Annotated in this window: 43 protein-coding genes; 42 read left to right on the top strand and 1 reads right to left on the bottom strand. The window is 69.1% G+C overall.

All coding sequences use genetic code 11. The features are described from left to right. The 23 genes from ACTJI2_RS18970 to fliR all read left to right on the top strand — a co-directional run. A partial coding sequence (locus ACTJI2_RS18970) for a flagellin (protein WP_320488400.1) occupies positions 1-89 on the top strand: 89 nt, incomplete at its 5' end. Between the two features lie 389 nt (positions 90-478). Next, positions 479-1,837, top strand: coding sequence for a flagellar filament capping protein FliD (fliD, locus tag ACTJI2_RS18965; protein ID WP_183636913.1), 1,359 nt, complete (start codon positions 479-481; stop codon positions 1,835-1,837). Between the two features lie 44 nt (positions 1,838-1,881). Continuing rightward, positions 1,882-2,298, top strand: coding sequence for a flagellar export chaperone FliS (gene fliS / locus ACTJI2_RS18960; RefSeq protein ID WP_183636916.1), 417 nt, complete (start codon positions 1,882-1,884; stop codon positions 2,296-2,298). A gap of 1 nt (position 2,299) precedes the next feature. Then, entirely contained in the window at positions 2,300-2,602 is a 303-nt protein-coding gene (locus ACTJI2_RS18955) for a hypothetical protein (RefSeq protein ID WP_183636919.1), read from the top strand. Positions 2,603-2,611: 9 nt separating this feature from the next. Next, positions 2,612-3,196, top strand: a complete 585-nt coding sequence (locus tag ACTJI2_RS18950) for a PilZ domain-containing protein (RefSeq protein ID WP_440843007.1) — start codon at positions 2,612-2,614, stop codon at positions 3,194-3,196. 198 nt (positions 3,197-3,394) lie between these two features. Beyond that, the gene (locus tag ACTJI2_RS18945; RefSeq protein WP_141452599.1) at positions 3,395-4,027 is read left to right on the top strand and encodes a response regulator; all 633 of its coding nucleotides are present in this window, start codon (positions 3,395-3,397) and stop codon (positions 4,025-4,027) included. Between the two features lie 305 nt (positions 4,028-4,332). Further along, positions 4,333-5,754 carry an RNA polymerase factor sigma-54 gene (gene rpoN / locus ACTJI2_RS18940; protein ID WP_440843006.1) on the top strand — a complete coding sequence of 474 codons (1,422 nt, stop codon included), beginning with the start codon at positions 4,333-4,335 and terminating at the stop codon, positions 5,752-5,754. Positions 5,755-5,766: 12 nt separating this feature from the next. Next, positions 5,767-6,147 (top strand): response regulator, encoded by a 381-nt coding sequence (locus tag ACTJI2_RS18935; RefSeq protein ID WP_141452597.1) that lies wholly within the window; start codon positions 5,767-5,769, stop codon positions 6,145-6,147. Then, positions 6,140-7,606, top strand: a complete 1,467-nt coding sequence (locus ACTJI2_RS18930) for a sigma-54 dependent transcriptional regulator (protein ID WP_440843005.1) — start codon at positions 6,140-6,142, stop codon at positions 7,604-7,606. The genes ACTJI2_RS18935 and ACTJI2_RS18930 overlap by 8 nt, the downstream gene beginning before the upstream one ends. 70 nt (positions 7,607-7,676) lie before the next feature. Further along, on the top strand, positions 7,677-8,024 hold the full coding sequence (gene fliE / locus ACTJI2_RS18925) for a flagellar hook-basal body complex protein FliE (RefSeq protein ID WP_141452595.1): 348 nt from the start codon (positions 7,677-7,679) through the stop codon (positions 8,022-8,024). Positions 8,025-8,068: 44 nt separating this feature from the next. Beyond that, positions 8,069-9,739, top strand: coding sequence for a flagellar basal-body MS-ring/collar protein FliF (fliF, locus tag ACTJI2_RS18920; RefSeq protein WP_440843004.1), 1,671 nt, complete (start codon positions 8,069-8,071; stop codon positions 9,737-9,739). A gap of 16 nt (positions 9,740-9,755) precedes the next feature. After that, positions 9,756-10,742: a flagellar motor switch protein FliG gene (gene fliG, locus ACTJI2_RS18915; protein WP_183641068.1), complete on the top strand. Its 987-nt coding sequence runs from the start codon at positions 9,756-9,758 to the stop codon at positions 10,740-10,742. Next, positions 10,739-11,353 carry a FliH/SctL family protein gene (locus ACTJI2_RS18910; protein WP_440843003.1) on the top strand — a complete coding sequence of 205 codons (615 nt, stop codon included), beginning with the start codon at positions 10,739-10,741 and terminating at the stop codon, positions 11,351-11,353. The genes fliG and ACTJI2_RS18910 overlap by 4 nt, the downstream gene beginning before the upstream one ends. After that, positions 11,350-12,732, top strand: a complete 1,383-nt coding sequence (gene fliI / locus ACTJI2_RS18905) for a flagellar protein export ATPase FliI (RefSeq protein WP_440843002.1) — start codon at positions 11,350-11,352, stop codon at positions 12,730-12,732. The genes ACTJI2_RS18910 and fliI overlap by 4 nt, the downstream gene beginning before the upstream one ends. Positions 12,733-12,735: 3 nt before the next feature. Then, positions 12,736-13,194, top strand: a complete 459-nt coding sequence (fliJ, locus tag ACTJI2_RS18900) for a flagellar export protein FliJ (protein WP_440843001.1) — start codon at positions 12,736-12,738, stop codon at positions 13,192-13,194. Continuing rightward, positions 13,191-14,492 (top strand): flagellar hook-length control protein FliK, encoded by a 1,302-nt coding sequence (locus ACTJI2_RS18895; RefSeq protein ID WP_440843000.1) that lies wholly within the window; start codon positions 13,191-13,193, stop codon positions 14,490-14,492. Before fliJ ends, ACTJI2_RS18895 begins: the two co-directional genes overlap by 4 nt. Before the next feature lie 296 nt (positions 14,493-14,788). Further along, the gene (locus tag ACTJI2_RS18890; protein WP_440842999.1) at positions 14,789-15,310 is read left to right on the top strand and encodes a flagellar basal body-associated FliL family protein; all 522 of its coding nucleotides are present in this window, start codon (positions 14,789-14,791) and stop codon (positions 15,308-15,310) included. Between the two features lie 16 nt (positions 15,311-15,326). Then, the gene (gene fliM / locus ACTJI2_RS18885; protein WP_183636946.1) at positions 15,327-16,373 is read left to right on the top strand and encodes a flagellar motor switch protein FliM; all 1,047 of its coding nucleotides are present in this window, start codon (positions 15,327-15,329) and stop codon (positions 16,371-16,373) included. Beyond that, the gene (gene fliN, locus ACTJI2_RS18880) at positions 16,370-16,708 is read left to right on the top strand and encodes a flagellar motor switch protein FliN (protein ID WP_141452588.1); all 339 of its coding nucleotides are present in this window, start codon (positions 16,370-16,372) and stop codon (positions 16,706-16,708) included. The genes fliM and fliN overlap by 4 nt, the downstream gene beginning before the upstream one ends. Positions 16,709-16,718: 10 nt before the next feature. Beyond that, positions 16,719-17,123, top strand: a complete 405-nt coding sequence (fliO, locus tag ACTJI2_RS18875; RefSeq protein ID WP_183636947.1) for a flagellar biosynthetic protein FliO — start codon at positions 16,719-16,721, stop codon at positions 17,121-17,123. Positions 17,124-17,125: 2 nt separating this feature from the next. Continuing rightward, complete coding sequence (gene fliP, locus ACTJI2_RS18870) at positions 17,126-17,944, top strand: flagellar type III secretion system pore protein FliP (protein WP_440842998.1); 819 nt, start codon at positions 17,126-17,128, stop codon at positions 17,942-17,944. Positions 17,945-18,049: 105 nt separating this feature from the next. After that, positions 18,050-18,319, top strand: a complete 270-nt coding sequence (locus ACTJI2_RS18865; protein WP_183636952.1) for a flagellar biosynthetic protein FliQ — start codon at positions 18,050-18,052, stop codon at positions 18,317-18,319. A gap of 144 nt (positions 18,320-18,463) precedes the next feature. Continuing rightward, complete coding sequence (fliR, locus tag ACTJI2_RS18860; RefSeq protein ID WP_141452584.1) at positions 18,464-19,255, top strand: flagellar biosynthetic protein FliR; 792 nt, start codon at positions 18,464-18,466, stop codon at positions 19,253-19,255. Positions 19,256-19,415: 160 nt separating this feature from the next. Here fliR and ACTJI2_RS18855 read toward each other — a convergent pair whose 3' ends face one another. Beyond that, on the bottom strand, positions 19,416-20,270 hold the full coding sequence (locus tag ACTJI2_RS18855; RefSeq protein WP_440842997.1) for a LysR family transcriptional regulator: 855 nt from the start codon (positions 20,268-20,270) through the stop codon (positions 19,416-19,418). Between the two features lie 145 nt (positions 20,271-20,415). Between ACTJI2_RS18855 and ACTJI2_RS18850 the strand changes: the two genes are divergently transcribed. The 19 genes from ACTJI2_RS18850 to ACTJI2_RS18760 all read left to right on the top strand — a co-directional run. Next, positions 20,416-21,183 (top strand): hypothetical protein, encoded by a 768-nt coding sequence (locus ACTJI2_RS18850; RefSeq protein ID WP_440842996.1) that lies wholly within the window; start codon positions 20,416-20,418, stop codon positions 21,181-21,183. A gap of 267 nt (positions 21,184-21,450) precedes the next feature. Next, on the top strand, positions 21,451-22,431 hold the full coding sequence (locus ACTJI2_RS18845) for a diguanylate cyclase (protein ID WP_440842995.1): 981 nt from the start codon (positions 21,451-21,453) through the stop codon (positions 22,429-22,431). Positions 22,432-22,617: 186 nt separating this feature from the next. Next, positions 22,618-23,748 (top strand): flagellar biosynthesis protein FlhB, encoded by a 1,131-nt coding sequence (gene flhB, locus ACTJI2_RS18840; protein WP_440842994.1) that lies wholly within the window; start codon positions 22,618-22,620, stop codon positions 23,746-23,748. Next, complete coding sequence (gene flhA / locus ACTJI2_RS18835; RefSeq protein WP_440842993.1) at positions 23,745-25,826, top strand: flagellar biosynthesis protein FlhA; 2,082 nt, start codon at positions 23,745-23,747, stop codon at positions 25,824-25,826. Before flhB ends, flhA begins: the two co-directional genes overlap by 4 nt. A gap of 165 nt (positions 25,827-25,991) precedes the next feature. Then, the gene (flhF, locus tag ACTJI2_RS18830) at positions 25,992-27,488 is read left to right on the top strand and encodes a flagellar biosynthesis protein FlhF (RefSeq protein WP_440842992.1); all 1,497 of its coding nucleotides are present in this window, start codon (positions 25,992-25,994) and stop codon (positions 27,486-27,488) included. Further along, positions 27,478-28,356: a MinD/ParA family protein gene (locus ACTJI2_RS18825; protein WP_440842991.1), complete on the top strand. Its 879-nt coding sequence runs from the start codon at positions 27,478-27,480 to the stop codon at positions 28,354-28,356. The genes flhF and ACTJI2_RS18825 overlap by 11 nt, the downstream gene beginning before the upstream one ends. Continuing rightward, a complete protein-coding gene (locus ACTJI2_RS18820) occupies positions 28,353-29,099 on the top strand; it encodes an RNA polymerase sigma factor FliA (RefSeq protein WP_440842990.1) in 747 nt (248 codons plus the stop codon). Before ACTJI2_RS18825 ends, ACTJI2_RS18820 begins: the two co-directional genes overlap by 4 nt. A gap of 317 nt (positions 29,100-29,416) precedes the next feature. Then, positions 29,417-29,797 (top strand): chemotaxis response regulator CheY, encoded by a 381-nt coding sequence (cheY, locus tag ACTJI2_RS18815; protein ID WP_141452861.1) that lies wholly within the window; start codon positions 29,417-29,419, stop codon positions 29,795-29,797. Further along, positions 29,797-30,411: a protein phosphatase CheZ gene (locus tag ACTJI2_RS18810; protein ID WP_440842989.1), complete on the top strand. Its 615-nt coding sequence runs from the start codon at positions 29,797-29,799 to the stop codon at positions 30,409-30,411. Before cheY ends, ACTJI2_RS18810 begins: the two co-directional genes overlap by 1 nt. 39 nt (positions 30,412-30,450) lie before the next feature. Further along, positions 30,451-32,292, top strand: a complete 1,842-nt coding sequence (locus ACTJI2_RS18805; protein WP_440842988.1) for a chemotaxis protein CheA — start codon at positions 30,451-30,453, stop codon at positions 32,290-32,292. A gap of 346 nt (positions 32,293-32,638) precedes the next feature. Continuing rightward, a complete protein-coding gene (locus ACTJI2_RS18800; RefSeq protein WP_183636974.1) occupies positions 32,639-33,379 on the top strand; it encodes a flagellar motor protein in 741 nt (246 codons plus the stop codon). Between the two features lie 12 nt (positions 33,380-33,391). Next, positions 33,392-34,360 carry a flagellar motor protein MotD gene (motD, locus tag ACTJI2_RS18795; RefSeq protein WP_440842987.1) on the top strand — a complete coding sequence of 323 codons (969 nt, stop codon included), beginning with the start codon at positions 33,392-33,394 and terminating at the stop codon, positions 34,358-34,360. Further along, on the top strand, positions 34,360-35,142 hold the full coding sequence (locus ACTJI2_RS18790) for a ParA family protein (protein ID WP_440842986.1): 783 nt from the start codon (positions 34,360-34,362) through the stop codon (positions 35,140-35,142). Before motD ends, ACTJI2_RS18790 begins: the two co-directional genes overlap by 1 nt. After that, complete coding sequence (locus ACTJI2_RS18785) at positions 35,139-36,416, top strand: chemotaxis protein CheW (RefSeq protein ID WP_440842985.1); 1,278 nt, start codon at positions 35,139-35,141, stop codon at positions 36,414-36,416. Before ACTJI2_RS18790 ends, ACTJI2_RS18785 begins: the two co-directional genes overlap by 4 nt. Positions 36,417-36,726: 310 nt before the next feature. Continuing rightward, the gene (locus ACTJI2_RS18780; protein WP_183636982.1) at positions 36,727-37,038 is read left to right on the top strand and encodes an STAS domain-containing protein; all 312 of its coding nucleotides are present in this window, start codon (positions 36,727-36,729) and stop codon (positions 37,036-37,038) included. Further along, on the top strand, positions 37,035-37,400 hold the full coding sequence (locus tag ACTJI2_RS18775) for a response regulator (RefSeq protein ID WP_183636985.1): 366 nt from the start codon (positions 37,035-37,037) through the stop codon (positions 37,398-37,400). Before ACTJI2_RS18780 ends, ACTJI2_RS18775 begins: the two co-directional genes overlap by 4 nt. Positions 37,401-37,458: 58 nt before the next feature. Beyond that, positions 37,459-39,432, top strand: coding sequence for a chemotaxis protein CheA (locus ACTJI2_RS18770; RefSeq protein ID WP_440842984.1), 1,974 nt, complete (start codon positions 37,459-37,461; stop codon positions 39,430-39,432). A gap of 92 nt (positions 39,433-39,524) precedes the next feature. Further along, positions 39,525-40,748, top strand: coding sequence for an OprO/OprP family phosphate-selective porin (locus ACTJI2_RS18765; protein ID WP_440842983.1), 1,224 nt, complete (start codon positions 39,525-39,527; stop codon positions 40,746-40,748). A gap of 208 nt (positions 40,749-40,956) precedes the next feature. Then, on the top strand, positions 40,957-42,253 hold a 1,297-nt coding region (locus tag ACTJI2_RS18760; RefSeq protein ID WP_440842982.1), incomplete at its 3' end, for an MCP four helix bundle domain-containing protein.

Raw genomic sequence — 42,253 nt, 5'->3', positions numbered from 1 at the left:
CCCGCACCCAGATCCTGCAGCAGGCCGGCACGGCCATGCTGGCCCAGGCCAACCAGGTGCCGCAGAACGTGCTCAGCCTGCTGCGCTGATCGGTTTCGTCCGCTCCACTGTTTCAGCTTCCTGTCGCATACGGACGGATTCGTCTCCCTCCGTCTTGGCAGTACCCAAACCCCTTCCGGAAACGGGAGGGGTTTCTTTTTTTGGGGATTCGGGATTGGGGATTCGGGATTGGCAAAAGCACTGATCCCCAACCCCGAATCTCCAATCCCGGCCCCAATGGCACAAATCCTGCATCGCCTCTTCCGTCCCGCATTTCTCGCCGACCGGGGCTCAAGCCACGGCGGCGGGAGACGGAGAAATGCGGGCTAAAGATCGGCCTCCGGAGGCCGTTACCACTACACGGGCGACGCCGCCATCCATCAGGGATGCAGGTTCGTCCCGACGCCCGTTCCGGAACGGGCACGACAGGAGATCCTCGATGGCAGACTACTCGCTCGGTTACGGTGGTGTCGGCTCCGGCCTGGACATCACCGGCATGGTGGAGAAGCTGGTGGCAGCGGACCGCAAGCCCGCCGACGCCCGCCTCAACCGCATCGAGTCGAGCGCCAAGTTCAAGGTCTCCGCGCTGGGCACGGTCAGCTCGGCCTTCAGCACCCTGGAAACCGCGCTGAAAGCGCTCAAGGCCGCCGATGCCTTCGACAGTCGCACCAGCAAGGTCGGCACCGACACCGTGCTGGGCGCGACCGCCGGCAAGGGCACGCCCAGCGGCGACTACACCATCCAGGTGCTCGACCTGGCCAGCGCCAACAAGTGGACCGCCGACCTGCCCGTCACCGCCGAGCAGACCTTCGGCGCCGGCAAACTGACGCTGACGGTGGGTGGCGAGACGCTCGACATCACCATCGCCGAAGGCGCCAAGCTGGTCGACGTGCGCAGCGCGATCAACGACGCCGCGCGCAGCAAGGGCGTGCAGGCCAGCGTGATCACATCCAACGACGGCCTGTTCCTGTCGGTGGCCTCGGACAAGACCGGCGCCGCCAACGGCATCTCGCTGGCCTTCAGCGAGGGTGGCGCGGATCTGCAGAACCTGGTCAACAGCATGGTCGAACGGGTCCCGGCCGCCGACGCCCGGGTGTCGATCGACGGCCTGACCGTGACCGCCAGCAGCAACAAGATCACCGACGCGGTGCCGGGCCTGACCCTGGACCTGAAGGCCAAGGGCACCAGCACCGTGACCGTGTCCGCCGACGTGGCCGCCAGCCGCAAGCTGGTGCAGGACTTCGTCACCGCGTACAACGGCGCGATCACCGCGATCAACAGTTCCACCCAGTACGACGCCGGCACCGACACCCCGTCCGCGCTCACCGGCGACGCGCAGATGCGCGGCATCGCCGGCCAGATGCGTGGCGTGCTGGGCGACCTGCTCGGCGAACTCGCCAAGCAGGGCCTGGACGCCAAGACCCTGGGCCTGCAGACCAAGGGCTATCCGTCCTCGGACGGCACCCTGACCCTGGACACGGCCAAGTTCGATGCGTTGATGACGTCCAACCCGGAAAAGGTGCGCGTCGCCTTCACCGGCGACAGCGGTTTCGCGGCCAAGCTGCAGACGACCGTGGGCACCTACATCGGCAAGGAAGGCTCGCTCACCCGGCGCACCGACGGCCTCAACGCCCAGCTCAAGGACATCGGCAACCAGCGCAAGGCGCTGGATACGCGCATGGAATCGGTCGGCAATCGCTACAAGGCGCAGTTCGTGGCGCTGGACAACATGATGTCGCGGATGAACAGCACCAGTTCGTACCTTTCGCAGCAGCTTGCTGCACTGGCCTCCCAGTAAGGCCACCTCCGCGGGGAGTCCGCGGGAGACAGGAGATAGAAGGAATGTCAGCCCATTCTTACGCCGCGCAGTACCGCAACACGGGCATCAGCAGCGCCGTGATGGAAGCCGATCCGCACCGCCTGGTCGCGTTGTTGCTGGCCGGCGCCTGCGATCGCATCCGGCTGGCGGAGGCCTGCGTGGAGCACGGCGATCTGGCCCGCAAGGGCAAGGCGATCGGCGAGGTCTGCGCGATCATCGGCCATCTCAACGGTTCGCTGGACCACGAGGCCGGCGGCGAGATCGCCGGCAGCCTGTCGGCGCTGTACGACTACCTGCAGGGCCGGCTGATCGAGGCCAACCTGCACAACGACGCGGCCGCGCTGCGCGAATCGCTGGAACTGCTGGGCGAGATCGAGTCGGCCTGGAACGCCATCCCCGCCGAACAGCGACAGCGTCCGGCCGCGGTCCAGGGAGCCTGAGATGACCGCGGTGTCGATGGACGCCCTGTTCGCGCAATTGCAGGCCATGCACGACAGCCTGCAGAACGGCGATCTGGACACCGTGCAGGGCCTGCTGGACCAGCATGATCGCGATGTCCGCGATTTCATGCAGGCCCCGCAGGGCCGCGATACCGGCACCGACACGCTGTCCAACCTGCTGTACGCGCAGTTGCAGTTGCAGGACCGCCTGCGCGACGCCCGCGACGCGGCCGCGCGCAAGCTGCGCGAATCGCAACAGGCCGAGCGCGCCGCGCGCGCCTATCTGTCGACACCGGGAGCCTGAGCCATGCCCATGCGCGTGCCCCTGTTGAACCATCCGGCGGAAACCGAACTGTTCGGCGATGCCCTGACCTGCGAAGCCTGGCTGCCGGCGGGATTCCGCGCCGGCGAGGCGCGCCAGCCGCCGGCCGCGGCCGAATCGCTGCTGCATGCGCTGGCGGTCGCCGAGGACGCGCGCGGCGACGACACCGACGATCGCAAGGGCGAACCGTCGATCTCGTTCCAGCGCCTGGAAGCCAAGGTCGATCTGCTGATGAACCTGGTCGGCAAGCTGGCGCGCCAGCGCGACGACGCCCCGCCCCTGCGCGGACTGCGCTGGTCGCATCTGGGCTTGCGCCTGGATGCCACGCAGCCGTTCGGCCTCGCCCAGGGCGATGCCGGCGTGGCCTTGATTGAGCCGGCGAACTGGCTCAGCGATCACATCGAACTGCCGGCACGGGTACTGGCGACATCCGCCACCGCCGATGGCCAGCATCATCTGTGGCTGCGCTTCGCACCGCTCGGCGCCGGCCTGGCCGACGCGCTGGAGCGCCACCTGTTCCGGCTGCACCGCCGCCAGATCGCCGAAGCGCGGCTGATGGCGCGCCAGACCGACTGAGGCTCATCACCGTCGCTCTCGTCTGCGAACGCGGCGCCGACCGAACGGGCACCGGGCATCTCGACGGAAACCCGTCACCGGGGGCAAGCTTGTGTGACGAACTTCAAGCTTTGACGGCTTCGACACTTAAGTAACATTGGCGGGATCCCGACGGGCCGCTATCGTGGCGCGACCTCCCCACGAGCCCTGCCCCTTCCAGTGCGTGTCCTGATCGTTGATGACCATACCCTGGTGCGTGCCGGCATCGGCCGCTTGCTCCAGTCGATCGCGGACGTGGATGTGGTGGCGGAGGCTTCGGACGCGCAACAGGCGCTGGACATGGCCGCCATCCACCGGCCCGACGTCATCCTGCTTGACCTGTCGCTGCCCGATCGCAGCGGGCTGGATCTGCTCAAGCCGCTGAAGGAATCGCTGCCACAGACCAAGGTCGTGATCATGTCGATGCACAACGATCCCGGCCAGGTGCGCAGCGCGCTGGATCGCGGCTGCGCCGGCTTCGTGGTCAAGGAGGCCGCGCCGATGGAACTGGAACTGGCCCTGCGCGCGGCCGCCGCCGGCCAGGTGTTCCTGAGTCCGCAGGTGTCGTCGAAGATGCTGGCGCCGATGCTCGGCCAGGCGCGGCCGACCGGCATCGACGCGCTGTCGCCGCGCCAGCGCCAGATCCTGCGCAAGCTGGGCGGTGGCATGAGCAGCAAGGAAATCGCCGCGCACCTGGGCATCAGCGTCAAGACGGTGGAAACCCATCGCGCGCGGATGATGGAATCACTGGGCTGCCGGCGCGCCAACGACCTGCTGCTGCTGGCCGCGCGCCACCAGAACGATCTGGCCTGAGGTTTCTGGCCCGGGCCTTGCAGGACAAGGGGGCGTCCGCCGTTCCCGCGGCGGCGCACCGTCGCCAGGTCCTCCCCAGGCCCCCCGACGGCGCTCTCCCCGCCATTCCCCCGACACGCCATCGCGTCCAAAGTCCGGCGATGTCAGGAAATCCCTGACAGCGCCCTCGGGCATGCCCCCACCACAACCAGAAACGCCCTGATTCTTTTTCCGCCGCGCGCGGCGCAAAGTTTCCCCACGACGTGAAATCCACGTGAACGTCGAATCGGGGCAACGATGCAAACGCGGCGAATGGGGATTTGGGGATGAAGACGGGACTCACCACGCAGCTCGGCCAGCAACTGCACCTCACGCCGCAGCTGCTGCAATCGATCCGGCTGCTGCAACTGGACGGCCTGCAACTGGAAATGGAAGTCCGCCGCGCGCTGGACGCCAATCCGCTGCTGGAACTGGAAGAGGAGCCCGTCGCCGTCGGCGAGCAGGGCGATGCCGCCAGCGCCCCGCTGGAAACCGCCGCCTTCGACGAACTGCCCGAAACCTCGATGTGGGACGTGCATGGCGGCGGCTGGCAGGAAGGCGACGACGACCGCCTGCAGCGCCTGGAAGACGCCGGCAGCACCGACCCGCAGGTGCGCGCGCTGCAGTCGCTGGCGCTGGAACTGGACGCGCCCGCGCTGGCCGTGGCCGCGTTCTGGCTCGAACACACCGACGAGGCCGGTTACCTGGGTGCCGACGCGGATGCGCTGGCCGCCCAGGCCGCCGAACGCTTCGCCATCACCGCCGCGGCCGCCGAAACGATCCGCCAGCACATCCTGCACGGCGAATGCGCCGGCCTGGCCGCGCGCGACCTGCGCGAATGCCTGCGGGCGCAGCTGGCCGCCCTGCCCGGCCGCGTGCCGGCCCGCCACATCGCCGCCCGCATCCTCGACGAAGCGCTGGACCTGCTGGCCGCGCACGACGAAAACGCACTGGCCGCGCGCCTGCACCTGGATCCGGAACAGATCCGCGAAGGCATCCGCCTGATCCTGTCGCTGCAGCCGCGCCCGGCCGAAACCCTGCTGCCCGCCCCCACCGGCCACATCGTGCCGGACGTGGTCGCCTGGCATGCCGACTGCGCGTGGCGGGTCGCGCTGAATCCGGCCACCACCCCGCGCCTGTCGGTCTCGCCGCTGCACGAGCGCGCGCTGGACCAGTTGGATTCGAAGGCCGAACAAGGCGACGGCGCCCGCCGCCTGCGCGAGCTGCTGCAGGAAGCGCGCTGGCTGACCCGCGGCCTGTCGATGCGCTATGAAACCCTGCTGCGCACCGCCCGCGCGATCGTCGAGCGCCAGGCCGGCTTCCTCGCCCATGGCGACGAGGCGATGGCGCCGCTGACCCTGAAGGAAATCGCCGATGAAATCGGCATGCACGAGTCCACCGTCTCGCGCATCACCACCGGCAAGTACATGCAGACCCCGCGCGGCACCTTCGAGCTGAAGCATTTCTTCGCCGTCCGCCTGGAGGGCGCCAGCGTGTCCGGCCCGGCGGTGCGCGCGATGGTCCGCCGCCTGATCGAGAACGAACCGGCGCACAAGCCGCTGGCCGACGAGGCGATCGCCGGCCTGCTGGCCCGCCAGGGCATCCACATCGCCCGCCGCACGGTCGCCAAGTATCGGGAACAGCTGGACATCGCCTCCGCACGCGACCGCCGGCGCGGTAACGTGTCGGCCTTGGCCAGGGCCGGATAAGGAAGCACGCGCATGAACAAGATCACCGTACTGCTGGTGGACGACCACGAGGGTTTCATCAACGCGGCCATCCGCCACCTGCGCAAGCTGGACTGGCTGGACATCGTCGGCCGGGCCAGCAACGGTCTGGAGGCGATCGAGCGTTCGGAGTCGCTGCGCCCGGACGTGGTGCTGATGGACCTGGCGATGCCCGAGATGGGCGGCCTGCAGGCCACCCGCCTGATCAAGACCCAGGACCAGCCGCCGTTCGTGGTCATCGCCAGCCACTTCGACGACGCCGAACACCGCGAGCACGCCAGCCGCGCCGGCGCCGACGAATTCGTCAGCAAGCTTTCCTACATCCAGGAAGTCCTCCCCATCCTGGAAAAGTTCCGAGACAACCGCCATGAGTGAATCCCGAATCCTTGTCCTCGACGCCGATGCCGCCCGCGCGGTGCGGGTGACCGACCTGCTGGAGTTCATGGACCTGACCCCGCGCTGGGCCGCCGAGGCCGGCGACGTCGACATCCGCCGGCACCGCCCGCACGACTTCATGGCGGTGATCGTCGGCCGGATCGAGGACAGCCCGTCCACCCGCGCGCTGTTCGCCTGGCTGGGCGATGCGCCGCTGCCGCCGCCGGTGCTGCTGCTGGAAGCCGAACCGGCCGCGTTCGCCACCGCCCACGGCCTGCACGAGGCCGGGGTGTGGCCGCTGGATACCCCGATCCGCCACAGCCAGCTGGAAAGCTGCCTGCGCCGGGCCAGCCTCAAGCGCCTGGACACCGAGCACCAGGCGCAGACCGCGCAGGGCAACGGTCCGACCGGCAACAGCCCGGCGGTGGTGCGCCTGCGCCGGCTGATCGACCAGGTCGCCGCGTTCGACACCACCGTGCTGGTGCTGGGCGAATCCGGCACCGGCAAGGAAGTGGTGGCGCGCGCCATCCACGAGCATTCGCCGCGCCGCGACGGTCCGTTCGTGGCCATCAACTGCGGCGCGATTCCGCCGGATCTACTGGAAAGCGAACTGTTCGGCCACGAGAAGGGCGCCTTCACCGGCGCGCTGAGCGCGCGCAAGGGCCGCTTCGAGATGGCCGAGGGCGGCACCCTGCTGCTGGACGAAATCGGCGACATGAGCCTGCCGATGCAGGTCAAGCTGCTGCGCGTGCTGCAGGAGCGCAGCTTCGAGCGCGTCGGCGGCAACCAGACCATCCGCTGCAACGTGCGGGTGATCGCCGCGACCCACCGCAACCTGGAGGATCGCATCGCCGAAGGCCACTTCCGCGAGGATCTGTTCTATCGCCTCAACGTGTTCCCGATCGAGATGCCCGCGCTGCGCGAGCGCCTCGACGATCTGCCGGCGCTGGTCACCACCCTGGCGATGCAGTTGGCCCGCACCGGCCGCGGTGAAGTGCGCTTCGCCGACGAGACCCTGCAGGCGCTGCGCTTCTATCCCTGGCCGGGCAACGTGCGCGAACTGACCAACCTGGTCGAGCGCATGGCCGTGCTGCACCCCGGCGGGCTGGTGCGGGTGCAGGACCTGCCGCGCCGCTACCTGCCGGAGGACGGCGTGCTGCCGGTGCCGGCTGCCGAGGCGCAGCCCGCGCTGGCGCACCGCGCCGCCAGCATCGACGCGGCCGCTGTCGAAACCCCGACCGCCGCCGTCGCCGCGTCCGATCGCCTGCCCGAGGACGGCATCGACCTGCGCGAGCACATCGCCCGGATCGAACTGAACCTGATTCGCGACGCGCTGGATCGCGCCGGCGGCGTGGTCGCCCACGCGGCCCAGTTGCTCGGCCTGCGCCGCACCACCCTGGTGGAAAAGCTGCGCAAGTACGGCGTCGAACGCGAGGATGCGCTGGCGACGGAAAACTGACAGGCCCGGCGCGGCGGTTGCGGCACGCATCTTGCAACGATGAGCCCAGACACTCCGCCGAACTGCGCCCATGTCCGATTCCGTCGCCTCCATCCTCTCGCAGATCCGCAGCTACCAGCACCAGCTGGGCACGCGCGCGCTGGAGCCGGTGCAGAACCCGAACGCGGTCCAGTTCGGCCAGCCCGCGGTCAAGGCGCCCAGCTTCGGCGAAACCCTGCAGAACGCGTTGCAAGGCGTCAACGACGCGCAGAAGACCGCCGGCGCGCTGTCGCAGGCGTTCGAACTCGGTGACCCGCGCGCCGATCTGGCGCGGGTGATGGTCGCTGCCCAGCAGTCGCAGGTCGCCTTCCGCGCCACCGTCGAAGTCCGCAACCGTCTCGTCCAGGCCTACCAGGACGTGATGAACATGCCGCTGTAACCCACCGCACCGCCTGAGCCCGAACGCACCGGAACCGCACGCCCATGGCCCTGACCCTGTCCAAGGAATCACTGAAGGAATCGCTGAGCGCCGAGAAGGCCGGCGCCGCGCTGACCAAGATCCAGGACTTCCCGGTGTTCCGCCAGCTCGGCACGCTGCTGATGATCGCCGGCGCGGTCGCGGTCGGCCTGATGGTATTCTTCTGGTCGCAGAAGCCCGACTTCACCCCGCTCTACACCGGCCTGGATCCCAAGGCCACCGCCGAGGCCGCCGACCTGCTGCGCGCCGCGCAGATTCCGTTCCAGCTGGACCAGGCCAGCGGCGCGATTTCGGTGCCCGCCGAGAACCTGCACGACGCCCGCCTGAAACTGGCCGGCTCGGGCCTGGCCGAGAACGGCCGGCTCGGCTTCGAGCTGATGGAACGCGATCCCGGTTTCGGCGTCAGCCAGTTCGTCGAGAACGCCCGCTACCAGCACGCGCTGGAAACCGAGCTGGTGCGCACCATCACCACCCTGCGCCCGGTCCGTGACGCGCGGGTGCACCTGGCCATTCCCAAGCCCAGCGCGTTCACCCGCCAGCGCGAGGTCGCCAGCGCCTCGGTGGTGCTGGAACTGCGCTCGGGCGCGATGCTGGAACGCAACCAGGTCGATGCCATCGTGCACCTGGTGTCCTCGAGCATTCCGGACCTGGCGCCGGAACGCGTCACCGTGGTCGACCAGAGCGGCCGCATGCTGACCATCAGCGATCCCAACAGCGAGGCCGCGCTCAACGCCGCCCAGTTCGAACGCGTGCGCAAGCTGGAAACCTCGCTCAACCAGCGCATCAAGGAATTGCTGGAACCACTGACCGGCCCCGGGCGGATCAACGCCGAGGTCGCGGTGGACATGGACTTCTCGGTGGTCGAGGAAGCGCGCGAGACCTTCGCCAACGATCCGGCCAAGGTGCGCAGCGAGCAGGTCAGCCAGAACACGGTCGCCAAGCCGGGACCGGAGGGCGTGCCCGGCGCGACCAGCAATACCCCGCCCGGTCCCAACGCCGCCGCCGCGCCCAATCCCGAGGCGCCGGTAGAAACCGCCAGCAGCGCGACCCGCAACTTCGAGATGGATCGCACCCTGCAACACACCCGCCAGCCCGCCGGCCGGGTACGCCGGGTCACCGCCGCGGTGCTGGTCGATCACGTGCCGCGCGCCGGCGCCAACGGCAAGACCACGATGGTGCCGCTGGACGCGGCCACCCTCACCCGGGTCGAGGCGCTGGTGAAGGAAGCGGTGGGCTTCGACGCCGCGCGCGGCGACTCGGTATCGGTGATGAACGCGCCGTTCGTGCGCGAGCCGGTGCCGGTGGAGGACGTGCCGTTCTGGGAAAGCCCGTGGCTGCAAAACCCGATGGTGCGCGACGTCGCCCGCTATGGCCTGGGCGCGATCGTGGTACTGGCGCTGCTGTTCGGCGTGCTGCGCCCGGCGATGCGCCAGATCATCCAGCCGCGCGCGAAGAAGGCCGCCGCCGACGCGGTGGACGTGAGCCTGGTCGACGAAGGCGACGAGGATGCCCGCATCGTCGCCGCGCTGCGCCAGGACCATGCCGAGATCAGCGTGCCGCGCGCGCTGGCCTCCGATGCCTACGAGGATCGCCTGCGCCACGCCCGCGAGGCGGTCAAGAACGATTCCAAGCAGGTCGCGCAGGTGGTGAAGGACTGGGTGGCCAGCGATGATTAATCCCAACGACACCGAACTGACCGGCGTGCAGCGCGCCGCCGTCCTGCTGCTCTCGCTGGGCGAGCAGGATGCCGCCGAAGTGCTCAAGCACATGAACGCCAAGGAAGTGCAGAAGCTCGGCATCGCCATGGCCACCATCAGCGGCATCAGCCGCGAACAGGTGCTGCAGGTGATGGACAGCTTCAACCACTCGCTGGAGAAGCAGACCTCGCTGGGCATGGGCGCCGACGACTACGTGCGCAAGGTGCTGGTGCAGGCGCTGGGCGAGGACAAGGCCGGCAGCCTGATCGATCGCATCCTGCTGGGGCGCAACACCACCGGCCTGGACACCCTGAAGTGGATGGACCCGCGCGCGATTGCGGATCTGGTGCGCAACGAGCACCCGCAGATCATCGCCATCGTGCTCTCGCACCTGGACAGCGACCAGGCCGCCGAGACCCTGAAGATGCTGCCCGAACGCGCCCGCTCGGACGTGCTGCTGCGCATCGCCACCCTCGACGGCATCCCGCCGAACGCGCTCAACGAACTCAACGAGATCATGGAGCGCCAGTTCTCCGGCAACCAGAACCTGAAGTCCTCCAGCATCGGCGGCATCAAGGTGGCCGCGAACATCCTCAATTTCATGGACAGTGGCCAGGACCAGACCATCCTGGGCGCGATCAACCACATCGACGCCGACCTGGGCGCGCGCATCCAGGACCTGATGTTCGTGTTCGACAACCTGATCGACCTGGACGATCGCGAACTGCAGGCGATGCTGCGCGAAGTGCCCAACGACCGCCTGGGCCTGGCCCTGCGCGGCGCCGACGCCAAGGTGCGCGAGAAGATCACCCGCAACATGTCACAGCGCGCCGCGCAGATCCTGATGGAGGACATGGAGGCGCGCGGTCCGGTGCGGCTGTCGGATGTGGAAGGCGCGCAGAAGGAAATCCTCGCCATCGTCCGCCGCCTGGCCGACCAGGGCGTCATCTCGCTCAACGCCAGCAGTGAGGAGATGGTATGAACGATCCGGTGCGCTGGATGGCCCCGCCGCTGGATTTCGTGGCCCGCCGCGCGCCGGAGGCCGAGCCGCCGCCGGTGCTGCGTCCGCCGAGCCTGGAGGAAATCCAGGCGATCGAGGAAGCCGCCTACCGCGAGGGGCTGGAACGCGGCCGCGCCGAAGGCCACGCAGAGGGTTTCGCCCAGGGCCAGGCCGAGGTGCGTCGGTTGACCGCGCAGATCGAAGGCATCCTGGATAACTTCTCGCGCCCGCTGGATCGGCTGGAAAACGAAGTGATGGGCGCGCTGTCGGAACTGGCGGTGCGCATCGCCGGCAGCCTGGTCGGACGCGCCTACCAGGCCGACCCGATGCTGCTGTCGGAACTGGCCAGCGCCGCGCTCGACGCGGTGGGCGGCACCAGCCGCGAAGTCGAATTGCGCCTGCATCCGGACGACATCGCCGCGTTGACGCCGGTGCTGTCGATGATGCCGACCACCCGGCTCACCGCCGACACCTCGCTCAGCCGCGGCGACCTGCGCGTGCACGCCGAGAGCGTGCGCATCGACGGCACCCTGGAAGCGCGCCTGCGCGGCGCGCTGGAAAACGTATTGCAGCGCGGAGGCGCCCTCGGATGAGCGCGCAACCGCTGGAATGGCTGAATGCCCGCGACCTGCGACTGGCCGCGCGGCTGTCGCAGATCCGCCCCACCCTCGGCAGCCACGGCCTGATCCGCGAGGGCATCCTGCGCCGCGCGGTCGGCCTGACCCTGGAGGCGATCGGCTGCGAGGCGCCGCTGGGCGCCACTTGCAAGGTCGAAGTGGTCGATGGCGGCTGGGTCGACGCGGAAGTGGTCGGCTTCGCCGGCGAACGCACCTACCTGATGCCCAGCGCCGAACTGCACGGCCTGCTGCCGAACGCGCGGGTGGTGCCGCTGCGCCGGCGCGGCGGCGTGGAAGTCGGCGAAGGCCTGCTCGGCCGGGTCATCGACTCGGATGGCGTGCCGCTGGACGGACGCGGCCCGATCCGCGCCGAGTCCACCGTCAGCCTGTCCGGCGTGGCGATCAATCCGCTCTCGCGCGAACCCATCACCCAGCCGCTGGACGTGGGCGTGCGCGCGATCAACGCGCTGCTGCCCATCGGCCGCGGCCAGCGCGTGGGCCTGTTCGCCGGCTCCGGCGTCGGCAAGTCGACCCTGCTGGGCATGATGACCCGCTACACCGCCGCCGACGTGATCGTGGTCGGCCTGATCGGCGAACGCGGCCGCGAAGTGCGCGACTTCGTTGAAAGCACGCTGGGCCCGGCGGGCCTGGCGCGCGCGGTGGTGGTGGCCAGTCCGGCCGATCGCCCGCCGCTGGCGCGCCTGCAGGGCGCCTATCGCGCCACCGCGATCGCCGAGTGGTTCCGCGACCAGGGTTTGAACGTCCTGCTGTTGATGGATTCGCTGACCCGCTTCGCCCAGGCGCAGCGCGAGATCGGCCTGTCCGTGGGCGAACCGCCAACCACTCGCGGTTATCCGCCGTCGGTGTTCGCGCGCCTGCCCGCGCTGGTCGAACGCGCCGGCAACGGCTCGGCCGGACGCGGCTCGATCACCGCCTTCTACACCGTGCTGACCGAAGGCGACGATCCGCAGGATCCGATCGCCGACGCCGCCCGCGCCATCCTCGACGGCCACATCCTGCTCTCGCGCCGGGTCGCCGACAGCGGCCTGTATCCGGCCATCGACGTGGAATCCTCGGTCAGCCGCGTGGTCACCGAAATCGCCGACGAGACCTGGCGCGATCGCATCCGCAAACTGAAGCGGCTGCTGTCGGCCTACACCAGCAACCGCGACCTGATCGCCATCGGCGCCTACCAGCGCGGCAGCGATCCGACCGTCGACGAGGCCTTGGAGCGATGGCCGGAGATCGTCGAATTCCTCGGCCAGGACGTGGCCCGCTCGGCGGATCTGCGGGACAGCCGCGATGCGCTGGAGCAACTGGTCGAACGTAACGCGCAAGCCCGCAAGGAACCCTAAGCCATGATGCAATCCCGTCGAATCGACCCGCTGCTGCGCCGCGCCCAGGAGAAGGAAGACGCGGTCGCCCGCGATCTGGCCGAGCGCCAGCGCACGCTGGCGATGCACGAATCGCGGCTGGAGGAACTGCGTCGCTACGCCGACGAATACGCCGGCAGCCAGATGGCCGCGACCAGCCCGGCGCAGCTGGCCAACCGGCGGGCCTTCCTGGATCGCCTGGACAGCGCGGTGCAGCAGCAGGCGCAGACCGTGGATCGCAGCCGCGCCAGCGTGGACATCGAGCGCGACCGGTTGCTGCTGGCCAGCCGCGACAAGCAGGTGCTGGAACAACTGGCTGCCAGCTACCGGGTGCAGGAGCACCAGGTGGTCGAGCGCCGCAACCAGCGCGAGATGGATGATCTGGGCGCGCGCCGCGCGCGCCTTGCGGCGACTGCCGCCGAGGAAACCGAGGAGAGCAAGTGAAGGCGGATGCTTCCAGTTGGCTGGGCGGCATGGGCGCGAACGCGGGTGCCGGCAGCGCCGGCGCGAACGGTTCACGCACGGCCGAACCCTCGGCGAAGAAACCCGCCTTCGAGCAGTTGCTGCGCCGCGATGCGCCCGGTGCCCGCACGGAATCCGCCGCATCGGCCGGCAAGCGCCAGCGCGACGCCGCTCCGGCGCGCGAGCCCGCACGGGATGCGCGCACGGACGACCCCGCCCGCGCGCAGGCGGATGAGGCGAACGCTTCCGACGACGCCGCATCCGCGTCCGCCGCCGCCGCGCAGGCGCAACGCGACACGCGAAAGGACCGCCACGAAAGCGCCGACGAGGACGCCGCCTGGCCCCCCGCAGGACTGATCCTGGCGGTGTTCCCGCCTCCCCTGGACAGCCTTGCCGGCACGCCGGAAAGCGTCCCGCCGGGAACCCCGGGGCACGGCACGTCCGCGTTGTCGACCGGTTTCCCGGCCGGACTGCGCCTGGCCGCGAACGCCATGCCGATGGCGGGCACCATGCTCGCCGAAGGTGGACTGGCTACGCCGACCACCAGCACGGAGGCCACGTCGGCGGATCCGCTCGCCTTCGCCGGCGCGATGGCGAGCCCCGCCCGGCCCGCCGACGCTCCTCCGGCATCCGCATCCACCGGTACCGCCCCGTCCGCGATTCCGATCGGCGACCTCGCCGCCGGCGAAACCACTCCCTTGTCCGCCACGCTCGCCGCCGGACTGGCCGCGCTCAAGGACATGGCCGGCGATGCCGGCGGCGCCGATACGGACGCGCCCGCGCCGATCGCCGCTCCCCTGGCCGGCATGCCCGCGCCCGCCTCCGATTACGGCCTTGCCCGCACCGCCACCGTCAATCCGCTGGCGTCGATGACGCCGGACCTGCGCGGTGACCGTTTCGGCGACACCCTCGGCACCCAGATGATCTGGATGGCCGAACAGAAAATCGGCCATGCCCACATCCGGGTCAGCCCCGGCGATCTGGGCGCGATTGAAGTCAGCCTGCGCCTGGACGGCGATCGCGTGCACGCCGATTTCAGCAGCGCGCAGCCGGAAGTCCGGCAGGCGTTGCAGGACAGCCTGCCGCGCCTGCGCGAAATGCTGGGCCAACAGGGTTTCCAGCTGGCGCAGGCCGACGTCGGCCACCGCCAGCAGCCGCAGTCCTCGCCGGCCCAGACCAATGCCACACGTGGCGGCGACGGCACCGGCTCGAGCACGGACACCGCACCCCGCAGCGCGCCGGTTCGCATCGCCCGCGGATTGCTGGACGCCTACGCCTGACCCGCAACGCCCGTAGAGCGGAGCTCGCTCCGCTGCTTCGGCTTTGGCTTTGGCCTGAATGGTTCGTTCGCCATCGGTATCGCGCCCCAGCACCCGGTAACCCTTCCGGATGAAGGCCGGACGGAATGGCAAAGCCGGAGCAGCGGAGCAAGCTCCGCTCTACGTCGGTGCCCCGGCCGGGCTGTCGGCGGCTCCGCACGACGGCGTGTGCCTCCGCCGGATTTCCGGCACCGCCCCGCCGGGTCCACGGCACGCCACTTGCATCTTCTCCCGCGTCCATCCAGGAGAACGCCCGCGTGCCCCCCGCCGAGAAACCCGACCCCAAGCTGCTCAAACCAACGCCCAAGGCGGGCAAGCCCTGGCTGATCATCGGCCTGGTCGCGCTGGTTGCCGCCGGTGCGGCCGGCGGCGGCGCCTGGTTCCTCGCGTCGCGCAACGCCGCGTCCGCCAAGGCGGCCGAAGCCAAGCCCACGCCCGACGCCAGCAAGGTCCCCGCGCCGGCGCAGTACTTCGCCCTGGAGCCGCCCTTCGTGGTCAACCTGATCGGTTCGGCCGGTGGCGCGCGCTACCTGCAGGTCGAAGTGCAGCTGATGACCCGCGATCCGGAGTCGCTCAAGGCCATCGAACTGCACGCCCCGGCCCTGCGCGCCAAATTGCTGATGCTGTTCGCCCAGCAGAACGCCGAGGAGCTGATCACCCGCGCCGGCAAGGAAAAGCTGCAGGCGCAGGCGCTGGCCGAGGTGCGCAAGCTGATGAACGCCGAAACCGGCAAGCCTGGCGCCGAGCAATTGCTGTTCACCAGTTTCGTGATGCAGTAAGGGGAAGCCCGCGATGATGAGCGACCTGCTTTCGCAAGACGAAATCGACGCCCTGCTCCACGGCGTCGATTCCGGTGCGATCGAGACCGACGAGCCGCCGCCGGACCCCGGCGTCGCCCGCCTGTACGACTTCGCCAGCCAGGACCGCATCGTCCGCGGCCGCCTGCCCACGCTGGAGATGATCAACGAGCGCTTCACCCGCACCTGGCGCATCGGCCTGTTCAACCTGCTGCGCCGCTCGGCCGACCTGTCGGTGCGTGGCATCGAGATGATCAAGTTCGGCGAGTACCTGCACTCGCTGTACGTGCCGACCAACCTCAACCTGATCCGGCTCAAGCCGCTGCGCGGCGTCGGCCTGATGGTGTTCGAGCCCAAGCTGGTCTACACGGTGGTGGACAACTTCTTCGGCGGCGACGGCCGCTATCCGGCCAAGATCGAGGGCCGCGAGTTCACCGCCACCGAGATGCGGGTGATTCACCTGCTGCTCAAGCAGACCTTCACCGATCTGGTCGACGCCTGGGCGCCGGTGATGCCGGTGGAATTCGAGTACATCAACTCGGAAGTCAATCCGCACTTCGCCAACATCGTCAGTCCGCGCGAGTACGTGGTGGTCAGCCGCTTCCATGTCGAACTGGACGGCGGCGGCGGCGACCTGCACATCACCCTGCCTTATTCGATGCTGGAGCCGATCCGCGAACTGCTCGACGCCGGCATCCAGTCCGACCGCGTGCACGACGACGACAGCTTCCGCGACAGCGTCAACGATCTGCTGCGCGGCGCCGAGGTCACCCTGTCCAGCGTGCTCGCCGAGAAGCGCATCAGCCTGCGCGATCTCACCCGTTTGAAGGTGGGCGACATCCTGCCCATCGACCTGCCGCGCACGGTGCCGGTGTGCGTCGAGCAGGTGCCGGTGTTCACCGGCGAGTTCGGCACCTCCAACGGCAACAACGCGGTGAAGATCATCGCCCATCGTCCGCCCGGCGCGCTGGTCACGCCGCCGCCCGCGGCGCCTTCGCTCGCCCCGACCGCTACCGACATCGCCACCCAGGATTCCCTGCCATGAACCAACCCCTCACCGAAGAAGCCGCCGCTGCGCAATTCGAGGCCCTGCAGGCCGATGCCGGACGCAGCCTCAGCGACATGAGCCTGGACGTCATCCTGGACGTGCCGGTGGTGCTGTCGCTGGAAGTCGGCCGCACCCGCATCCCGATCCGCAACCTGCTGCAGCTCAACCAGGGCTCGGTGGTGGAACTGGAGCGCGGCGCGGGCGAGCCGCTGGACGTGTTCGTCAACGGCACCCTGATCGCACACGGCGAAGTGGTGGTCGTCAACGAACGCTTCGGCGTGCGCCTGACCGACGTGGTCAGCCCGAGCGAACGCATCCGCCGCCTGCGCTGAGCCAAGGTCCATGTCGTTTCCGCTTCCCCTGATCGCCGCCGCCGCCACGGCCGCCGCGCCCGCGCAGAAGATTGGCCACGCCGCGCCGGCCACGCCCGGCATCGGCGGCGCGCTGGTAGGCCTGATCCTGGTATTGGGCCTGATCCTCGGTCTGGCCTGGCTGCTCAAGCGCCTGCCTGGCGCCGGCCTGGGCCTGCGCCCGAACGATCAGCTGCGGATCGTCACCAGCCTGTCGGTCGGCACCAAGGAACGCCTGCTGGTGGTCGAGGTGGGCGGCGAACAACTGCTGCTGGGCGTGAGCCCGGGCGGCATCGCCCACCTGCATCGCCTGCCCGAACCGCTGCCGCCGGTGCCGGTGCAACCCCTGCCCAACTTCGCCGAACTGCTGGCCAAGCGCCTGCGCAAAGAGAAATGATGATGCGTCGCCTGTTGCCCTTCCTGCTGTGCCTGTGGCTGCTGGCCGCGCCCGTGCTGGCGTTCGCGCAGAACGCGCAGGCCGCCGCTCCCGCCAACGCCACGGCCGCCACCGCGCCAGCGGCGCCCACGCCGCCGGGCAAGCCGACCCTGCCCACGCTGCCGGACGTCAACGTCGGCCAGATTGGCGGTCGCAACGTCAGCCTGCCGTTGCAGACGCTGCTGCTGATGACGGCGATCACCCTGATCCCGTCGATTCTGCTGGCGATGACCGCGTTCACCCGCATCATCATCGTGCTGGGCCTGCTGCGGCAGGCCTTGGGCACCGGCCAGACCCCGTCCAACCAGGTGCTGGTGGGGCTGGCGCTGTTCCTGACCATGCTGGTGATGATGCCGGTCGGGGAGAAAGCCTGGGCGCAGGGCATGGCGCCGTATCTCGACGGCCAGATCGACTTCGCCACCGCCTGGACCCTGACCACCGGCCCGCTGCGCGACTTCATGCTGGCGCAGGTGCGCGAAACCGACCTGATGACCTTCGCCGGCATGGCCGGCCACGCCAGCTACGCGAGTCCGGCCGACGTGCCGTTCCCGATCGTGGTCGCCTCCTTCATGACCAGCGAACTGAAGACCGCGTTCGAAATCGGCTTCCTGATCTTCATTCCCTTCGTGATCATCGACCTGGTCGTGGCCAGCGTGCTGATGTCGATGGGCATGATGATGCTCTCGCCGATGCTGGTCTCGGCCCCCTTCAAGATCCTGCTGTTCGTGCTGGTCGACGGCTGGGTTTTGATCGTCGGCTCGCTGGCGGCGAGCTTCAACTAGCCGGGAATGGGGAATCGGGAATGGAGAATCGCAAGAGCGACTTCCCGGCAACCTGATTTCCCTGCACCTCGATTCCCGATTCCCCATTCCCGATTCCCGTAAACAATGACTCCCGAAACCGCATTGACCGAACTGCGTGGCGGCCTTGAAATCGCGCTGTGGGTGGGTGGGCCGCTCTTGCTGGTGGTGCTGGTCGTCGGCGTGGTGATTGGCGTGATCCAGGCGGCGACGCAGTTGAACGAGCCGACCATCGCGTTCGTCGCCAAGGCCATCGCGCTGACCGCGGCGCTGTTCGCCACCGGCAGCTATCTGATGGGCACGCTGGTGGAGTACACCACGGCGCTGTTCCAGCGCTTGCCGCATCTGATTGGGTAAGGCGGTGGCGACGGTTGGCCAGGTATCGCGGGGGAATCCCCTCCTGCCCCCCCTTTTTCAAAGGGGGGAATGTCCGGGTGCCGTTCTGGTTTTTCCACGGTGGCGGCCTGCCGAATGTGTTGGCAACCCGGCGGGGATGCGCGGATGAATGCCGCCACCCAGATGGTCATCGATGGGCAGCAGGCGTTCGGCCTGATCACCACGCTGCTGTGGGTGATGCTGCGCACCGGCGCCATGCTGATGGCGATGCCGCTGGTCGGCACCCGCGCGGTGCCGGTACGGGTGCGGGTGATCCTGGCCGGCGCGCTGTCGCTGGCACTGGCGCCGATGCTGCCGTCGCCGCCCACCCAGATCGCCTTCGATTCGGCCAACGTGCTGACCGCCGCGCGCGAGCTGGCGGTCGGCGCCTGCATCGGCTTCCTGCTGCGACTGGCGTTCGAGGCCGGCGCGCTGGCGGGTGAACTGATCTCGCAGGGCACCGGCCTGGCCTTCGCGCAGATGTCGGATCCGCTGCGCGGCGTGAATTCCGGCGTGGTCGGCCAGTGGTTCTACCTGGCGTTCGGGCTGGTGTTCTTCACTCTCAACGGGCACCTGGCGCTGGTGGCGCTGCTGGTCGACAGCTACCACTCGCTGCCGATCGGGACCGCGTTGCCGGACCCGCAAGCGGTGTTGCAGGTCGCACCGGCATTCTTCATGCAGATCCTGCGCGCGGCCCTGAGCCTGGCGCTGCCGGTGATGGTGGCGATGCTGGCGGTGAATCTGGCGTTCGGCGTGTTGGGTCGCGCGGCGCCGGCGCTCAATCCGATCCAGTTGGGCCTGCCGACCGCGCTGCTGCTGGGATTGTTCCTGCTGGCGCTGTTGTCGGGGGAACTCGGACCGCCGGTGCAGCGCATCTTCGACCAGACCTTCGACGCCGCGCGGCAGCTGACACCCTAACCCTGCGTAAAGCGGAGCTTGCTCCGCTGCTCCGGCTCCTGCTCTGGCTTTTATCCGTGAGCGGGATGGCAAAGGCGAAGCGAAAGCCAGGGCAGCGGAGCAAGCTCCGCTCTACGCGAGGGCATCAGCCGCGCAGGCGACGGGATGGCAAGGCGCCCCACTACGCCGCCGCCCTGCGCAGCAACGCGGCATCCTCGCTGCGCAGATCCCGCTCCCGTCCGATCAGGTGCACCTCGTTCAAGCACGGCTTGGACAACCGGTGCACGCGCACCCGCGAGCGGTAGGCGCTGCCCAGCGCCGAATCCAGCGGGACGATCGACCATCCCCGCCCCTGCGCCACGCTCTCCAGCGCTTCTTCCAGTTCGTCGAAGTGATCGCTGCGGTGCCAGCGCGCCGGCAGCGGCAACTGCTGGCTTTCGAACCAGCGGAAGAACACGTAGTCGAACTCCTCGTAGGTCACGAACGGCAGCGAGGCGATCTGCGCCGCTCGGGGCGTGGCGCGACGTGCCTTGGGGCCGACCAGCGCCAGTTCCTCTTCGCCCAGCGGCACCGAGGCGATGCCGGCGGTCACCAGCGGACGATAGCTCACGCCCAGCGCCACCCGTCCGGTTTCCAGCAAGGCCAGCACCTGGCTGGCGGTGCGGAACAGCACTTCCAGCGGACGTTCGGGCGGCAGCAGCGATAGCAGGCGCGGCACCAGCCGATAGCGGCCGAAGCCGGACACGCAGGCGATCCGCAGCGGTTCGGCGGCGACGTCCTCGCGCACGTTCTGCCAGGCCTGGCCCAGATCCAGGTAGGCGCGCTCGATCGAGGCGGCCAGCACCCGGCCGCGCGGGGTCAGCACCAGCCGGCTGCCGCTGCGTCGGAACAGCGGCGTGCCGAGTTGGCGTTCGAGCTGCTGCAGGTCGTAGGTCACCGCCGAGGGCGATTTGTGCAGGCTGCGCGCGGCGGCATTGACGCCGCCCTCGGCGACCACGGTACGGAATACGGCCAGGCGGCGGAAATCGGGAAGCATCGGCCGGAGGAAAGCGGAAGGAACGCCGATGGTAAGCCGGGCACGAGCATTCCATGTCATCGAATGGCGACGCCGGGATTTGAAATGGCCGGGCGCGCGCGTCCGGCCTAGGCTGTCGCCATTCCCCCTTCGCCGGAAGTCCGCCATGCGATTGCTGTCCGCCTGCCTGCTGCTGGCTGCGCTGTTGCCCACCGCCCACGCCGCTTCCGCCGCCAGTCCGGCGGTGTCCGCCCGCGACAGTGGCGACGCTGCCCATCTGTTCGGTTACTGGCCCAAGCCCGGCCAGCGCGAAGCCTTCGACGAAGGGTATCGCCGCCATCTGGCCTGGCACCGGCAGGCCGGGGATCCGCTGGTGTGGTACGGCTGGTATGTCAGCGACGGCAAGCGCGCCGGGATGTTCGTCGACGGCAGTTTCGGCGCGCCGTTCGCAGCGTTCGACCGGCGCGTCGATCCGGCCGGCGACGGCGCCGACGCCGCGCGCAACGTCACCCCGTTCGTGGAACCGGCCCTGCGCGCCAGCTACCGGTTGCGCCGGGATCTGAGCAGCGGCTTCCCGCTGGAACGCTGGCAGCCTTCGCCACGCCTGCTGGTGACCCGCTACGTGGTCCGGCCCGGCGCGCGCGCGGCGTTCGAGCGGGCGGTCCGCCTCGCCCGGGCGGCGCTGCCGGCCGATGCGCCCGCGCACAGCTGGTACGAGCCGGTCAGTGGCGACGCGTCCGGCTATCTGCATCTGGTCGCGCTGCACGGCTGGCAGGACCATGACCGCGGCGACGGCAGCCTGGACGCCCTGCTCGCCCGATCCTCCGATCCACAGGCGGCGGACGCGGCCGCCGCGCTGGCCACCGCGGTGCTGTCGGCGGAAACCGAGACCTGGGAATACCGCGCCGACCTGAGCCTGATTCCCGCCCGCTGAACCGCCGGGTCCTTCCTGTGGGAGNGGATGCCGGCCACCCTTCGCGACTGACGTCGCTCCCACAGGGACGGTCCATCTTGCGGTGGGGGCGCGGACATGTCGGGGTTCCGGTCGCGACTGACGTCGCTCCTACGAGGGCTGTCCGGCGGACTGGCAACGATTCCTTGACGGGCTTCACCCGCAGTCGGAATTCCGGCACTAGACTTGCATCGGGAAAGACGACGAAATCACGATGCCGGCGCCACCGGGCGCCAGACCCTGACCGGGATGACCCCAAAGAACCGCGACATCCGCCTGGAACTGATCACCCTGCTGGGCGTGACCACGACCGTGGTGATCGCCGCCTTCGCGGTCTACCGCTGGCTGCACGGCGATTTCCTGGCGCTGGCGGTGGACGGGGTGATCGCCGCGGCGATTTTCGGCGTGGTGGTCTATGCCCGGAACAGCGGCAACAGCGCCCGCGCCGGCGATCTGCTGTGCCTGCTCAACTCCAGCGCCTGCCTGCTGGCGGTCTGGCTGATCGGCCCGATCGCCATCACTTGGCTCTACCTGGTCCTGCTGACCAACTTCTTCCTCGCCGACCGCCGGCTGGCGCTGGGCGCCGGCCTGGTGATGCTGGTGGTGCTGTGCCTGCTGCCGGGGATGTTCCCGGACGTGTTCCATGCGGTGTCCACCCTGGTGACGGCTGCGCTAACCGCGCTGTTCTCCTACATCTTCGCCACCCGCAGCCAGGACGACCGGGTCGAGTTGCAGGAACTGGCCTCGCTGGACGCGCTGACCAACGTGCCCAACCGGCGGATGATGGAGCGCGCGCTCACCCACGCGGTGGAACAGCAGACGCTGGGGCGCGGGCGGTACGGCCTGATCGTGCTGGACCTGGATCACTTCAAGGAGGTCAACGACCTCTACGGCCACGCCGCCGGCGACGACGCCATCGCCGATCTGGCCTCGATCCTGCGTTTCGAGATGCGCAAGGACGACCAGGTCTACCGGTTCGGCGGCGAGGAGTTCGTGGTGCTGCTGAAAGTCTCCAGCCGCGACGAGCTGGAATCGGCCACCGAGCGCCTGCGCAAGGCAGTGCGCGCGTCCCTGCGCGGGCCGGGCGGACGCATCACCATCTCGCTCGGCGGCGCCCTGCTCGGCCATGAACGCGACTGGCACGACTGGTTCTCGCGCGCCGACGCCGCCCTGTACCGGGCCAAGTCTAACGGCCGCGACAGCTACGTGATCGCCGAAGACCTGTTCTGACCCGCCGCGGCGATCGCGAACGGTTCGTTTGGACCGGGTAGGAGCGGCCTCCGGNCTCGCGGCCGGAGGCCGCTCCTACCCGGTTGTTCGGAGAAAACGACATCGTGAACGGGGCGACGCCCGTTTCCCGTCGCCGGACTGGAACGGGACTTGCAGCGTGGTGGTCGGTTTTCCCGACGCAGCGCCATGGCCGAACAGGACGAAAGCGGCGAACGCACAGAACAGCCCAGTGAAAAACGCCTGCGCGAAGCCCGCGAACAGGGCAACATCCCGCGTTCGCGCGAACTGGCGACGGCGGCGGTGTTCGGCGCCGGCGTGGTCGCGCTGCTGACCATGGCCATGCCGCTGGCGCGCGGCTCGCTGGGCTGGATGAAGATCGCGCTCAGCCCGGATCCGCAGCTGTTCAAGCACCCGGACCAGTTGTTCGGCCACGTCGGCAGTCTGCTGCTGCAACTGCTGTGGGTGATGCTGCCGATGATCGGATTGTGCCTGCTGGCCGGCTTCCTCGGCCCGGTACTGATGGGCGGACTGCAATTCTCCAGCAAGGCGCTGACACCGGATCTGAAGCGACTCAGCCCGATGGCCGGGCTCAAGCGCCTGTACGGCGCCGAGAGCGTGGCTGAACTGCTGAAGTCGCTGCTGCGCGTGGCCTTCATCGGCCTGGCCGCGGGCCTGAGCCTGAAGCTGGGCCTGAATTCCCTGCGCGAGCTGCTGACCATGCCGCTGGAGCAGGCTGTGCGCACCGGCATGGGCTTCGCTGGCGGCCTGCTGCTGGCCTGCGCCGGCGCGCTGGCGCTGCTGGCGGCCATCGACGCGCCGTACCAGAAGTGGAACTGGATGCGGAAGCTGAAGATGACCCGCCAGGAGTTGCGCGAGGAACTGAAGGAAAGCGAAGGCCGGCCGGAAGTGAAGGGCCGGATCCGGCAGATGCAGCACCAGCTGTCGCAACGCCGGATGATCGAGGAGGTGCCGACCGCCGACGTCATCGTGGTCAACCCGACCCACTACGCGGTGGCGCTGAAGTACGAGGCCGGCCAGATGGGCGCGCCGCGGGTGGTCGCCAAGGGCGTGGACGAAATCGCCCTGCGCATCCGCGAGGTCGCCGAGGCGCACCGGGTCGCCATCGTGTCGGCGCCGCCACTGGCACGCGCCTTGTATCGCGAAGGGCAACTCGGCCGGGAGATCCCCGTGAGACTGTATACCGCCGTCGCCCAGATCCTGTCCTACGTCTACCAGTTGCGCGCCTGGCGCAACGGCACCGTGGCCGAGCATCCGGACCTGCCGGCGGTGGACGTGGATGAGGGCAAGCCGGCATGAGCGCGGTGCCCAGCCCCACCTCCCGGGTGATGGACATGCTGCGCCACGGCCTGGGCGCGCCGCTGGTCGTGCTGGCGATGCTGGCGATGGTGATCGTCCCGCTGGCGCCGCCGGTGCTGGACGCGCTCTTCAGTTTCAACATCGCCATCTCGCTGGTAGTGCTGCTGGCGGTGGTCTACGTGCGGCGGCCGCTCGACTTCACCATCTTCCCGATCGTGCTGCTGATGACCACGATGCTGCGGCTGGCGCTCAACGTGGCCTCCACCCGCGTGGTGTTGTTGCACGGCCAGGACGGCCATGGCGCGGCCGGCAAGGTCATCGAGGCGTTCGGCGAATTCGTGGTCGGCGGCAATTTCGCGGTCGGCCTGGTGGTGTTCGCGATCCTGACCATCATCAACTTCGTGGTCATCACCAAGGGCGCCGGGCGCATCTCGGAAGTGTCGGCGCGCTTCATCCTGGACGCGATGCCCGGCAAGCAGATGGCGATCGACGCCGACCTCAACGCCGGCCTGCTGACCCGCGAGGAAGCCAAGGCCCGGCGCGAGGAAGTGCGTGAGGAAGCCGACTTCTACGGCGCGATGGACGGCGCCAGCAAGTTCATCCGCGGCGACGCCATCGCCGGCATCCTGATCCTCTTCATCAACCTGGTCGGCGGCCTGGCGATCGGCGTGCTCCAGCACGGCCTGCCGGTCGGCGAGGCCGCCAAGATCTATACCCTGCTGTCGATCGGTGACGGCCTGGTGGCGCAGTTGCCGGCGCTGCTGGTGTCCTCGGCGGTGGCGATGCTGGTCACCCGCGCCTCGCGCGCGCAGGACATGGGCAACGCGATGGTTGGCCAGGTGTTCGGCCAGCACAAGGCGCTGGCGGTGGCCGCCAGCCTGATCGGCGTGGTCGGACTGGTCCCGGGCATGCCCAATGTCGTGTTTTTGACGCTGGCCGCGGTGCTGGGCTACATCGCCTGGAAGCTGTGGAAGAAACAGCAGCCCGGCGCCGGCGGCGAAAGCGCCGCGGGCGCCGATCCCGCCCTGCCCGCGCCGTCCAACCCGCAGGCCGAACTGACCTGGGATGAAGTGCGTCCGGTGGACCCGCTGGGCCTGGAAGTCGGCTATCGGCTGATTCCGCTGGTGGACAAGGCCCAGGGCGGCGAACTGATGTCGCGGATCAAGGCGGTGCGCCGCAAGCTCACCCAGGATCTGGGTTTCCTGATTCCGCCGGTGCATATCCGCGACAACCTGGAACTGCCCTCCAACGGTTATCGCCTGCTGGTGCATGGCGTACCGGTGGCCACCGCCGAGATCCATCCGGATCGCGAACTGGCGCTGGATCCCGGCGGCGCGTTCGGCGCCCTCGACGGCATCCCCGGGCGGGATCCCGCCTTCGGCCTGGACGCCACCTGGATCACCCCGGGCCAGCACGCGATGGCCGAATCGCTGGGCTACACCGTGGTCGATGCCTCGACCGTGGTCGCTACCCACCTGTCGCACCTGGTCCGCGAACACGCGCCGGAACTGCTGGGCCACGAGGAGGTGCAGCAACTGCTCGCCAACCTCGGCAAGACCGCGCCCAAGCTGGTCGAGGATCTGACGCCCAAGACGCTCACCCTGTCCACGGTCGTGCGGGTGCTGCAGAACCTGCTGATCGAGCGCGTGCCGATCCGCCAGTTGCGCCGGATCGTCGAGGCGCTGGTCGAGTTCGGCCCGCAGAACCCGGATCCGGCCGCGCTCACCGCCGCCGTGCGTACCTCGCTGGGTCGTTTCATCGTCCAGGAAATCTCCGGCATGGCGCCGGAGCTTCCCGTCTACACCTTGGCGCCACAACTGGAACGTGTCTTGCAGGACAGCGTGCAGGGCGCCGGCGCCGCGCTGGAACCCGGCCTGGCCGAACGGCTCCACCAGAGCCTGGCTGATTGCGTCGCCCAGCAGGACGCGCGCAGCGAGCCGGCGGTGGTGCTGGTCCCCGGCGGCGTCCGCGCCGCGCTGGCCCGGCTGGTCCGCCACAGCGTCCCCACGCTGTCGGTCCTGTCCTACAGCGAAGTCCCGGAGGACAAGCGGTTGAAGCTGGTGGGGACGATTAGTTGATTGGATCGGGAATGGGGAATCGGGAATGGGGAATCGCAAAAGCGGACTCCCGTTGCGGAGACAGACGATGAAACGAATACGACACAACGATGAGAAACCCGGCCGCGTCAGCGCCATGAATTCTTCGATTCCCCAACCCCGATTCCCGATTCCCGGCCTCATCCCATGAAAATCAAACGTTTCGTCGCTCCCGACATGCGCACCGCCTTCGCGCTGGTCCGGCAGGAACAGGGGCCGGATGCGGTGATCCTGTCCAATCGCATGACCGACGACGGCGTCGAGATCGTGGCGGCCTCCAACTACGACGAGACGCTGGTGCAGCGCACGCTGGAGGCAATGCGTCCGGCCGAACCGGCGCCTTCGTTCGCGCGCGCCGCGCCGTCCGTGTCCGCCGAACCACGCGCCGCCGCCAACCGCCAGGCGACGGAGATGTCCCCGGCCGAAGCGGCCGCGGCCTACTTCAGCCGGGTCGCCGCCGCGGCGCCCATCGAATCGCGCCTGGCCGAGGAGTCGCGCGCCCCGGTCGAGCCGCCGTCGGCGTTCATCGCGCCGGTGCCCTCCTTCGCACGGGAAATCCCGGCCGAGCCGTCCGCGCCCGCCGCCTTCGCGCTGGATCCGATGTCGTTCGCCGCGCGCCTGGCCGCGAGCCTGCCGGCGGTGCCGGCGGAACTGTCCGCGGTGGCGCCGGCCCCCGCCACGCCCGTCGCCGCTCCGCAGCCGGAAGCCGTCGCGCCGGTGCTGAGCGTGGTCGCCGNCGAGGACGAGCAACTGGTGCAGATGCGCGCCGAACTGGCGGCGATGCGCGAGATGATCGAAGGCGAGATGCACCGCCTCACCGACGAGCGCCTGCGCGGCTCGCCGGTGCGCGCGCAGGCGATGGAGCTGCTGGACGACTACGGCTTCGACGCCGGCATCACCCGCGACGTCGCCGTGCAGATTCCCGCCGACACCGAGCTGCATCGCGGCCGCGGCCTGATGCTGGGCCTGCTGTCGCGCAAGCTGCCGATCCTGCCGGTGGATCCGTTGGAACAGGGCGGCGTGATCGCCCTGGTCGGACCGACGGGCGCCGGCAAGACCACCACCATTGCCAAGCTGGCCGCGGCCTACGCCGATCGCCACAACCCGCGCGACGTGGCCCTGGTCACCACCGACACGGTGCGCGTGGGCGGACGCGAACAGTTGCACAGCTACGGCCGCCAGCTCGGCATCGCCGTGCACGAGGCCGACAGCGACGTGCGCCTGGCCCAGACCCTGGAACGCCTGCGCGACTACAAGCTGGTGCTGATCGACACCGCCGGCATGGGCCAGCGCGACCGCAACCTGGTCGGCCAGCTCAACTGGCTGCGCGCCGCCGGGCAGGTGCATACCCTACTGGTGCTGCCGGCCAACTCGCATTTCGGCGATCTGGACGAAGTGGTCCGCCGCTTCAGCGGCGCCCAGCCGCACGGCGTGGTGCTGACCAAGGTGGACGAGACCGGCCGGCTCGGCAGCGCGCTGTCGGTGATCGTCGATCACCAGTTGCCGATGGCCTGGATCACCGACGGCCAGCGCGTGCCCGAAGACCTGCACCGCGCCAGCGCGCCCAACCTGGTGCTGCGCCTGGACCAGCTGCGCCGCGAAGCCGACGAACCCAGCCACGCGGAGGCCATCCATGTCGCATGAACACCTGCTGCAGACCAATCCGCGCAGCACGCCGCCGCTGACCGGCTCCTTCCATCCGGTCCGCGTGATCGCGGTGACCGGCGGCAAGGGCGGCGTGGGCAAGACCAACGTGTCGGTCAACCTGGCCGCCTCGCTGGCCGAGATGGGCAAGCGCACCCTGCTGATGGACGCAGACCTGGGCCTGGCCAACGTCGACGTGCTGCTTGGCCTGGCGCCGAAATACACATTGGCGGATCTGGTCGCCGAGCGCTGCCAGTTGGAGGACGTGCTGCTGGAAGGACCGGACGGCCTGCTGATCGTACCGGCCTCGTCGGGTTTCCGGCACATGGCCGAACTCTCGCCGGCCGAACACGTCGGCCTGGTCAACGTGTTCTCGGAACTGCAGCGCGCCCTGGACGTGATGGTGGTGGATACCGCCGCCGGCATCACCGACAGCGTGTTGACCTTCTGCCAGGCCGCGCAGGACACGGTGGTGGTGGTGTGCGACGAGCCGGCCTCGATCACCGACGCCTATGCATTGATCAAGGTGCTCTCGCGAGAGCGCGGCGTGGACCGCGTGCACGTCATCGCCAACATGGTCCGCGACCCCAACGAGGGCCGCAAGCTGTACGAGAAGCTGGCCCGCGTGTGCGAACGTTTCCTCGGCGACGTCGCCCTGCACTACCTGGGCGCGGTGCCGCAGGACGACTGGCTGCGCCGCGCGGTGCAGCGCCAGCAGGCGGTGGTGAAGGCGTATCCGGGCAGTCCGTCGGCGCGCGCCATCAACGAGATCGCCCGGGTCACCGCACGCTGGCAGCCGCCGTCCGGCGCCCGCGGCAATGTCGAGTTCTTCGTCGAACGCATGATCAACCGGAGCGTGCCAGCATGAACACCGGCGCCGCCCAATACCGTGCCGTCCAGAAAGCGGCGGCCACCGACTTCGTCACGGTGCACGCGGACCTGGTCCGCCGCATCGCCCATCACCTGGCCGCGCGCCTGCCCGCCAGCGTGGAGATCGACGATCTGATCCAGGCCGGCATGATTGGCCTGCTGGAGGCCTCGCGCAGCTACGACGCCGAACAGGGCGCCTCGTTCGAGACCTTCGCCTCGATCCGCATCCGCGGTTCGATGATCGACGAGATCCGCCGCGGCGACTGGGTGCCGCGCTCGGTGCACCGGCGGGCCCGCCAGGCCGCCGCCACCGTGCGCGAAATCGAACAGCGCACTGGCCGCGCCGCCATCGCCACCGAGGTCGCGTCGGCGATGGAGATGCCGCTGCCCGAATACCTGCGCCTGCTGGAGGACGCCGCCCGCGGCCAGGTGCTGAGCCTGGAATCGCACATCGAGGATCATGGCGAACCGCAGACCGCGGTCACCGGCGGCCCCAACCCGCAGCAACAACTCGAGCGCAGCGAGTTCCGCCAGTCGCTGATCAAGGCCATCGGCCAGCTTCCCGAGCGCGAACAGTTGGTCCTGTCCATGTACTACGAACAGGAACTCAACCTCAAGGAAATCGGCGCCGTCCTCGGCGTCAGCGAATCCCGCGTCTGCCAGATCCACGGCCAGGCCATGCTGCGCCTGCGTGGTCGGCTGAATGTGTTCGAGAGCGTGGATGCCGGGTTGGAGGATTGAGCGGGGATTGGGGAGTCGGGATTGGGGATTGGGGATTCGCAAAAGCCTTTGCTTTTGCCTCCCCCTTTGAAAAAGGGGGATTGAGGGGGATTTGCTTTGGGCGCCAACAGCAAGCGCTTCTCAACAGCCGAATGGCTGGTCAATCCCCCGTCGCCCGCTCCGCGGGCGCCCGCCCCCTTTTTCAAAGGGGGCTCTTTCAATCCCCAATCCCGAATCCCCAATCCCGGCCCAAAAGTTTCCCCGCCACCTGCCGATAAGGCTCTCGAGCCCCCTCTACCCTGCTGCACCCGGAGCCCTTCGTGACAGCCAACAAGAACATGCGGATCCTGATCGTGGACGACTTCTCGACGATGCGCCGCATCATCAAGAACCTCCTCAACGATCTGGGCTACACCAATACCGCCGAGGCCGACGACGGCTCCAGCGCGCTGACCGCGCTGGCCCAGGGCAGTTTCGACTTCGTGGTGACCGACTGGAACATGCCGGGCATGACCGGCATCGAACTGCTCAAGGCCATCCGCGCCGACGACCGCTTCAAGACCCTGCCGGTGCTGATGGTCACCGCCGAGGCCAAGCGCGAGCAGATCATCGAAGCCGCCCAGAACGGCGTGAACGGCTACATCATCAAGCCGTTCACCGCGCAGACCCTGGAAGAGAAACTCGGCAAGATTTTCGAGCGCCTCGGGGCCGCCGCCTGATGGCTGCGGTCATGGAAGCCGGCAGCGCCCGCGCCGCACTGGTCGAGCGCCTGCAGCACGCGCTGGACGCGCTGGAACAGGGCGACGAGGCCGGCTGGCGGCGCGAGCTGGACACCATCGCCGCCTGGCGCACGCAGCCGATGATGCAGGGACTGGGCCGGCTGGCCCGCGAACTGGCGCAGACGCTGGGCGAGCTGCCGCCGACCCACGGTGCCGGCGATCTCGACGACGCCTGCGCGCGCCTGGATCACGTGGTCGCGATGACCGAACAGGCCAGCCACAAGACCCTGGATCTGGCCGAGCAGTGCCGCGGCCTGGCCGACCAGCTCAAGACGACCGCGCTCAGCGCCGAACAGACCCGGCTGGTGGACCAGATCCGTTCCGGCCTGTCGGAAATGGCGCTGGCGCAGAGCTACCAGGATCTCACCGGGCAGATCATCCGCCGCGTCGCCGGCATCGTCCGCCGCGTGCACGAAGGCTTCGGTGAACTCGGTCTGCCGCCGCCGGAAAGGAAGAAGGACGACGGCCTGGCCGGTCCCGCGGTGGCGGGTCTGGACAAGGCGGCGTTCTCGCAGGACGACGCCGACGATCTGCTGTCGGGGCTCGGGCTCTAGCCGTCCGCCCACGCATCCCCGCCGATACCGAGCCGAACCATGTCCGCCGTCACGCCCGAAATCGCCGCCGACTTCCTCATCGAGGCCCAGGAAATCCTGGATCGCCTCGGCGAGCAACTGGTGACGCTGGAACAGGATCCCGGCGACAGCGAACAGCTCAACGCCGTGTTCCGCGGTTTCCATACGCTCAAGGGCGGCGCCGGTTTCCTCGGCATCCAGGCGATGGTGAACCTGTGCCACGCCGCCGAGGAAGCGCTGGGCATGGTCCGCGCCGGCAAGGCGACCCTGGAAGCGGATCATTTCGACGCCGCCCAGCAGTCGCTGGACTGGCTGCAGCGCATGCTCGACGCGGTCGCTGCCGGCGAGGAGCCGCCGCACGCGCCGGCCGCGCTGATCGCCCAGTTCGACGTCGATGCCGCGCCCGCGCCGGTCCGCGCGCCGGTGGCCGCGCCCGCCGCCGGCGGGAGTGATCTGATCACCGACGACGAGTTCGAGGCCCTGCTCGATCAACTGCATGGCGGCGCCCCGCCGACCACCCCCGCCCTCCCCGTGGGCGGGGATCTGATCAGCGAGGACGAATTCGAGGCCCTGCTGGATCAACTGCACGGCGGCGCCGTGCCCGGCGCCACGATCGCCCGCCCTGCGCCCGCCGCCGCGCCCCAGTCCGCGCCGGTACGCCCGGCCGCGCCCGCCCCGGCCTCACCGGCCCGTCCGGCGCGCGCCGGCGAGGCCGAGCAGACCATCCGCGTGGACACCAAGCGACTGGACGCGATCGTCAATCTGGTCGGCGAACTGGTGCTGTCTCGCAATCGCCTGAAGACCCTGCGCGCGCGCCTGCGCGACGAGGAACTGGATCGCGCGGTCAGCGGCCTGGACATCGCCACCGCGCGCCTGCAGAACGCGGTCATGCGCACCCGCATGCAGCCGGTGGGCAAGGTGTTCTCGCGCTTCCCCAAGGTCGCCCGCGACGTCGCCCGCTCGCTCAGGAAGGAAGTCGATCTGGAGCTGATCGGCGCCGATACCGAGCTGGATCGCAACCTCGTCGAGGCCTTGTCCGATCCGCTCGTGCACCTGGTCCGCAACGCCATCGACCACGGCATCGAGCTGCCCGATCTGCGCGAGGCCACCGGCAAGCCGCGCAGCGGCCAGGTACGGCTGGCGGCGCAGCAGGAAGGCGACTACGTCACCATCGAGATCCGCGACGACGGCGCCGGCATCGATCCGGAGCGGCTGCGCGACAAGGCGCTGGAAAAGGGCCTGATCGAACCGGAAGCCGCCGCCCGCCTGTCGCACGACGAATGCCTGCAGCTGATCTTCCTGCCGGGCTTCTCGACCAAGACCGAGATCACCGACATCTCCGGCCGCGGCGTCGGCATGGACGTGGTGCAGTCGCGCATCCGCGAACTCAGTGGACAGATCCAGATCCATTCGCAGCTCGGCCGTGGCAGCCGCTTCCTGATCCGGGTGCCGCTGACCCTGGCGATCCTGCCGACCCTGCTGGTGCAGGCCGGTGATCCGGTCTACGCGCTGCCGCTGGCGCGGGTGATGGAAGTGCTGCACGCGCCGGCCTCCAGCCTGCGCTGGTTCGACGGCCAGGCCGTGCTGGATCGACAGTCCACCACCCTGCCGCTGGTGGATCTGCGGCGCTGGCTGGGCGTGGAGGCGGTCAAGGCACCGCTGCTGACCATCGTGGTGCTGCAGATGGGCGACCAGCGCTTCGGCCTGGTCGTGGACCAGGTGCGCGGGCGCGAGGAAGTGGTGATCAAGCCGCTGCCGCGCGCGGTGCGCGGCCTGCGCGGCTATGCCGGCGCGACCCTGATCGGCGACGGCCGCATGGCGCTGATCCTGGACGTCGACGGCCTGCGCGAAGCGGCCGCATGAATCCGCGCCACCCGCTCCCTTCCCCCGCTCGCGGGGGAAGGTGCCGAAGGGCGGATGGGGGCAACACGCCCCCCGTAAAGGGGAACACGCTTCGCTGCTTTTTTACACACACGAATGCCGCCCCGAAGGAACAGACCGGTCACGGACTCGCGGATTCGTTGCGCTGGCGGGAGCTCGCGGCCGGAGGCCGCTCCTNCATTGCGGCAAACCTGAAACAAACCGGTAGGAGCGGCCTCCGGCCGCGAGCCCTTCCGCCCCCCAACCGAAAGCCGAACAGACCCCGCTAGCGCGCCCGTCCCCAACCCGCCAACTCAAGTCCGGACCGCCAGCGCCGATACCACTGCATATGGACATCTTCAGCCTCATCGGTCTCATCCTCGCCCTGGTCGCCCTGGTCGGCGGCAGCATCCTCAAGGGTGCCGGCGTGTCGTCGCTGTGGTCCTCGGCGGCCTTCGTCATCGTCATCCTCGGCACCGTCGCGGCCATCCTGGTGCATACGCCGCCGGCGGTGTTCAAGCGCGCGGTGTCGATTGCGCGCTGGGTGATCCGCCCGCCGGGCGCCGATCACGACGGGCTGGTCGCGCAGATCGTCGAGTGGAGCAACATCGCCCGCAAGCAGGGCCTGCTGGGGCTGGAGCCGCTGGTCAACGAACAGAGCGATCCGTTCCTGAAGAAAGGCCTGCAGATGCTGGTCGACGGGCTGGAGCCGGAGGCCATCCGGCACATGCTGGAAATCGACCTCAACAGCCAGGAGCACCAGGATCTGGCCGCGGCCAAGGTGTTCGAGGCGATGGGCGTGTATGCGCCGACGCTGGGCATCATCGGCGCGGTGTTCGGCCTGATCGCGGTGATGAAGAACCTGGCCGATCCGAGCAAGCTGGGCCACGGCATCGCCGCCGCGTTCACCGCGACCATCTACGGCATCGCCTCGGCCAACCTGTTCTTCCTGCCGGTCGCCAGCAAGCTCAAGAGCGTGATCGGCGGGCAGAGCCGCGAGCGCGAGATGATCATCGAAGGCCTGATCGCGATTGCCCAGGGCGAGAACCCGCGCAACATCGAATCCAAGCTGGCCGGCTTCCTGCACTGATCGGGCACCCGCATGGCACGCCGGAAATCCCACGAGGAACACGTCAACCACGAGGCCTGGGCCATTCCCTATGCCGATCTGATGACGTTGCTGCTGGCCTTCTTCGTGGTCATGTACGCCATCTCCACCCTCAACGAGGGCAAGTACCGGGTGATGGCCGACGCGCTCACCGCCGCGTTCGGCGGCGCGCCGCGCACGATCAATCCGGTCCAGGTCGGCAATCACCAGCTGCAGGGCGCCGATTTCGATCGCCCCTCGCCGATCAAGTCCGGCGCCAAGCAGGGCCCCTCCGCCCCCTCGCCGGCACCCAACGTGACCCTGCTGGCGGCGATGGCCTCGCAGATGAACATGAGCGTGGACGCCAAGGGCATGCAGAACGCCCACCAGCAACTCGACGCCATCGCCGACAACATAGAGAAGGCGCTGGCGCCGCTGGTCGACCAGAAGCTGGTGGTGGTGCGCCGCGCCGAACTCTGGCTGGAAGTGCAGATCAACAGCGACATCCTGTTCGCCACCGGCTCGGCCGCCCTGGAGCCGGCCGCGCAGAGCACCGTGTCCAGCCTGGCCGACGTGCTGGCCGGCGTGCCCAACGGCGTGCGCGTGGAAGGCTACACCGACGACCGTCCGATCCGGACCTACCAGTTCCCGTCCAACTGGGAACTGTCGGCGGCGCGCGCGGCCAGCGTGGTGCACCTGTTCGTGCGCGACGGCATTCCGCCGGAACGACTGGCGATGATCGGCTACGGCGAGTTCCGTCCGATCGGCGACAACGCCACCGTGGAAGGCCGCAACAGCAACCGCCGGGTGTTGCTGGTGATCCTGGCCAGCGAGGGCGAACACGCGCCGGGCGGATCGCTGCCGGCGATCGCCGCCGCACCCCCGCTGCCGGCGATCGCGCCGGCGCAGGCCGAAACATTGACGCCCGCGACGGCCGCCGACGCCGACGCGATGGCGCCCACCCTTGAAGGAGGATCCAACTGATGCGCGTGTGGGCAATCGCCAACCAGAAGGGCGGCGTGGGCAAGACCACCACCACCCTGGCGCTGGGCCGTGGCCTGGCGATGCGCGGCCAGCGCGTCCTGCTGATGGATCTGGATCCGCACTCCTCGCTGACCCGCGCCTTCGGCCTGCCCGCCGAGCCGGCGCCGTCCGGCGTGCTGGATCTGTTCGACCAGCCGACCGCGGAACTGGGCCCGCTGGTTCGCGAGACCGGCATCGACAATCTGTCCTTCGTCGCCGCGCAGACCGCGCTGGCCACGCTGGAACGTCGCAGCGCCACCCAGCCCGGACTGGGCATGGCGCTGGCCAACGCGCTGGCGCGCGGCGGCCAGGACTACGACTACGTGCTGTTCGACTGCCCGCCCACGCTCGGCCTGCTGATGGTCAACGCGCTGGCCGCCGCCGATCGCGTGATCATCCCGACCCAGACCGAACCGCTGGCGCTGCATGGCCTCAACGGCATGTGCCGGACCGTGGACATGATCGAACGCTCGCGCCGCCGTCCGCTGCCGGCCTCGGTCCTGCCCACCCTGCACGACAAGCGCACCCGCACCGGCAACGACACCCTGCGGCAGATGCAGGAGACCCACGGCGATCGCGTGTGGGACGACGCCATTCCCAACGACACCCGCATCTGCAGCGTCGACGAACTTGTCAAGCCGCTGTCGGCCGGCCAGTACCCGGGCCGCGGCCTGTCCGCGTACCGCCGCGCGCTCGAATGGTTGCTGGGCTGCGATCGCGTGCAGATGGAGCAGGCCGCGTGAACGCGCAACCGGCGCTGGACGACTATCTGAGGGATCTGCTGGGCGGCGACGTCGCGCCCGCGATCGCCCCGGCCGTCGCCGCGCCGGCTCCGCCGCAGCCGTTCCTGGCGGTGGTGAATGCTCCGGCGCCCGCGCAGGCGGACATCGCGTCGCCGAACCTGCCTGCTGCCCTGCCCGCCGTCGTGGCGGAGCTTTCGACGGCCGGCGTGCCGCACGATGACGCCGAGGCATTCGATCCGATGCACGAGGAAGTCCTGGAACGCTTGCTGGCGACCACCCGCGGCATCGCGGTGGCCGACGATCCCGATGCCATCCTCGCGCTCCAGCAGGTCGAAGCCGCGCCGGCGATGAGTGCACCGGCGACTGCCACCGAGCGCGCGCCCATGACCGTCGAAACCGTGGCTGTCGAAACCATGCCTGTCGAAATCGCGGCCATCGAACCTGTCTCCATCGAATCCGAACCGCTCGAAACCCCGTCCGTGGACAGCGCACCGGCGGCAGCACCACCCGCGATGGCGCCGATGGCCGCGGCGGATCTGATCACCGACGACGAATTCGAGGCGCTGCTGGACCAGTTGCACGGCGGCGCGGCGCCCGGCGCACAGGCGCCCGCCGGTGCCGCGACGGCGCAGGCCGAGCCGACTCCGCCCGCGCCAATGTCCGTCGCCGCGGCACCCGCGCCGGCCACCGTTCCGTCCCGACCGGCGCCACCGCCTCCCGCGCGTCCCGCATCTTCGTCGCCCGCCATCCCCGCCTACGCCAAGCCGGTGTTCGACATGCTGCAGAGACAACGCGACGACGAGGACAACGCCCCGGCCAGTTCGCCGCACGGCGAGCGCCGGCGCGCCAGCGACCGCACCACCCGCTGGCTGCGGATGCGCTGCGACGACCAGCACTACGCACTGGAACTGCTGAAGGTGCAGGAAGTCGTCCTGCCGGCCACCCTGCTGCCACTGCGCGGCGCGGCCGCGCACATGCTGGGCGTGATGAACCTGCGCGGCCAGGTCGTGCCGGTGATCGACCTGGGCCTGTACCTGGGACGCGCCGAAATCGTCCCCGACAGCCAGGTACGCATCGTGGTGCTGGAGGAAAACGGCGAAATCCTCGGCCTGCGCGTCTCGGCGGTGGAGGACGTCACCCGCCTCACCGAGCAGCAGATCGAACCGCCGGACAACACCCGCATGTGCCGCATCACCCATCCGTTGTTTCGCGGCGTCGCCCGGCTCTCCGGGCGTACGGTGATTTTGCTGGATGCTTCGGAGTTGTTGGGCTGAGGGGCCGGGATTCGGGATGACCGGCCATGCGGCCGTTGAAAGCCGGGATTCGGGATTGGGGATTGGGGATTGGGAAAGCCAAGCTTTTCCTCCCCCTTTGAAAAAGGGGGACCGAGGGGGATTTGCTCTTGGCGCCAAGCAAATCCCCCGTCGACCGCTACGCGCCCGCCCCCTTTTCCAAAGGGGGCTATCCATGCTCGTTCCCGCGGTACATCCCAAGTCGCGACGCACTTCCCACTTTTCCACGCGCCGGCTCAAGACCTGCCCGGTCCGGCCGATACCACGCAGGAACCGACCCATCGGAGCGATGATGAGCGCAGTACCCCTGGGCGCGGACCTCGGCATCGAGGCCGCCAGCGATCTGAAGCAGCAACTGGTGCCGCACCTGGCCCAGCCGCAGCCCTTGCTGCTGGATGCCGGGACCGTGCAACGCGTGCACACCGCCAGCCTGCAGGTGCTGTGCACCTTCTTCCGCGAACGCGAACAGGCCGGCCGCGCCACCGCCTTCGCCGGCAGCAGTCCCGCCTTCCGCGACGCCGCCCGCCTGCTGGGCCTGGCCGATCGGCTGGGTCTTTCCCCTTCCGACAACAACGATTCTAAAACTGTGGAGAACGCCGCATGAGCGCACGTATTTTGGTGGTGGACGATTCGGCCTCGATGCGCCAGATGGTCGCCTTCGCCCTGACTTCCGCCGGATACGCCGTGGACGAGGCCGAGGACGGCCAGGTGGCCCTGGGCCGCGCGCAGGGACAGCGCTTCAATGCGGTGGTCACCGACGTCAACATGCCGAACATGGACGGCATCGCGCTGATCCGCGCCCTGCGCGGACTGCCCGACTACAAGTTCACCCCGCTGCTGATGCTCACCACCGAATCGGCCGCCGACAAGAAGGCCGAGGGCAAGGCCGCCGGCGCGACCGGCTGGCTGGTCAAGCCGTTCAATCCGGAACAACTGGTCGCCACCATCCAGAAAGTCCTGGGCTGATCCGCGCCCGCTTTCGACGACTTCCGCCCTTTCCTGACGCCGCCCGGGTTCCGCACCGATGAACATGGACATGCAACGCTTCCACGCCACCTTCTTCGAGGAAAGCCGCGAAGGGCTGGAAGCGATGGAAGCGGGCCTGCTGCAACTGGAACAGGGCAACCGCGACGGCGAGCTGATCAACTCGATTTTCCGCGCCGCGCATTCCATCAAGGGCGGCGCGGCCACCTTCGGCTTCGACGCGGTCGCCGGCCTGACCCACGTGCTGGAAACGCTGCTGGACGAACTGCGCGCCGGCAAGCGCGACGTCGCCACCCCGGCGATCGACGCGATGCTGGCGTCGGTGGACGTGCTGCGCAGCCTGCTGGCCGAAGCCGAGCACGGCCATCCCGCGGATCCGGCGGGGGTCAAGGACGTGCACGCGCGCCTGACCGCGGTGCTGTCCGGCGACGCCGCGCCCGCCGCCGGCGCCGCGCCGGCGGCGAAGGACGCCGCGCCGGAAGGCTGGCGCATCGGTTTCACCCCGGCGCCCTCGCTGTTCATGACCGGCAACGATCCGCTGCGGATCCTGCGCGAACTGGAGCATCTGGCGCCGCTGGAAGTCGCCTGCCGGATCGATCGCCTGCCCGGCTTCGAGCAGATGGATCCGCTGGAAGCCTATCTGGCCTGGGATCTCGGCCTGCTCGGGCCGGTGCCGCGCACCGCCGTCGAGGAAGCCTTCGCCTGGGTCGTCGATGACTGCGAACTGGATATCCAGCCGATCCCCGCCGCGATCGCCGCGCCGTCTGCTCCGGTCGAGGCCATCACCCTCGCCGCTGCCGGCAACGCCGGCGCCGCCGCGCCCGCGCCGGCCGGCAACGACACCGCCGAGAGTTCAATCCGCGTCAGCGTCGACAAGATCGACGGCCTGATCAACCTGGTCGGCGAACTGGTGATCACCCAGGCGATGCTCAAGCAGGTGTCCGGCCTGCTGGATCCCGGCCAGTGCGAACGCCTGTTCGCCGGCCTGGACCTGCTGGAACGCAACACCCGCGATCTGCAGGAAGCGGTGATCGGCGTGCGCATGCTGCCGGTGGACGCGGTGTTCCGCCGCTTCCCGCGCCTGGTCCGCGACCTGTCCTCGCGCCTGGGCAAGCAGGTCCGCCTGCGCACGATTGGCGAGGGCACCGAACTGGACAAGGGCCTGATCGAACGCATCGCCGATCCGCTGGTGCACCTGGTGCGCAACGCGATCGATCACGGCCTGGAAATGCCCGACACCCGCCGCGACGCGGGCAAGGACGAAACCGGCACCATCACCCTGGCCGCTTCGCATCAGGGCGGCCACATCGTCATCGAGGTCAGCGACGATGGCCGCGGCCTCAACCGCGAGCGGATCCTGGCCAAGGCCGCCGAGCGTGGCCTGCACGTGCCGGAGAATCCTTCCGACGCGCAGGTCTGGGATCTGATCTTCCAACCCGGCTTCTCCACCGCCGACGCGGTCACCGATCTGTCCGGCCGCGGCGTCGGCATGGACGTGGTGCGCCGGAACATCCAGGCGTTGGGCGGCGAAGTGCAGCTGGAAAGCAGCGCCGGCCACGGCACCCGCGTGGTGATCCGGCTGCCGCTGACCCTCGCCATCCTTGACGGCATGACCGTCGCGGTGGGCGAGGAAACCCTGATCCTGCCGCTGGGCTACGTGCTGGAAGCGCTGCAACCGCAGGCCGAGGACGTGCGCACGCTGGCCGGCGAAGGCCGCGTGCTGCGCGTGCGCGGCGAATACCTGCCACTGTTGTCGCTCAACGAGTTCTACCGCTACGGCCATGCGCGCGTCGCCCAGCCGTTGGTGGTGGTGGTCGAGGGCGACGGCCAGAAGCTGGCACTGGAAGTGGACGAGCTGCTCGGCCAGCAACAGGTCGTGGTCAAGAACCTGGAAAACAATTACCGGCGCGTGGACGGGATTTCCGGCGCCACCATCCTGGGCGACGGCCGCGTCGCCCTCATCGTCGACGTGGGTGGACTGGTGCGCTCGCTGCGCATGCCGCAAGCCGCCTGATCGCCCCGCCACCTCTCCTCTTCACCGCCGCCTGCACGCGTGGCCGCCTCCGGGTGGCCGCGCAGGGCGTGCGCTTGCCAGATCCTTCCATCATGAAATCCGCTGTCGTTTCCCGCCATTCCCTCGCCCTGATTCCGCTGCTGGCCCTCTCCGCCCCGTACGCCTCCGCCGCCGAAGGCGACGCCACCGGCACGCAGCTCAAGCCGTGGCCGCCGCGCATCGTGTTCGCCAACGGCACCGAGCTGGCCGCCACCGGCAACTACGCCTACGATCTGGTCCGCTTCGACGGCGAGGGTTACGGCACCGCCGCCACCGCGCTGGAGGACGACGAGGACTTCCGCCGCAAGGAGTTCGGCTTCACCCTCAAGCGCAAGGGCGTCTACGACGTCACCGCCAGCTACGACTTCCATGCCGACACCTGGATGGACGTGGCGTTGCGGGTGGAAACCAGGGCGCTGCTCGGCCACGACGCCGGCAAGCTGCGCATCGGCCAGTTCAAGTTGCCGGTGGGTTCCGAGGGCTATACCTCCACCCGCGCCGGCAGCTTCCTGGAGAACTCGCTGCCGACCCAGGCGTTCTACGAAAGCCGGCGTGTCGGCGTGGAATGGGCATTCGAGCGCCCCGCCCATCTGTGGAACCTGGGCTACTTCTTCGGCAACGATCTGCAGGGCAACAACCGCGGCACGACCCTCGCCGCGCGCGCCGCGTGGACCCCGCGCAAGCAGGCCGGGCACGTGCTGCACCTGGGGCTGTCGGCGTCCGAGGAACATCCGCACAGCGAAGTGAATGGACGCGGCCAGACCGTGCTGCCCGGCGTGCGCTGGCGCGCGCGCCCGGAAACCGCGCTCACCGACACGCGGCTGGTCGATTCGGGCAGCCTGAGCCGGGTGGACCGCATCCGCCGCGAAGGCGTGGAAGCGCTGTGGATCGAAGGCCCCTGGTCCCTGCAGGGCGAGTACCTGCGCCAGCGGACCACCCGCGACGCCGGCCTGCGCGGTTACTCCGCCGATGGCTGGTATGTCGCCGGCAGCTGGCTGCTCACCGGCGAATCGCGCGTCTACAACGCCGGCAACGTCGCCAACCCGGTGCCCGCGCATGCCTACGGCGCGTGGGAACTGCTGCTGCGCCACAGCCGCATCGACCTGGACAACGACGGCATCCGTGGTGGCCGCGAGAACAACTGGACGCTGGGCGTGAACGCCTATCTCAACCGCTACTTCCGCCTGCAGGCCAACCTGACCCGGGTGGATGCCCAGCGGGCGGGACGGCGGGCGGATCCACGCCTCCTGCAACTGCGCGCGCAGTTCTATTTCTGATTCAACCTGCCCGGCCAAGCCCCGCGTCCGCGCCACGCGTGGACGCGGCGCCGGATTACGTTTCGACGTCGGGCGCGCCCTTACGACCAACGCACCGTCAAGTTCCAGGCGGTGCCGCCGCTAGTAGCGGCATGACATTCCGTCACCGACGCACGCGGCCACACGGGGAGGCTCCGCGCGCCGTTCCTCCTGGAGAGAGAAGCAAGCAATGAACTGGTTCCGCAACCTGCCGATCGCCCGCAAGCTGGCGGTGGCCTTCACCGTCACCGTCATCCTCACCGTCCTGCTGGGCGCCCTGTCGCTGTGGCGGCTGTCGGTGGCCAACGCGCAGATGCTCGCCGTCAACGAGAACTGGATGCCCGCTGTCCAGCACCTGGGCGAAATGCGCGCCCAGCTCGGCGAGTACCGCACCTACGAGCAGTCGCAGCTGACCAAGCAGGGCCAGCCGGAGGAAATCGCCGACTACGAGAAGAAGCTGGTCGATACCCGCAAGCTGATCGACGCCGAGGAAGCGGCGTACAACGCCATCCCCACCGAATCAAGCGCGAAGGAAAAGGCGATTTACGAAAAGGTGAAGAAGGCGCGCGCCGCCTACTTCGAGGCGCACGACCGCATCTCGGCGGCGGTGGCGGCCGATGATTTCGAGGCCGCGAAAGCCATCTCCACCAACGAATCGCGCTTCCTGCGCCGCGAACTGTTCAACCAGCTCAAGGCACTGTCGCAGTACAACGTGGACAATCTGGCGGCGGAGGTCGCCGCTTCCGAGCGCGCCTACTCGCGCACCGTGCTGGCGATGTGCGTCGGCCTGGGCGTGGCGGTGCTGCTGGCGGTGTTCCTGGCCATCGCCATCACGCGCTCGATCACCGGCCCGCTGGCCCAGGTCGTGCGCGCGGTGAACGCGGTGTCGCGTGGCGATCTGTCGATCAAGGTCGAACGCGGCCACCGCGACGAGTTGGGCCAGATGCTCGCCTCCACCGACGAGATGATGAAGATGCTGCGTCGGTTTTCCGACGAGACCCAGCACATGGTCCACATGCACGCCGGCGAGAACATCTCCCAGCGCGTGTCGGAGGATTTCCCCGGCGTGTACGGCGACCTGGCGCGCGGCATCAACACGATGATGTTCGAACATCTGGACGCCATCGTCGACGCCATCGCCATCCTCAACCGCTACGCGATGGGCGATCTCTCGCAGGACGCGCGCCGCCTGCCCGGCCAGCGGGCGATGCTGCACGAGTCGATGGATCGCGCCAAGGCCAGCCTGGCGGCCATCAATGGCGAGATCAAGCGCCTGGCGGCCGCCGCGTCCGTGGGTGATTTCAGCCAGCGCGGCGACGCACAGCGCTTCGAACATGATTTCCGGGTGATGATCGACGGCCTGAACGCAATGATGGCGGTCAGCGACACCAACCTGGGCCAGTTGTCGCAACTGCTCCAGGCCATCGCCCGCGGCGATTTGACCGCCCGCATGGACGGCGATTTCCACGGCGTGTTCGCCCGCATGC

The organism is Pseudoxanthomonas sp. 22568 (genome assembly GCF_052044485.1).
Lineage (GTDB): Bacteria > Pseudomonadota > Gammaproteobacteria > Xanthomonadales > Xanthomonadaceae > Pseudoxanthomonas_A > Pseudoxanthomonas_A beigongshangi.
This window is presented reverse-complemented; position numbering and strand designations above follow the sequence as displayed.

Coding starts and splice junctions, on each gene's coding strand:
- ACTJI2_RS18800 (WP_183636974.1), top strand. CDS start 32,639: ATGGACATCTTCAGCCTCATCGGTCTCATCCTCGCCCTGGTCGCCCTG.
- fliE (WP_141452595.1), top strand. CDS start 7,677: ATGTCCGATTCCGTCGCCTCCATCCTCTCGCAGATCCGCAGCTACCAG.
- fliI (WP_440843002.1), top strand. CDS start 11,350: ATGAGCGCGCAACCGCTGGAATGGCTGAATGCCCGCGACCTGCGACTG.
- ACTJI2_RS18935 (WP_141452597.1), top strand. CDS start 5,767: ATGAACAAGATCACCGTACTGCTGGTGGACGACCACGAGGGTTTCATC.
- flhA (WP_440842993.1), top strand. CDS start 23,745: ATGAGCGCGGTGCCCAGCCCCACCTCCCGGGTGATGGACATGCTGCGC.
- fliS (WP_183636916.1), top strand. CDS start 1,882: ATGTCAGCCCATTCTTACGCCGCGCAGTACCGCAACACGGGCATCAGC.
- fliD (WP_183636913.1), top strand. CDS start 479: ATGGCAGACTACTCGCTCGGTTACGGTGGTGTCGGCTCCGGCCTGGAC.
- ACTJI2_RS18765 (WP_440842983.1), top strand. CDS start 39,525: ATGAAATCCGCTGTCGTTTCCCGCCATTCCCTCGCCCTGATTCCGCTG.
- motD (WP_440842987.1), top strand. CDS start 33,392: ATGGCACGCCGGAAATCCCACGAGGAACACGTCAACCACGAGGCCTGG.
- ACTJI2_RS18820 (WP_440842990.1), top strand. CDS start 28,353: ATGAACACCGGCGCCGCCCAATACCGTGCCGTCCAGAAAGCGGCGGCC.
- fliP (WP_440842998.1), top strand. CDS start 17,126: ATGCGTCGCCTGTTGCCCTTCCTGCTGTGCCTGTGGCTGCTGGCCGCG.
- fliO (WP_183636947.1), top strand. CDS start 16,719: ATGTCGTTTCCGCTTCCCCTGATCGCCGCCGCCGCCACGGCCGCCGCG.
- ACTJI2_RS18775 (WP_183636985.1), top strand. CDS start 37,035: ATGAGCGCACGTATTTTGGTGGTGGACGATTCGGCCTCGATGCGCCAG.
- fliJ (WP_440843001.1), top strand. CDS start 12,736: ATGATGCAATCCCGTCGAATCGACCCGCTGCTGCGCCGCGCCCAGGAG.
- ACTJI2_RS18805 (WP_440842988.1), top strand. CDS start 30,451: ATGTCCGCCGTCACGCCCGAAATCGCCGCCGACTTCCTCATCGAGGCC.
- fliF (WP_440843004.1), top strand. CDS start 8,069: ATGGCCCTGACCCTGTCCAAGGAATCACTGAAGGAATCGCTGAGCGCC.
- ACTJI2_RS18780 (WP_183636982.1), top strand. CDS start 36,727: ATGAGCGCAGTACCCCTGGGCGCGGACCTCGGCATCGAGGCCGCCAGC.
- flhB (WP_440842994.1), top strand. CDS start 22,618: ATGGCCGAACAGGACGAAAGCGGCGAACGCACAGAACAGCCCAGTGAA.
- ACTJI2_RS18790 (WP_440842986.1), top strand. CDS start 34,360: ATGCGCGTGTGGGCAATCGCCAACCAGAAGGGCGGCGTGGGCAAGACC.
- ACTJI2_RS18955 (WP_183636919.1), top strand. CDS start 2,300: ATGACCGCGGTGTCGATGGACGCCCTGTTCGCGCAATTGCAGGCCATG.
- rpoN (WP_440843006.1), top strand. CDS start 4,333: ATGAAGACGGGACTCACCACGCAGCTCGGCCAGCAACTGCACCTCACG.
- ACTJI2_RS18770 (WP_440842984.1), top strand. CDS start 37,459: ATGAACATGGACATGCAACGCTTCCACGCCACCTTCTTCGAGGAAAGC.
- ACTJI2_RS18910 (WP_440843003.1), top strand. CDS start 10,739: ATGAACGATCCGGTGCGCTGGATGGCCCCGCCGCTGGATTTCGTGGCC.
- ACTJI2_RS18850 (WP_440842996.1), top strand. CDS start 20,416: ATGCGATTGCTGTCCGCCTGCCTGCTGCTGGCTGCGCTGTTGCCCACC.
- cheY (WP_141452861.1), top strand. CDS start 29,417: ATGCGGATCCTGATCGTGGACGACTTCTCGACGATGCGCCGCATCATC.
- fliM (WP_183636946.1), top strand. CDS start 15,327: ATGAGCGACCTGCTTTCGCAAGACGAAATCGACGCCCTGCTCCACGGC.
- fliN (WP_141452588.1), top strand. CDS start 16,370: ATGAACCAACCCCTCACCGAAGAAGCCGCCGCTGCGCAATTCGAGGCC.
- ACTJI2_RS18845 (WP_440842995.1), top strand. CDS start 21,451: ATGACCCCAAAGAACCGCGACATCCGCCTGGAACTGATCACCCTGCTG.
- ACTJI2_RS18950 (WP_440843007.1), top strand. CDS start 2,612: ATGCGCGTGCCCCTGTTGAACCATCCGGCGGAAACCGAACTGTTCGGC.
- ACTJI2_RS18825 (WP_440842991.1), top strand. CDS start 27,478: ATGTCGCATGAACACCTGCTGCAGACCAATCCGCGCAGCACGCCGCCG.
- ACTJI2_RS18930 (WP_440843005.1), top strand. CDS start 6,140: ATGAGTGAATCCCGAATCCTTGTCCTCGACGCCGATGCCGCCCGCGCG.
- ACTJI2_RS18810 (WP_440842989.1), top strand. CDS start 29,797: ATGGCTGCGGTCATGGAAGCCGGCAGCGCCCGCGCCGCACTGGTCGAG.
- ACTJI2_RS18865 (WP_183636952.1), top strand. CDS start 18,050: ATGACTCCCGAAACCGCATTGACCGAACTGCGTGGCGGCCTTGAAATC.
- fliR (WP_141452584.1), top strand. CDS start 18,464: ATGAATGCCGCCACCCAGATGGTCATCGATGGGCAGCAGGCGTTCGGC.
- ACTJI2_RS18855 (WP_440842997.1), bottom strand. CDS start 20,270: ATGCTTCCCGATTTCCGCCGCCTGGCCGTATTCCGTACCGTGGTCGCC.